This window comes from Pseudomonas nitroreducens (genome assembly GCF_014204515.1).
Lineage (GTDB): Bacteria > Pseudomonadota > Gammaproteobacteria > Pseudomonadales > Pseudomonadaceae > Pseudomonas > Pseudomonas nitritireducens_A.
This window is the reverse complement of the sequence record NZ_JACHLI010000003.1, coordinates 287,691-342,152: the sequence shown is the minus strand read 5'-3', so window position 1 is coordinate 342,152 and position 54,462 is coordinate 287,691. Positions and strand designations below refer to the sequence as shown.

Here is a 54,462-nt window from a genome sequence, read left to right as displayed (position 1 = left end):
TGACCTCGATCTACGGCCGTGGCCTGATCAACCGTTCGGTGATCGCGATCCTCAAAGCGCACCGTTTCGCCCGTCACCGCCTGGCCGAAGAAGGCGGGCTGTCGGTTCACGACACTTTCCCGATCCTCAAGGCGATGAGCGAGCTCAAGCTGGGCGCCGCCTCGGTAGACCTGGGCAAGATGGTCGCCAAGTTCAAGGCCGAAGGTAACGGCCGCAGCATCGAGCAGTTCACCAAGGACGAGCTGGCCGACGTGGTCGGCAAGCAGAACGGCGGCGCCCGCGAAGGCACCGACGTCGTCCTCTACGGTTTCGGTCGCATCGGCCGCCTGCTGGCGCGCATCCTCATCGAGAAGACCGGTGGCGGCGACGGCCTGCGCCTGCGCGCCATCGTCGTCCGCAAGGGCGCCGAGAACGACCTGGTCAAGCGCGCCAGCCTGCTGCGCCGCGACTCCGTGCATGGTCCGTTCGACGGCACCATCACCATCGACGAAGAGCACAACACGATCACCGCCAACGGCAACCTGATCCAGGTGATCTACTCCAACGACCCGGCGTCGATCGACTACACCCAGTACGGCATCAAGAACGCCCTGCTGGTCGACAACACCGGCAAATGGCGTGACGCCGAAGGCCTGGGCCAGCACCTGAAGTGCCCGGGTATCGACCGCGTGATCCTCACCGCTCCGGGCAAGGGCGCGCTGAAGAACGTCGTTCACGGCATCAACCATGGCGACATCACCGCTGACGACAAGATCGTTTCCGCCGCTTCCTGCACCACCAACGCCATCGTGCCGGTGCTGAAGGCTGTGAACGACCAGTACGGCATCGTCAACGGCCACGTCGAAACCGTTCACTCGTTCACCAACGACCAGAACCTGATCGACAACTTCCACAAGGGCAGCCGTCGTGGCCGCGCCGCGCCGCTGAACATGGTGATCACCGAGACTGGCGCCGCTACCGCTGCGGCCAAGGCTCTGCCGGTTCTCAAAGGCAAGCTGACCGGCAACGCCATCCGCGTTCCGACGCCGAACGTCTCCATGGCCATCCTCAACCTGAACCTGGAAAAGGCCACCAACCGCGAAGAGATCAACGAGTACCTGCGCCAGATGGCCATGCACTCTGACCTGCAGAAGCAGATCGACTTCGTGTCCTCCCAGGAAGTGGTCTCCACCGACTTCGTCGGCTCCCGCCATGCTGGCGTCGTCGATGCCGAGGCGACCATCGCCAACGACAACCGCGTTGTCCTCTACGTCTGGTACGACAACGAGTTCGGCTACAGCTGCCAGGTCGTCCGCGTGATGGAAGATATGGCTGGCGTGAACCCGCCGGCTTTCCCGCGCTGATCCAGGCGGTCTAGATAAACGGGAGCTCTCGGGCTCCCGTTTTTCGTTACTGGCTCTACCATAAACACCAATAAAATCTGCCAATTCCCGAACCTGGAAAGACTTCAAATGGATGGACAACATCTGCATGAAGGCGAGCTGAAGCGCGGTCTGAAGAACCGCCACATCCAGCTGATCGCCCTCGGCGGCGCCATCGGTGCCGGCCTGTTCCTGGGCTCTGCCGGCGTTCTGCAATCCGCCGGCCCGTCGATGATCCTCGGCTACGCCATCGGCGGCTTCATCGCCTTCCTGATCATGCGCCAGCTGGGCGAGATGATCGTCGAGGAGCCCGTCGCCGGCTCCTTCAGCCACTTCGCGCACAAGTACTGGGGCGGCTTCGCCGGCTTCATGTCGGGCTGGAACTACTGGGTGCTGTACATCCTGGTGGGCATGTCGGAGCTGACCGCGGTCGGCAAGTACATCCAGTTCTGGTGGCCGGACTTCCCGACCTGGGCGACGGCGGCGGTGTTCTTCGTGCTGATCAACGCCATCAACCTGTTCAACGTGAAGGCCTTCGGCGAGACCGAGTTCTGGTTCGCGATCATCAAGGTGGTCGCCATCATCGGCATGATCCTGCTCGGCGTCTGGCTGCTGGTCAGCGGCACCGGCGGCCCGCAGGCCTCGGTGAGCAACCTGTGGGCCCACGGCGGCTTCTTCCCCAATGGCTGGAAGGGGCTGATCATGGTCCTGGCGATCATCATGTTCTCCTTCGGTGGCCTGGAGCTGGTGGGTATTACCGCCGCCGAAGCCTCCGAGCCGAAGAAGGTGATCCCCAAGGCGATCAACCAGGTCATCTACCGCATCCTGATCTTCTACATCGGCGCCCTGGCCGTGCTGCTCTCGCTGTACCCCTGGGATGCCCTGCTGCAGAGCATCAACAGCGCCGGCGATCCCTACAGCGGCAGCCCGTTCGTCAAGGTGTTCTCGCTGCTGGGCAGCGAGTATGCGGCGAACATCCTGAACTTCGTGGTGCTCACCGCGGCGCTGTCGGTCTACAACAGCTGCGTGTACTGCAACAGCCGCATGCTCTATGGCCTGGCCGAGCAGGGCGATGCCCCGCGTGCCTTCGCCAAGGTCGATGACCGCGGCGTGCCGCTGCTGGCCATCGGCGTATCGGCGTTCATCACCCTGGCCTGCGTGGTGGTCAACTACGTGATCCCGCACCAGGCGCTGGAGCTGCTGATGTCCCTGGTGGTCGCCGCGCTGGTGATCAACTGGGCGATGATCAGCCTGGCCCACATGAAGTTCCGCAAGGCCATGACCGCCAAGGGCGTGCAGCCGTTCTTCCGCGCGCTGTGGTACCCCTTCGGCAACTGGCTGTGCCTGGCCTTCGTGGTGTTCATCCTGGGCATCATGCTGCAGATTCCGGGTATCGACGTGTCGGTGTACGCGATCCCGGTGTGGGTGGTGCTGATGGGCGTGTGCTACCTGTTCAAGCGCAAGTCCCCGGGCAAGGCCAACGCCTGAACCGGTTGAGAAACGGGAGCTTCGGCTCCCGTTTTCCTTGGTTCCTGGAGCGAAAGGGGTAATGCACCTTTGCCAGAGCGGAAACAGTGGCGCTGGGTGCTTGCGGTAGAATGCCCGGCGCCGCGCCCTGGCGGCTGATGGAGATGACCTTGTCCCATGCGAGCCTGTTGATCGTGCTGGTGCTTGCAGCCTTGAGCGGCTGCGGGCAGTCCGTCGAGCGCTTCGGCGGGCCGACCATGGGCAGCAGCTACACGGTGCAGTTCGTCACGACCGGCAAGGCGCCGGATGCGGCGAAGCTCAAGGTCGAGGTCGACGCGATCCTGGCGGGCCTGGACGAGCAGTTCTCCACCTACCGCGACGATTCCGTGGTGTCCCGTTTCAATGCCTTGCCGGGCGGCGCCTGCATGGCGATGCCGGCGGACATGCTGACGCTGTGGCGCTACGGCGAGCAACTTTCCCAGCAGAGCGGCGGCGCCTTCGACCTCACCGTCGAGCCGTTGATGAACCTCTGGGGCTTCGGCCCGCAGTCGCGCGCCGAGAAGGTGCCCGATGCTGCCGCCCTGGAGCAGGCGCGTGCTCGTGTCGGTCACCAGCACCTGCGCCAGGAGGGCGATCAGTTGTGCAAGGACGTCGCTGCGCAGCTGGACTTCGACAGCATCGTCGCCGGCTATGCGGTGGATCAGGTCAGTGCGCGCCTTGCCGAGCTGGGGCTGGCCGATTACCTGGTGGAAATCACCGGCGAGCTCAAGGCCGTGGGCCACAAGCCGGACGGCACGCCCTGGCGCATCGCCCTGGAAGTGCCCAGCGGCGAGCGCGAGCGGCAGGTGGAGCGCTCGGTGGCGCTGGACGGCATCGGCCTGTCCACCTCCGGCGACTACCGCAACTATTTCGAGGAAGGTGGGCAGCGCTACTCGCACACCTTCGACCCGCGCACCGGCGCGCCGGTGCGGCATGCGCTGGCCTCGGTCACGGTGGCGGAAGCCCAGGCCCTGCGCGCCGATGGCCTGTCGACCCTGCTGATGGTGCTGGGGCCGGAGGAGGGCTATACCTTTGCCGAGCGCAACGGGCTGGCGGCCTTCTTCATCGTGCGCCAGGGCGAAGGCTTCGTAACCCGCGCGACGCCGCGTTTCGCGGCGCTGTTCCCGTCGCCGGAATGAAAGCTTCGACGGGCATCATGGTGCTCCGCCGGGGAGTAATGGCATGTAGTGGCGGCAAAATTCGCCTACCTGCCGACCAACCGCTAATGTGCAGCCTTTTGCCGCAGGGCTAAGCTGCGCCAATGATTTCGATCCGCTTCGGCGCATGTGGCGCCGGGGCTTTGCCGGGAGCGCCACGCGGGTGCCCCGGCCTGTTCTGAAGGAGTACGCATGGCTGTCTACAACTACGACGTGGTGATTCTCGGCACGGGCCCGGCAGGCGAGGGGGCGGCGATGAACGCCTCCAAGTACGGGCGCAAGCTGGCGGTGGTGGACAGCCGTCGCGTGGTCGGCGGCAACTGCACGCACCTGGGCACCATCCCGTCCAAGGCGCTGCGTCACTCGGTGAAGCAGATCATCGAGTTCAACACCAACCCGATGTTCCGCCAGATCGGCGAGCCGCGCTGGTTCTCCTTCCCGGACGTACTGAAGAGCGCCGAGCGGGTGATCTCCAAGCAGGTGTCGTCGCGCACCGGCTACTACGCGCGCAACCGCATCGACATGTTCAACGGCACCGCCAGCTTCGTCGACGAGCGCACCGTTGAAGTCGTGACCCCCAGCGGCGCCGTGGAGCGCCTGGTGGCCGACCAGTTCGTGATTGCCACCGGCTCGCGTCCGTATCGCCCGTCGGACATCAACTTCAACCACCCGCGGGTCTACGACAGCGACACCATCCTGTCGCTGAGCCACACCCCGCGCCGCCTGATCATCTACGGAGCCGGCGTGATCGGCTGCGAGTACGCCTCGATCTTCAGCGGCCTGGGTGTGCTGGTGGACCTGATCGATACCCGCGATCAGCTGCTGAGCTTCCTCGACGACGAGATTTCCGATGCGTTGAGCTACCACCTGCGCAACAACAACGTGCTGATTCGTCACAACGAGGAGTACGAGCGCGTGGAAGGCCTGGACAACGGGGTGATCCTGCACCTGAAGTCGGGCAAGAAGATCAAGGCTGACGCCCTGCTGTGGTGCAACGGCCGGACCGGCAACACCGACCGCCTGGGCCTGGAGAACATCGGCATCAAGGTCAACAGCCGCGGCCAGATCGAGACCGATGAGAACTACCGCACCTCGGTATCGAACATCTATGCCGCTGGCGACGTGATCGGCTGGCCGAGCCTGGCCAGTGCCGCCTATGACCAGGGCCGTTCGGCCGCTGGCAACATCGTCGAGCACGATGGCTGGCGCTTCGTGAACGACGTGCCGACCGGTATCTACACCATTCCGGAGATCAGCTCGATCGGCAAGAACGAGCAGGAACTGACCGTGGCGAAGATTCCCTACGAAGTGGGCAAGGCCTTCTTCAAGGGCATGGCCCGCGCGCAGATCTCCAATGAGCCGGTGGGCATGCTGAAGATCCTGTTCCACCGCGAGACTCTGGAAATCCTCGGTGTGCACTGTTTCGGCGACCAGGCATCGGAGATCGTCCACATCGGCCAGGCGATCATGAACCAGCCGGGCGAACTGAACACCCTGAAGTACTTCGTCAACACCACCTTCAACTATCCGACCATGGCCGAAGCCTACCGCGTAGCGGCGTTCGACGGCCTGAACCGAATTTTTTGAAATACCCCGACCGGCGGCCTGAGCCGGTCGGGGGGAACCTGCTCAGCGATTCCCGATCGTGGCAGTGGCCAAACCGGGAAAGTCTGTGATCAGGCTATCCACGCCAAAATCGGCGAGCCGGCGCATCAGGGCCGGCTCGTTGACCGTCCACACCGATACATGCAGCCCCTGTTTCTGCGCCTTCAGCAGACGCTCCGGGGTGCACAGCGACCAGTTCAGCGCCAGCAGATCGCAGCCGTAGTGCGCGGCGACCTTCAGCGGGTCGAGCCAGGCGTATTCGGCCACCAGCCCGCGTGACAGGTCCGGCGCCAGTTCTTCCAGCGCGCGCAGCACCGTGCGCGAACTCGAGGTCACGGTAATCCGGTCGCGCAGGCCGAAACGCCCCACCAATTGGTGGATTGCCTGCACCGTGCGCCCGGCACGATCCTTCGACGCGCTCTTCACTTCCAGCTGCCAGTGCTCGAACTCGCAGCGCTCGAACAACTCCGCCAGCCGCGGGATAGGGCAGGGGCGTACCCAGCCCGGTCCGCCGTCGCGGGCGTCCATGGTCACCAGATCGTCCGCCAGTTGCTCGGAGACCTTGCCGCGGCGGCCGGTGGTGCGCTTGAGCGTCGGGTCGTGGATCACCATCAGCTCGCCGTCGCGGGACAGATGCAGGTCCAGCTCGCAGCGCTTCACGCCATGTTCCAGGCAGCGCAGGAAGCTGTTCAGGGTGTTTTCCGGTGCTTCGCCTTTGGCGCCGCGATGGCCATAGATCAGAGTCACTGGGGCTCCTTGGGAGTCGGTGAAAGGTCCTTGAGGTATTGCGAGCGGTGCTGGCGGACAGCATCAACCACCACCCCGCTCTCGAAATAGACGCTGAACTCGCGGTAGTCCCAGCGCGAGATGGGCGGCTTGCCGACTGCCGGGTGTTCCTCGTCCGGCAGGCCGAAGCGCTCCAGCACGGCCTTCTGGCTTTCACCGCGGGCCGGCAGGACGATATGCGGGTCGCCCTGGCTGCCCACCGGGATCTCGATGGTATCGGCCAGCAGCGGCAGCGGTGTGACAAGGCAGAGCAGCAGGAGCAGGTGGCGCATGGCATTCCCTTCGTTCATTCGCCGCGGGCCTTGGCCTGGCGGCGTTCCGATGCCTGGCGCTGGAGGATATGGCGGGCCAGCAGTTGGCGCTGGGCGTCACCCAGTATGTCGAATTCGGTACCGATCTCGTAGTCGCCTTCGGCCTGTTGCTGGCAATGCGTCACCTGGGCGCGCAGCAGCAGCCCCAGGCCCTGGGGCAGCAGGACTATCTTCAGCGCCAGGTGCTGGCCGACGGCAAGCGGCTGATCGTCGCGGAAGTTGATGCCGCCTTCGGACAGGGTGACCCTGCGTGCCGGACCGATCTCGCTGAGCAGGCTCTGGGTCAGGGCCTGGGCGATCAGGTCGATGCGCTTGTTCATCACCTTCAGGTAGCTGGCCAGCGGGCGGTCGCGCTCGTGGATATGGCGCAGCAGGTGCTGCGACTCGAAGTCGGTGAGGTGCAGGTCGCTGAGCAGATTGAACAGCGCGGAATCATCCTGAAGCACTTCTTGCGACTGGATTTCGTCCTCGCGCAGCGGGCGAAATTCCAATGCGAGCGTGTCTTCAATACGATAGTATTCGCGGCGGTCATCCGCGTCTGGAGTGGACATGGCGAACCCACGGCGGCAGTGATGGTCTGAGTGTAAAGCCGCCTGCCGGGCCTCGCCACACGGAAGTCGCTCGCCAGATGGATCTGACGCCCGACGCACTCTTCACCTTCTCATTCGGCCCCACATGTTCAGACCCCTTTCCGTCTACATCGGAACGCGCTACACACGCGCCAAACGCCGCAGCCACTTCGTTTCTTTCATCTCGCTGACCTCCATGATCGGCCTCGCGCTGGGCGTGGTGGTGATGATTGTGGTGCTCTCGGTGATGAACGGCTTCGACCACGAGATGCGCACCCGCGTGCTGGGCATGGTTCCCCACGCCACGGTCGAGTCCTACCAGCCGATCGCCGACTGGCAGGGCATCGCCGGGCAGATCAAGCAGCAGCATCCCAACGTGCTGGAAGTCGCGCCCTTCATCCAGATGCAGGGCCTGCTCAGCGCCGGCGGCACGGTGCAGAAGGTGCTGATCAATGCGGTGGACCCGAACGAGGAGAGCAAGGTCTCGATCATCGACCAGTTCTTCCAGCAGGGTTCGCTGGCCAGCCTCAAGCCCGGCGAGTTCGGCATCATCATCGGCGACAAGGCGGCGACCAACCTCGGCGTGAAGCTGGGCGACAAGGTCACCTTCATCGCCCCGGAAGTCTCGGTCACCCCGGCCGGCGTGTTCCCGCGCATGAAGCGCTTCACCGTGGTCGGCACCTTCCACGTGGGCGCCGGCGAGCTGGACGGCTACGTCGCCATGGTCCACATCGACGATGCCGCGCGCCTGCGCCGCCTCAAGGAAGGTCAGGTCGAAGGCCTGCGCCTGAAGCTCGACGACCTGTTCCAGGCGCCGCGCACCGCCTGGGAAATCGCCCGCACGCTGAAGGGCAACGACTACTTCGCCCGCGACTGGACCCGCAGCCACGGCAACCTGTACCAGGCGATCCGCATGGAGAAATCCATGATCGGCCTGTTGCTGCTGCTGATCGTCGCGGTTGCCGCGTTCAACATCATTTCCACCCTGGTCATGGTCGTCACCGACAAGAAGGCCGACATCGCCATCCTGCGCACCCTGGGCGCCACGCCGGGGCAGATCATGGCCACCTTCATGGTCCAGGGCACGGTGATCGGCGTCATCGGCACCTTCATCGGCGGCGTGCTGGGCATCCTCGCGGCGCTCAACGTCAGCTCCGCCATCGCCCTGCTGGAGCGCCTGCTGGGCCACAAGTTCCTCAACGCGGACGTCTACTTCATCGATTACCTGCCCTCGCAGCTGATGAGCGAGGACGTGATCCTGGTGTGCAGCGCCGCGCTGATCCTGAGTTTCTTCGCCACCCTGTATCCGGCCTGGCGTGCGGCCCGCACCCAGCCCGCGGAGGCCCTGCGTTATGAGTAAGCCGACCCCCAACGACCAGGCCGTCCTGAGCTGCCGCGACCTCGGCAAGCGCTACGAGGAAGGCCCGCAGTCGGTCGAGGTGCTCTCCGGCGTGCAGCTGGAACTGCTGCCCGGCGAGCGCGTGGCCATCGTCGGCAGCTCCGGCTCGGGCAAGAGCACCCTGCTGAACATGCTCGGCGGCCTCGATACGCCCAGCACCGGCAGCGTCTGGCTGGCCGGCGAGCAATTGTCGGCGCTGAACGAGAAGCAGCGCGGCCTGCTGCGCAACCGCGCGCTGGGCTTCGTCTACCAGTTCCACCACCTGCTGCCGGAGTTCACCGCCCTGGAGAACGTCTGCATGCCGCTGCTGATCGGCAAGACGCCGATCCCGGAAGCGCGCCAGCGTGCTACCGCGCTGCTGGAACGCGTCGGCCTGGGCCATCGCCTGAGCCACAAGCCGGCCGAGTTGTCCGGCGGTGAGCGCCAGCGTGTGGCCATCGCCCGCGCCCTGGTCAACACGCCGAAACTGGTGCTGCTCGACGAGCCCACCGGCAACCTCGACCAGCACACCGCCCACGGTATCCAGGAACTGATGCTGGAGCTGTCGCAGTCCCTGCGCACCGCCTTCCTGGTGGTGACCCACGACACCCGCCTCGCCGAGCAGATGGATCGCGTGCTGCGCCTGGAAGAGGGTCGGCTGGTCGCCGCCTGAAGGAAACCGGAATGTTCAGACCCCTGTCCGTCTTCATCGGCACCCGCTACACCCGTGCCAAGCGACGCAACCACTACATCTCGTTCATCTCGCTGACTTCGATGATCGGCCTCGCCCTGGGCGTGCTGGCCATGATCGTGGTGCTCTCGGTGATGAACGGCTTCCAGAAGGAAATGCGCTCGCGCATCCTCGGCATGGTCCCCCATGCGGTGCTGCAGCAGACCAGCGGTCCGCTTGACGACTGGCAGCGCGTGGCCGCGGTGGCCAAGCAGAACCCGAAGGTCGTCGGCGCGGTGCCCTACACCGAAGTCGACGGCATGCTCTCCTACAAGGGCATGATGCAGCCCATCGAGGTGGATGGCGTCGATCCGGCGCTGGAAACCCAGGTGTCGATCATCGGCCAGCACATGGTCCGCGGCAGCCTGGACGACCTCAAGGCCACCGAGTTCGGCGTGGTCATCGGCGAGATCACCGCGCGGCGCTTCCACGTCAACGTCGGTGACAGCCTGCTGCTGATCGTCCCCGAGCCGAGCACCGCGCCCGGCGGCATCACCCCGCGCATGCAGCGCCTGAACGTGGTCGGCATCTTCAAGGTCGGCGCCGAGCTGGACAGCAGCCTGGCGCTGATCCACGTGGACGACGCAGCCAGTCTGCTGCGCTGGCAGCCCGGCCAGGTGCAGAGCGTGCGTATCGCCCTGAAGGACCTGTTCCAGGCGCCGGAAGTCGGCGCGGCCATCGCCAAACAGCTGGGCGACGGCTACCGCTCGGTGGACTGGACCCACACCCAGGGCAGCCTGTTCAGCGCGATGAAGATGGAAAAGACCATGATCGGCCTGCTGCTGCTGCTGATCGTCGCGGTCGCCGCCTTCAACATCATCGCCACCCTGATCATGGTGGTGGCCGACAAGCGCGCGGACATCGCCATCCTGCGCACCCTGGGCGCCACACCGAAGCAGATCATGGCGATCTTCATGGTGCAGGGCACGGTGATCGGCCTGATCGGCACCGTGATCGGCTGTGTGCTCGGCGTGCTGGCGGCGTACAACGTCACCGCCATCGTCTCGACCCTGGAGCGCGTCGCCGGCACCCACGTGTTCAACTCGGACATCTACTTCATCAACTACCTGCCGTCCGACCCGCAGATCAGCGACATCGTGCTGATCTGCGTGGCGGCGCTGTCGATGAGCTTCCTCGCCACGCTGTATCCGGCCTGGCGCGCGGCCTCGACCCAGCCGGCGGAATCGCTGCGTTACGAGTGATCCACCAGCCCACGAAAAAGCCGCCCTTCGGGGCGGCTTTTTTGTGTCTGCAGCTGGTTGGTGGACGTGGCGTAGGAGCGGACTTCGTCCGCGATGGGTTGGCCGCGCTCCCTGACTGGTCTGAGCGGATATGAAACGATCGCGGACGAAGTCCGCTCCTACGGGCGTCTCGTCAGATGCCGTTCTGCAGATTGCGCAACGCCCGGCGCCGGCGCCAGCTGCGGCCGATCCACCAGCGCCAGTAACCTTCGGTCGCCAGGTAGCCGAGGATGCCGACGAGAATGCCGCAGATCACCGAACCGAGCAGGAACGGCTGCCAGAGCATCGACAACTCGCCGCTGATCCATTCCCAGGTCAGGTGTTCGGGCAGGGCGCGTGCCGGGATGCCCATGACCCAGGCGCCCATCTTGTAGGTGCAGTAGAACACCGGCGGCATGGTGATCGGGTTGGTCAGCCAGACCAGACCCACCGAGATCGGCAGGTTGGCCCGCACCCACACGGCCAGCGATGCGGCCAGTAGCATCTGCAGCGGGATCGGGATAAAGGCGGCGAACAGCCCCATGCCCATGGCGCGTGACACGGAGCGGCGATTGAGGTGCCAGAGGTTGGGCGACTGGATCAGCGGTCCGAGAAAACGCAGGCCCTTGTGGTTCCTGATGCTTTCCGGATCCGGCATGTAGCGCTTGAAGATTCGGCGCGGCATGGAGGAAATCTCTGGCAGACGGACGACGCACCATTATGCCTAGCTAGGTGACAGTCTTTGGTTGCCAATCATGTCCGTGTGTAACCGCCGCAGGCCAAGCGGATCGGCGGTTGCGCCGGGAGCCGGGAGGCGCTTCGTTGCCACTTGCAGGGATGTTCTCGCTGGCCCTCGGCCTGCTGGCGCTGCGCGGGTTGCCGACGCTGCCGGCCGGCTGGGCCCTGCTGGTGCTCGGGTTGATCGGCTTGCCGCTGCTGCTGACCCGCGGCTACTGCATCGGCCTGTTCCTCCTCGGTTTCGCCTGGGCCTGTGTGTCGGCGCAGTGGGCGCTGGATGACCGATTGGCAGCGGAGCTGGATGGCCGCACGCTGTGGCTGGAGGGCAGGGTGGAGGGCCTGCCGGATCGCTCCGGGCCTTCCGTGCGTTTCATGCTCACCGACGTCTCCAGTCCTCGTGCGAAGGTTCCCGCCACGCTGCGCCTGTCCTGGTTCGGCGGGCCGCCGGTGGAAGGCGGCGAGCGCTGGCGGCTGGCGGTCAAGCTCAAGCGTCCCCACGGCATGGCCAACGGCGCCGGCTTCGACTACGAGGCCTGGCTCACCGCCCAGCGCATCGGCGCCACCGGCAGCGTCAAGGACGGCCAGCGGCTGGAAACCGCCAGCGGCCCCAGCGCCTGGCGTGAGGCCTGGCGCAAGCGTCTGCTGGCAGTGGACGCGAATGGCCGCTCTGGAGCGCTGGCAGCCCTGGTGCTGGGCGATGCCTCGGGGCTGACCACAGCGGACTGGCAGGTCCTGCAGGACACCGGGACCCTGCACCTGATGGTGATCTCCGGCTCGCACATCTCGCTGCTGGCGGGGCTGCTCTACGCCCTGGTGGCCGGGCTGGCGCGCTGGGGCTGCTGGCCGGCGCGCATCCCCTGGCTGCCCTGTGCCTGTGGGCTGGCCGCGGCGGGGGCCTGGGCGTACAGCCTGATGGCCGGCTTCGACGTGCCGTTGCAGCGCGCCTGCGTGATGGTCTCCATCGTCCTGCTGTGGCGCCTGCGCTATCGCCATCGTGGCCTGTGGACGCCCTTGCTCGGTGCCTTGCTGGTGGTCCTGCTGGCGGAGCCGCTGGTGGTGCTGTTGCCCGGCTTCTGGCTGTCCTATGCGGCGGTGGCGCTGCTGATCTTCGGTTTCTCTGGGCGCCTGGGACGCTGGAGCGCCTGGCGTACCTGGCTGCGCGCGCAATGGTTGATGGCGGTCGGACTGTTGCCGGCCTCCATTGCCCTGGGGCTGCCGTTGAGCCTGTCCGGGGTGGTGGCCAACCTGATCGCGGTGCCCTGGGTGGAGTTGGTCGTCGTGCCATTGGCCCTGCTGGGCAGCCTGGCACTGGGCATTCCCTCGCTGGGCGAGGCACTGCTGTGGCTGTCGGGCGGACTGCTGGAGCTACTGTTCCGCCTGCTGGGCTGGATGGCCGGGTTGGCTCCGGCCTGGCAGCCGGTGGCCGCGCCGGCCTGGGCGCTGGCGTTGGCGATGCTCGGCGCCCTGCTGTTGTTGGCTCCGGCGGGCGTGCCTGTACGGGCTTTGGGCGTGGCGATGTTCCTGCCGGTGTTCTGGCCCGGTGTGACCTTACCGGCGCCGGGGCGGGCGGAAATCCGCGTGCTGGACGTGGGGCAGGGGCTGTCGGTGCTGATCCATACGCATAGCCAGGTGTGGCTGTACGACACCGGGGCGCGTAACGGCGACTTCGATATCGGTGAGCGCGTAGTCGTGCCCACTCTGCGCAGTCTGGGCATTGCCCGGCTGGACCTGCTGATGCTCAGCCACGCGGACAACGACCATGCCGGCGGTGCGCCCGCGGTGAAACGCTCGTTGCACCCGGCGCGGGTCATCAGCGGCGAGCCGGACCGCCTGCCGTCGGAGCTGGCAGCCAGCCCTTGTCGGATCGAAGCCTGGAACATCGACGGCGTGCGCTTCTCCAGCTGGGCATGGCAGGGCGCGCGGGAAAGCAACGACCGCTCCTGCGCCCTGGAGATCGAAGCCGATGGCGAGCGCCTCCTGCTCACCGGTGACCTGCCGCAAGCCGCCGAGCTGGCCTGGCTGGCGGCGCATCCAGGCGAGCACATCGACTGGCTGCTGGCCGGCCACCATGGCAGCCGCAGCTCCTCCGGGCCGGCCTTCCTGCGGGCGATCCAGCCGGGCACGGCGATCATCTCCCGTGGCGCCAACAACCCCTACGGCCACCCGCATCCGTCGGTCGTCGAGCGCTTCCATGCGCTGGGCATCCACATTCAGGATACGGCGGAGCAGGGCGCGCTGACCCTGACCCTCGGCACCCATGGCGAGGTCCGGGGAGTGCGGGAAGGCGCACATTTCTGGCAGGAAAATTGAGACCGGGGCGGTCGGCTCGCCACGGCCCCTGTGCTAGAGTGGCGCCACTTTTTTTCAGGGGATTCACCACTGTGTGGGAACTGGTCAAAGCTGGCGGCTGGATGATGCTGCCGATCTTGCTGAGCTCCGTCGCTGCCATGGCGATCGTCGCCGAACGTCTGTGGACCCTGCGCCTGAGCCGTGTGGCCCCGCCGCAGCTGCTCGGCCAGGTGTGGAAGCAGATCAAGGACAAGAAGATGAACAGCCAGGCCCTCAAGGACCTGCGCGCGTCTTCCCCGCTGGGTGAAATCCTCGCTGCCGGCCTGGCCAACTCCAAGCACGGTCGCGAGATCATGAAGGAGTGCATCGAGGAAGCCGCGTCCCGCGTCATCCACGAGCTGGAGCGCTACCTCAATGCCCTGGGCACCATCGCCGCCATGGCCCCGCTGCTCGGCCTGCTGGGTACCGTGTTCGGCATGATCCAGATCTTCAGCGCCTTCATGGGCGACGGCATGGCCAACGCGCCGATGCTCGCCGGCGGTATCTCCAAGGCGCTGATCACCACCGCGGCCGGCCTGATCGTGGCGATCCCGGCGGTGTTCTTCCACCGCTACCTGCTGCGCCGCGTCGATGAGCTGGTCATCGCCATGGAGCAGGAAGCCATCAAGCTGGTGGAAGTGACCCAGGGCGACCGCGAAGTCGACTTCGTCGAGGAAGGCAAAGCGTGAAATTCCGCCGCAGAGCGGGCGGAGCGGCCCGCGAGGACGTCTTCATCAACCTGGCGTCGCTGATCGATGTGATCTTCGTGCTGCTGCTGTTCTTCGTGGTCGCCACCTCGTTCACCAAGCCCTCGCAGCTCAAGGTCGAACTGCCCGAGGCGGTCAGCGGCACGCCGCCCGAAGCCACCGAGATCAAGCAGCTGGAAATCTCCATCAGCCTCGAAGGGCACTACGCGCTCAACGGCCAGAGCCTGGCGCGCGACGACCTGGAAAACCTGATGAACGCCATGCAGCGCGAGTCCGCCGGCGACAACAGCCTGCCGGTGGTGATCACCGCCGACGGCAAGGTGGACTACCAGTCCGTGGTCACCGCGATGGATGCGGCCGGCAAGCTGGGCTTCACCCACCTGCGCATCACCACCATCGAGTCCCGGGCGGACAAGAAGACCCCCTGATGGCGTTCTCCGACCGCCTGCTCGACGCCTGGTACAAGGGCCATCCCGCCCTGGCCCTGCTCAAGCCGCTCGAACTGCTCTACCGGCGCGTCGCTCAGGGCCGCCGGCAGGACTTCCTCTCCGGCGCCAGGCCGGCCTACCGCGCGCCGGTGCCGATCATCGTGGTCGGCAATATCACCGTCGGCGGCACCGGCAAGACGCCGATGATCCTCTGGCTGATCGAACACTGCCGCGCCCGTGGGCTGAAGGTCGGCGTGGTCAGTCGTGGCTATGGCGCCAAGCCACCGCAGACGCCCTGGCGCGTACGTGCCGAGCAGTCGGCAACAGAGGCCGGCGATGAGCCGCTGATGATCGTGCGCCGCAGCGGCGTGCCGCTGATGATCGACCCGGATCGCTCCAGCGCCGTGCGCGCGCTGCTGGCCGAAGAGCCGCTGGACCTGATCCTCTGCGATGACGGCCTGCAACACTACCGCCTGGCCCGCGACCTGGAACTGGTGCTGATCGATGCCGCCCGCGGCCTGGGCAATGGCCGCTGCCTGCCCGCCGGGCCGCTGCGCGAGCCGGCCGAGCGACTGGCCGACGTCGATGCCGTGCTGCACAACGGCGCACCCAGCGATCCGCCGGGTGCCTTCTCCTTCGTCCTGCGACCTTCTGCCCTGGTCAACCTGGCCAGCGGCGAGCGCCGCGGCGTCGAGCATTTCCCCGCCGGGCAAGCGCTGCACGCCCTGGCCGGAATCGGCAACCCGCAGCGTTTCTTCACAACGCTCGAGGCGCTAAACTGGCGGCCGATTCCGCATCCCTTCCCCGACCATGCGGCCTATACCGCCGAGCAGCTGCGCTTCACGCCGGAACTGCCGCTGGTCATGACCGAGAAGGACGCGGTGAAATGCCGGTCCTTTGCCGCGCCCGACTGGTGGTACCTCGCCGTCGAAGCGCAGCCCTCGCCGGCCTTCGTCGCCTGGTTCGATGCCCAGCTCGAGCGCCTGGTCGCCCGCTGATCGGCCCTCGTCCCTGCTTCACTCTGTTCAAAGCTCAAGGAACGCACCATGGACCCGAAACTCCTCGATATCCTCGCCTGTCCGCTGTGCAAGGGCCCGCTCAAGCTCACCGACGACAAGTCCGAGCTGATCTGCAAGACCGACGGCCTCGCCTACCCGGTGCGTGACGGCATCCCGGTGATGCTCGAAGGTGAGGCGCGCACCCTGAACGTCGACGAACGTCTGGACAAGTAATCCCATGAGCCAGGCCTACACCGTCGTCATTCCCGCTCGCTTCGCCTCCACCCGCCTGCCCGGCAAGCCGCTGCAGGACATCGCCGGCAAGCCGATGATCCAGCATGTCTGGGCCCAGGCCGGCAAAAGCTCGGCCACCCAGGTGGTGGTCGCCACTGACGATGCGCGCATCTTCGATGCCTGCCAGGGCTTCGGTGCCCCGGTGGTGCTGACCCGCGCCGACCACAACTCCGGCACCGACCGCCTGGCGGAAGTCGCCGACGCGCTGGGCCTGGCCGACGACGCCATCGTGGTCAACGTGCAGGGCGACGAGCCGCTGGTGCCGCCTTCGATCATCGACCAGGTGGCTGCCAACCTCGCGGCACACCCGGAAGCGGGCATCGCCACCCTGTGCGAAGAGATCCACGACCCGGCGGCGCTGTTCAACCCGAACATCGTCAAGGTGGTCAGCGACAAGAACGGCCTGGCCCTGACCTTCAGCCGCGCCACGCTGCCCTGGGCGCGCGACGCCTTCGCGGTGGATCGCGAGTCGCTGCCGGCCAACGTGCCGTATCGCCGTCACATCGGCATCTACGCCTACCGTGCACGCTTCCTGCGCGATTTCGTGGCGTGGGGCCCGTGCTGGCTGGAAGACACCGAATGCCTGGAGCAACTGCGCGCACTCTGGCACGGCGTGCGTATCCACGTCGCTGACGCCCTGGAAGCACCGCAGGCCGGCGTCGATACCCCGGAAGACCTGGAGCGCGTCCGGCGCATCCTGGGGGCCTGATGAAGGTTCTGTTCGTCTGCCTGGGCAACATCTGCCGCTCGCCCACGGCCGAGGGCGTATTCCGCCACAAGGTCCGTGAAGCCGGCCTGGAAGAACGCATCGAAATCGACTCGGCCGGCACCGGCGACTGGCACATCGGCAAGGCGCCGGACGCGCGCACCCGCGCCGCCGCGCTGCGCCGCGGCTATGACCTGTCGAGCCTGCGGGCGCGGCAGGTCAGCGTGGCGGATTTCTCCCGCTATGACCTGGTCCTGGCCATGGACCACGCCAACCTGCGCGACCTGAAGAGCCTGCGTGGCAGTAGCGGCAAAGCGGAACTGGACCTGTTCCTGCGCCGCTACGACCTGGAAGTCGACGAGGTCCCTGATCCGTATTACGGCGGCGAGGATGGCTTCGAGCAGGTACTCGACCTGGTGGAACGGGGCTGCGATGGCCTGCTGACGGAAGTGAAGGGACGCCTGTGACGCTGCCACTGCAAGAACGCATCTCCCTCAAGCCCTACAACACCTTCGGGGTGGAAGTCGCGGCACGCTGGTTCGCCCAGGCCCAGGATGACGACGAAGTCCGCGCAGGCATTGCCGCCGCTGCGGAAAAGGGCCTGCCGCTGATGATCATCGGTGGCGGCAGCAACCTGTTGCTGACCCGCGACATCGACGCGCTGGTGCTGCGCATGGCTTCGCGCGGCGTCCGTATCCTCAGCGACGACGGTGAGCGCGTGGTAGTGGAGGCCGAGGCCGGTGAGGTCTGGGATGATTTCGTACGCTGGACCCTGGCCCAGGGCCTGGGCGGCCTGGAAAACCTCAGCCTGATTCCCGGCACCGTGGGTGCCGCGCCCATGCAGAACATCGGCGCGTACGGCGTCGAGATCAAGGACGTGTTCGCCGGCCTGACCGCGCTGGATCGCCACAGTGGCGAGCTGCGCGGGTTCGGTGTGGAGGACTGCGCCTTCGCTTACCGCGAGAGCCGCTTCAAGCGCGAGCCGGGGCGTTGGCTGATCCTGCGGGTACGCTTTGCCCTGAGCCGCACGGCGCAACTGCACCTGGACTATGGCCCAGTGCGCCAGCGCCTGGCGGAGGAGGGCGTGACCGCGCCGGCGCCGGCCGATGTGTCGCGGGTGATCTGCGCCATTCGCCGCGAGAAGCTGCCTGACCCGGCGGTGCTGGGCAATGCCGGCAGCTTCTTCAAGAATCCGCTGGTGTCCGCCGGGCAGGCCGATGTGCTGCGTGAGCGCTACAGCGATCTGGTGGCCTATCCCCAGGCCGATGGCCAGATGAAGCTGGCGGCTGGCTGGCTGATCGACAAGGCGGGCTGGAAGGGCTTCCGCGACGGTGCCGCCGGTGTGCACGCGCAACAGGCGCTGGTGCTGGTCAATTATGGCGGTGCCACGGGGGCTGAGTTGCACGCTCTGGCTATCCGCGTCCGCGACGATATCCTTCAGCGCTTCGGCGTGGAGCTGGAAATGGAGCCGAACCTCTACTGAGGTCGCTGCGATTCGATCAAGGGATGCCAATGGCATCCCTTTTTTGTGCCGCGCTCCAGCACACAAAAGGCTTTTCGTAGGAGCGAGCTTACTCGCGAACAGCCCAGCGCCGACGCGGCCTTTTGACTCCATTCGCGAGCAAGCTCGCTCCTACAGATTAAGGTCTGTTCTTAGGAGCCAGGCTTATCGCAGGAGCGGACTCCGTCCGCGATAGGCCCGCATCGCGCCGGCAGCCAATCTTGGGGTGGCGCTGAACTACGGCGCGCAGGCAATAAAAAAGGGGATGCAGATGCATCCCCTTTTTCCGATCAAGGAAGTGATCAGCTGTGGTGTTTTTCCACCACGGAGCCTTCTTCTTCCTCGGTCTTCTCGGCTTTGTCGCCTTCAGCCTGCTCGACAGCTGCAGTCTCGTTCACCACTTCGATCTCGACAGTCTCGGCGGTTACTTCGGCAGCCGGCTCGACCACGACTTCAGCTTCCTCGGCTGCGGTCTCTTCGACCACGGCTTCGGCTACCGGAGCCTGCTCGACCTGCGGGGCAGCGGCTGCAGCAGCGGCGGCTTCGCGGGCAGCGCGTTCCTGGCGACGACGCTCGCGCGGGTCGTTGGAGGCACGGCCGGTGGCGTTGGCCGGAACGGCCGGGGCAGCGTCTTCGGCGGCAGCCGGAGCAGCAGCCGGGGCTTCTTCTTCGGCAGCTACCGGAGCTTCGACCTTGGGCTCTTCGACCAGTTGGGCGACGGCTTCGATCACGGTCTCGGCGGCCGGAGTGGGCTCCACTTCGGCGACGGTCGGCTCGACAGCAGCCACTTCAACGATCTCGCTGGCAGCGGCTTCTACCGGCTCGGCAGCCTGTTCGGCGGGCTTGGCGAGGAACTCGATGGTCTGTTCCAGGGCGCTTTCGGTGCGCACGGCTTCAACCACACCGGATTCCAGCGGCTGCGCCTCTTCCTGAGCCTGGGCAGCGGGCTGCTCCTGCTCGGTGGTGGCTTCGGCAACGGCGACTGCGGCAGCGGCGGCAGCGACCATGGCGGCCGGCGACGGAGTGTCGGAGGTGGCCTGATCGGCATTGCCTTCGGCGCTGCTCACTTCGCTTTCGGCACCTTCTACGCCATCCACACCGGCTTCACGCTGGCGCTCACGGCGGTTGCTGCGGCGGCGCTGGCCACGGGAACGGCGACGCGGACGCTCGTCGTCCGAGCCTTCGTCGTCCTGTTGATCCAGCAGCTCCTCGTTCGGCAGCTCTTCGGCTTCCAGGGCGGCGGCATCGCGAGCCTGACGGTCTTCGCGCGGCTGGCGCTCTTCACGGGGCTGACGCTCGGTGCGCTCGCCACGCTCACCGCGAGGCTGACGCTCTTCGCGCGGCTGGCGTTCTTCACGCGGTTGACGCTCGGCGCGCTCGCCACGCTCTTCACGGGGCTGACGCTCTTCACGCGGCTGGCGCTCAGCGCGTTCTTCACGCGGTTGGCGTTCCTCGCGTGGCTGACGTTCGGCGCGCTCTTCACGCGGCTGGCGTTCCTCGCGCGGTTGACGCTCGGCACGCTCTTCGCGCGGTTGGCGGTCTTCACGGGGCTGACGCTCTTCGCGCGGCTGGCGCTCGGCACGCTCTTCACGGGGCTGACGCTCTTCGCGGGCAGGACGCTCGGCGCGCTCGCCACGCTCATCGCGACGGCCACGCTCCTTACGCTCGTCATCACGACGACTGCCGTCGCGACCGTCACGGCGACGGTTCTGCTGACGGCCGTTGCGACGCTCGCCCTGGCCTTCGCTGCGCTCGGTGGCCGGCTTCTCGGCGGCAGCCGGGGTCGGTTCCGGCTTGCTGCCGGCGAACAGGCCCACCAGCGACTTCACCAGGCCCTGGAACAGGCTCGGCTCGGGCATCGGCTTGGTGGCTTCAACGGCGACCGGTGCTTCAGCGGCGGTCTGCTGCGGGGCAGGGGTCTGCGGGGAAACGGTCTTCACTGCGGCTTCCTGGCGAACCAGGGTGCGGGTGGCGCTGACCGGCTGGACTTCCTCGTGCTCTTCCGGGGCCATCTCGTAGCTGGCGTGGCCGGACAGCAGTTCGGGGTTGTCGTCGCGCAGGCGCTGGACTTCGAAGTGCGGGGTTTCCAGGTGGTCGTCCGGCAGGATGAAGATGCGCGCACGGGTGCGCAGCTCGATCTTGGTGATGGCGTTGCGCTTCTCGTTGAGCAGGAAGGCGGCAACCTGGAACGGCACGCGCGCACGAACTTCGGCGGTGCGGTCTTTCAGGGCTTCTTCCTCGATCAGGCGCAGGATGGCCAGCGACAGGGATTCGACGTCACGGATGATGCCCTGGCCGTTGCAGCGCGGGCAGACGATGCCGCTGGTCTCGCCCAGGGACGGACGCAGGCGCTGACGGGACATTTCCAGCAGGCCGAAGCGCGAGATGCGGCCGACCTGTACGCGGGCGCGGTCGGCTTCCAGGGCTTCGCGGACACGTTCTTCCACGGCGCGCTGGTTCTTTGCCGGGGTCATGTCGATGAAGTCGATGACGATCAGGCCGCCGATGTCACGCAGACGCAGCTGACGGGCGATTTCCTCGGCCGCTTCCAGGTTGGTCTGCAGCGCGGTTTCCTCGATGTCGCCGCCCTTGGTGGCGCGCGCCGAGTTGATGTCGATGGACACCAGGGCCTCGGTCGGGTCGATGACAATGGAGCCGCCCGAAGGCAGTTTCACTTCGCGCTGGAAGGCGGTTTCGATCTGGCTCTCGATCTGGAAGCGGTTGAACAGCGGAACGCTGTCCTGGTACAGCTTCACCTTGCTCGCGTACTGCGGCATGACCTGGCGGATGAAGTTCAGCGCTTCTTCCTGGGCGTCGATGCTGTCGATCAGCACTTCGCCGATGTCCTGGCGCAGGTAGTCGCGGATGGCGCGGATGATGACGTTGCTTTCCTGGTAGATCAGGAACGGGCCGCTGCGCTCGCCGGAGGCTTCCTTGATGGCGCCCCACAGTTGCAGCAGGTAGTCCAGGTCCCATTGCAGCTCTTCGGAGCTGCGGCCCAGGCCCGCGGTGCGGACGATCAGGCCCATGTCGCCGGGAACGGTCAGGCCGTTCAGGGCTTCGCGCAGTTCGTTGCGTTCTTCACCCTCGATGCGGCGGGAGATGCCACCGGCGCGCGGGTTGTTGGGCATGAGCACCAGGTAACGGCCGGCGAGGCTGATGAAGGTGGTCAGGGCGGCGCCCTTGTTGCCACGCTCTTCTTTCTCGACCTGGACGATGACTTCCTGGCCTTCGCTCAGGACGTCCTTGATGTTGATGCGGCCTTCAGGGTTCTTCTTGAAGTACTCGCGGGAGATTTCTTTGAGGGGGAGGAAGCCGTGGCGTTCGGCGCCGAAGTCGACGAATGCGGCTTCGAGGCTCGGCTCGATGCGGGTGATGCGGCCTTTGTAGATGTTGGCCTTCTTCTGTTCGCGCGCGCCGGACTCGATGTCCAGGTCGAACAGGCGTTGGCCGTCTACCAGCGCTACACGCAACTCTTCGGGTTGAGTTGCGTTGATCAGCATTCTTTTCATGTAGTACCAATGGTTTCCGGGGCCACCGGAAACGGCGATCGGCACACACGACTCTCACGGTCGGTGCTAAGGCACGTACTCAGGAACGGCGGACCGTTCCCGTGTCCAGCGGCAGCAGGAAGTATCTGCTGTGCCGCGACTACGTTTCCTGCTTGTTTTGTCAGAACAAGCATTCATCAGGAGGAGGAATTGGCTGTCAGATGCGGACGATATAGTGCGTCTACGTTCAAGGCATGGAGGCATGAAGGCAACGCAATCCGACAGTTGTGCATCTCCGCCCTGCACATTTCCCTTAAGAGCCGGGTGCCACTCGCTGAATCCGGGAGCGGGGTTGGCTTTTATCACGGCGACCTTGGCTGCCGTGGTCATGTCTGAAGGCCTGGGTTTCGAGGCGCTGTCGGCGCGAGAATCGCTCGGGCCGTTGCAACGCTTCCGGGGACTGCCTCGTGTCCATTCAATGTGTTTGCAGGCGGTTGGGGATGGCGATTACGCGATCATCCGCAGGCCTGGCCACTTTTGGCGGCCTCCCGAATATAGCAGCAATGATTAAGTGCTTCAATTGAATGAAAAATTGATATTATGGACGGATGACTAATCCCGCCCCTCCGACTTCCGGCGTCCAGCTGCTTGAAGTCGCGCCGGAGTATGCCGGCCAACGCATCGACAATTTCCTCCGTACCCAGCTCAAGGGCGTGCCCAAGACGCTGATCTATCGCATCCTGCGCAAGGGCGAAGTACGGGTGAATAAAGGACGTATCAAGCCCGAGTACAAGCTGCAGGCGGGCGATGTGATCCGCGTTCCGCCGCTGCGCCTGGCCGAGCGCGACGAGCCGGTGCCGCTGGCCCAGGGCCTGCTGGAGCGCCTGGAGGCGTCCATCGTCTTCGAGGACAAGGCACTGATCGTGGTGAACAAGCCCACCGGTATCGCCGTGCATGGCGGCAGCGGCCTGAACTACGGGGTCATCGAGGCTTTCCGCCAGTTGCGTCCGGAGTGCAAGGACCTGGAGCTGGTGCACCGCCTGGACCGCGATACCTCCGGCCTGCTGATGATCGCCAAGAAGCGCAGCATGCTGCGCCACCTGCACGACGCCCTGCGTGGCGAGCGTATCGTCGACAAGCGTTATCACGCCCTGGTGCGCGGCAACTGGCCGGCAGCGAAGAAACAGATCGCCGTGCCGCTGCTGAAGAACAACCTGCGCTCCGGCGAACGCGTGGTGGAAGTGAATCCCGAGGGTAAGGAAGCGCTGACCGAGTTCAAGGTGCTGCGCCGCTTCGGTGACTTCGCCACCCTGGTGGAGGCGCGGCCGATCACCGGGCGCACCCACCAGATTCGCGTGCACGCCAAGCACGCCGGCCACTCCATCGCTGGCGATCCCAAGTACGGCGATGAAGATTTCTCCCGCGAAATCCGCGAGCTGGGCGGCAAGCGCCTGTTCCTGCATTCGGCTTACCTGCGCGTGCCGCTGCCCGATGGCGCGGTGCTGGAGCTGGAAGCGCCAGTGGACGAGGTCTGGCAGCGCACCGTGGAGCGTCTGGATGCGTGAGTATTCCCTGCTGATCTTCGACTGGGATGGCACGCTGGTGGATTCCATCGGTCGTATCGTCGAGGCCATGCGCGTGGCGGCGGTCAATTCCGGCCTCCCTGAACGCAGCGATGCGGCGATCAAGGGCATCATCGGGCTCGGTCTGCCGGAAGCCATCCAGACCCTGTATCTCGAGGTGGTGGACGGCGAGCCGCTGGATCGCTTCCGTCTCGACTACGGCAATCACTACCTGAGCCTGGAGGTGCAGCCTTCGCCGTTGTTCCCGGGTGTGGCCGAGGCGATGGTGGAGTTTCGCGCTGCGGGTTACCAACTGGCGGTGGCTACCGGCAAGAACCGCCGTGGGCTGGATCGCGTGCTGGCGGGGCAGGGCTGGACCGATTTCTTCGATATCACCCGTGCCGCCGACGAGTCGGCGAGCAAGCCGGATCCGCGCATGCTGCACGAGATTCTCGAGCACTGCCGGGTCGATGCCCGCGATGCGCTGATGGTGGGTGACTCGCCGTTCGATCTGGAGATGGCGCGCCGCGCCGGGATGGATTCGGTGGCGGTGGGTTACGGTGCACAGTCGCTGGATATCCTTCGCGAGTATGCTCCGGCGCTGGAAGTGGGGCATTTCAATGAATTGCGCGCCTGGTTGGCCAGGCGCTCGGTGAAACCGCAGCTTGAGGTGGGTAACTGATGTCGGATGAATGGAAGGCGGACGATAGCAGGGCAGTTCAGTCGGCAGCGGCTGATGACAAGAGCTGGAAGCTGCTGGAGAAGGCGGTGCTGGCAGGTGTGCAGGAGCAACGGCGGTCGCGCCGCTGGGGGATTTTCTTCAAGCTGCTGACCTTCGTTTACCTGTTTGGCGCGCTGGCACTGTTCAGTCCGTTCAGTGGTCTGTCCAAGTCCGCTTCGCGTGGCGCCAGTCACACGGCGATGGTCGAGGTGAAGGGCATGATCGCCGACAATGAGGCGGCCAGTGCGGACAATATCGTCGGCGCGCTGCGCGCGGCTTTCGAGGATGCGGGCACCAAGGGCATCATCCTGCGCATCAACAGCCCGGGCGGCAGTCCGGTGCAGTCGGGCTATATCTACGATGAAATCAAGCGCCTGCGCGGTGAGCATCCGGATATCAAGGTCTACGCGGTCATCAGCGATCTCGGGGCATCCGGCGCCTATTACATTGCCAGCGCTGCCGACCAGATCTATGCCGACAAGGCCAGCCTGGTGGGCTCCATCGGCGTGACCGCGGCCACTTTCGGCTTCGTCGGCACCATGGAAAAGCTGGGTGTGGATCGCCGCCTCTATACCTCTGGCGAGCACAAGGCCTTCCTCGATCCGTTCCAGCCGCCGAAAGCGGATGAGACCGCGTTCTGGCAGCAGGTGCTGGATGTCACCCACAAGCAGTTCATCGACAGCGTGAAGAAGGGGCGTGGCGATCGCCTGAAGGACAAGGACCATCCGGAGCTGTTCTCCGGGCTGATCTGGTCTGGCGAGCAGGCGCTGCAGCTGGGGTTGATCGACGGCCTGGGCAGCACCAGCTACGTCGCGCGCGAGATCGTCAAGGAAAAGGAAATCGTCGACTACACCGTGCAGGATTCACCTTTCGATCGCTTCGCCAAGAAGCTGGGCGCCAGCGTTGCCGAGCACATGGCGTTGTGGATGGGCTTCCAGGGCCCGGCCCTGCGCTGAAGCCTTCCTTATATAAGGAAGGAAAAGGCCCGGCGATTGCCGGGCCTTTGCATTTCGGTTTCTGTCGTCAGGCTTTCTGTTTCAGGGGATGGGCACCTGTTCGGCGAGCAGCATGTCCACCAGGCGGATCAGCGGCAGGCCGACCAGGCTGGTAGCGTCATCGCCTTCGGTGCGGCGGAACAGGCTGACGCCCAGGCCTTCGGCCTTGAAGCTGCCGGCGCAGTCGAATGGTTTCTCGGCTTCGAGATAGCGGCGGATGCGCGCTTCATCGAGCTCGCGGAAATGCACGGTAAAAGGGATGCAGTCGACCCTGGCCTCGCCGGTCTGGCTGTTCAGCAGGCACAGGCCGGTGAGGAAGCTGACGCTGTGCCCGCTGGCGACCAGCAACTGTTCGGTGGCGCGCTCGATGTCGTGGGGTTTGCCGAGGATGCGTTCGCCGTTCACCGCGGCCTGGTCCGAGCCGATGATCAGGTGTGCGGGAAAGCGCTTCGCCAGAGCGCGCGCCTTGCTTTCCGCCAGTCGGCGCACCAGTTGCTCGGCGCTTTCGCCGGGCAGCGGGGTTTCATCGATATCGGGGCTGGCGCATTCGAATGGCAGGCGCAGGCGCTGCAGCAGTTCGCGGCGATAGGGCGAGCTGGAAGCAAGGATCAGGGGTAGCATGGAGAATTCCTTCGGAGCGTCGTGCTGATTCTAGCGAAAAGGGCTGTCCATACAGCGGTTTATGGCTAATTTCCTTTGACAGCTTCGGGTGCATCCCTATAATGGCGCGCTTATGTTGAATGGACCGATACCACCTCACGTTGATCCGCGCAAATTGGTAGAGCGCGCCGCCACCCTCGAGGGTGTGCTGCCGATCGCCAAGATGACACGTCTCAGCGAGCAACTGACCAGCAGTGACGGCGATGTTCACGCGAAGTTTTCCTTCTTCCGTGATCAGCAGAAGCTGGCGGTCATGCACGTCGAACTCGACGCCGAGGTGAGCATGGTATGCCAGCGCTGTCTCGAGCCGGCCAACTTCCATGTGGGTGGTGCGTATGATTACGTCATCATTCCGGAAGGCAAGTCGATCGATGATCTGCCCAGTGGCTACGATGCGCTGGAAGTGGGGGATGACCCCATCGACCTGACCTCGCTGGCCGAGGACGAGTTGCTGCTCGCCTTGCCCATCGTGCCGGTCCATGACCCTGAGGATTGCCAGCAGCCGGTGGGATACGCTACAGCGCCCGAACCGAGCGAGAACGTCGAAGAGCGGCCCAATCCGTTCAGCGTACTGGCGCAGTTGAAGCGTGACCCAAACGTTTAGGAGTTAATCAATCATGGCTGTTCAGCAGAACAAAAAATCCCGTTCCGCTCGTGACATGCGTCGTTCGCACGATGCCCTGGACGCGAGCGCTCTGTCCGTGGAAAAGAGCACTGGTGAAGTTCACCTGCGCCACCACGTCTCCCCGGACGGTTTCTATCGCGGCCGCAAGGTCGTAGACAAAGGCTCTGACGAGTAATCTTTGTCCGCACCAATCATCGCGATTGATGCAATGGGTGGGGACTACGGTCCCCACTGCATTGTTCCGGCCTGCATTTCCTTTCTGGCCGAATATGCTTCCCTCCAGCTGGTCCTTGTCGGCCAAGCTCCCCAGATAGAAGAACAGCTGCGCGGCCTTTCTGCGGTCGAGCGCCAGCGTCTTCACGTTCACCACGCCAGTGAAATCATCACGATGGACGAGCGTCCGTCCCAGGCGTTGCGTGGCAAGCCCGATTCCTCCATGCGTGTTGCCCTCGAACTGGTTCGTGATGGCAAGGCCCATGCCTGCGTCAGTGCCGGGAATACCGGTGCGCTGATGGCGCTCTCTCGCTACCTGCTCAAGACCCTGCCGGGCATCGATCGTCCGGCGATGGTGACGGCCGTGCCGACGCAGACCGGCCACTGCCATCTGCTCGACCTGGGCGCCAACGTCGATTGCAGTGCCGAGCATCTCTACCAGTTCGCCGTCATGGGCGCGGTGGCGGCGGAGGCACTTGGCAAGAGCAATCCCAGGGTCGCTCTGCTGAACGTCGGCACCGAAGACATCAAGGGCAACCAGCAGGTCAAGCTGGCCGCCAGCCTGCTGCAGCAGGCGCGTGGAGTGAACTACATCGGCTATATCGAAGGCGATGGCCTGTATCGCGGCCTGGCCGACGTGGTGGTCTGCGACGGTTTCGTCGGCAACATCCTGCTCAAGTCCAGCGAAGGGCTGGCGGCCATGGTCGCCGCGCGCCTGGAAGAGCTGTTCCGCTCCAGCCTGCCGGCCAAGGCGGTCGGTCTGATGGCGATGCCGTTCCTGCGCCGGCTGCGTGGCGACCTCACGCCCTCGCAGCACAATGGCGCGAGCTTCCTCGGCTTGCAGGGCATCGTGGTGAAGAGTCACGGCAGTGCGAAAGAAGAGGGCATCCAGAGCGCATTGCGCCGCGCGCTGCTGGAAGTCCGCGAGAATCTGCCCCAGCGGCTGCATGGTCGCCTGGAACATCTGCTGTAATGTGTGACCGCGGTCGTCAGACCGTCATCCAACTGTCAGTTCAATGCGCCAGGCTCTCGCCGGCGTTATCCATTTGATGACACAGACAAAAGGGACCTGTTGAAATGTCCGCATCCCTCGCCTTCGTATTCCCCGGTCAAGGTTCGCAGTCGCTCGGCATGCTCGCCGAGCTGGGTGCCCAGCATGCCGTGGTGCGCGAAACCTTCGCTGAAGCCTCCGCTGCCCTGGGTTATGACCTCTGGGCGCTGGTACAGGAAGGCCCGGAAGAGCGCCTGAACCAGACCGACAAGACCCAGCCCGCCATCCTCACCGTCTCCATTGCCCTGTGGCGTCTGTGGCAGGCCGAAGGTGGCGTGCAGCCGGCCTACGTTGCCGGCCACAGCCTGGGTGAATATTCCGCGCTGGTCGCCGCCGGCAGCTTGGCTTTCGCCGATGCGGTCAAGCTGGTCGAGCGCCGTGGCCAACTGATGCAGGAAGCCGTTCCCGCCGGGACCGGTGGCATGGCTGCCATCCTTGGTCTGGATGATGCTGACGTACTCGCCGCCTGCGCCGAAGCGGCCCAGGGCGAAGTGGTCAGCGCAGTGAATTTCAACGCTCCCGGTCAGGTGGTGATCGCCGGTGCCGCCAAGGCCGTCGAGCGTGCCATCGAGGCGTGCAAGGCGCGTGGCGCCAAGCGCGCCGTCGCGCTGCCGGTCAGCGTGCCGTCGCACTGCGAGCTGATGCGTCCGGCTGCCGAGCGTTTCGCCGAGGCCGTCGAGGCCGTGCAGTGGCAGATGCCGCAGATCGCCCTGGTGCAGAACGTCACTGCCCAGGTTCCGGCCGATCTGGCCGCGCTCAAGCGCGACCTGCTGGCGCAGCTGTACAGCCCGGTGCGCTGGGTCGAGAGCGTGCAGCTGCTGGCCGAGAAGGGCGTCACCGACCTGGTCGAATGCGGTCCGGGCAAGGTGCTGGCTGGTTTGAACAAGCGTTGCGCCAAGGGCGTGACCACCCACAACCTGGATTCCGCGGACGCCTTCGGCGCGGCCCGCGCGGCTCTGGCTTGAACAGGAGATAAGGCATGAGTCTGCAAGGTAAGGTTGCCCTGGTTACCGGCGCGAGCCGTGGTATCGGCCAGGCCATCGCGCTGGAACTGGGTCGCATGGGCGCCACCGTGGTCGGCACCGCCACCAGCGAGTCCGGCGCCCAGAAGATTTCCGAGTACCTCAAGGAAAACGGCATCCAGGGTTCGGGCATGGTGCTGGACGTGTCCAACGACGAGTCCGTGACCGCCGTGGTCGAGGCCATCCAGAAGGAATCCGGCGCCCCGGCCATCGTCGTCAATAACGCTGGCATCACCCGCGATAACCTGCTGATGCGCATGAAAGACGACGAGTGGTTCGATGTCGTCAACACCAACCTCAACAGCCTCTACCGTCTGTCGAAAGCCGTGCTGCGCGGCATGACCAAGGCGCGCTGGGGTCGCATCATCAACATTGGCTCCGTGGTCGGTGCCATGGGTAACGCCGGACAGACCAACTACGCCGCCGCCAAGGCCGGCCTGGAAGGCTTCACCCGCGCCCTGGCACGCGAAGTCGGTTCCCGTGCTATCACTGTCAACGCGGTTGCTCCGGGCTTCATCGACACCGACATGACCCGCGAACTGCCCGAGGCCCAGCGTGAGGCGCTGCTCGGCCAGATTCCGCTGGGTCGACTTGGACAAGCCGAAGAGATCGCCAAAGTGGTAGCATTCCTCGCTTCCGAGGGCGCAGCTTACGTTACGGGTGCCACGGTACCGGTGAATGGCGGAATGTACATGAGCTGATGTGACGAGTTCCTTCGTGGCGATGTCATATGCGCTGTCTAAAATTCTCCAAGCGTTGTGACGCTGGAATAGACAGAGCATCTGGGTCGCCGGGAAGGGGCGTCAGCGTTCAGCTTGAAATGCAGAAAACCCTTTCTATACACTTACCCGCAGCCCAGCTGTACGGATTGTCCATAGGAGTGAAAACAAGGTATGAGCACCATCGAAGAACGCGTCAAGAAGATCGTTGCTGAGCAACTCGGCGTTAAGGAAGAAGAAGTCACCAACAGCGCTTCCTTCGTTGAAGACCTGGGCGCCGACTCCCTTGACACCGTTGAGCTGGTGATGGCTCTGGAAGAGGAATTCGAGACCGAAATCCCCGACGAGCAAGCCGAAAAGATCACCACCGTTCAGGAAGCCATCGACTACATCGTCGCCCACCAGGCGTAAGACGTAGTCGTCGGTTCCCCGACGAAAGAAGCCGCACGGCCTGCAAAGGCGTGCGGCTTTTCTTTAACGCCGGCTTCTGCCGGCGTTATTGCCGTGAAACACATGAGAGGAAGTCACAGTGTCGCGTAGACGCGTAGTCATCACTGGCATGGGAATGTTGTCGCCCCTGGGTGTGGATGTGCCGAGCAGTTGGGAAGGCATTCTCGCCGGGCGCAGCGGTATCGCCCCGATCGAACACATGGATCTGTCCGCCTTTGCCACCCGTTTCGGCGGCTCGGTGAAAGGGTTCGACGTCGAGCAATACATGTCCGCCAAGGAAGCTCGCAAACTCGACCTGTTCATCCAGTACGGCCTGGCTGCCAGCTACCAGGCAGTGCGTGATTCCGGCCTGGAAGTCACCGACGCCAACCGGGAGCGCATCGGCGTTGCCATCGGTTCGGGCATCGGCGGCCTGACCAATATCGAAAACACCTGTCGTTCGCTGTTCGAGCAGGGCCCGCGGCGCATCTCGCCGTTCTTCGTGCCCGGCTCGGTCATCAACATGGTTTCCGGGTTCCTGTCGATCAACCTCGGTCTGCAGGGCCCCAACTACGCCATCACCACCGCCTGCACCACCGGCACCCACAACATCGGCATGGCCGCGCGCAACATCGCCTACGGCGACGCTGACGTGATGGTTGCCGGCGGCTCCGAAATGGCGGCCTGCGGTCTTGGCCTGGGTGGCTTCGGTGCTGCCCGCGCGCTGTCTACCCGCAACGACGAGCCGACCAAGGCCAGCCGTCCGTGGGATCGGGATCGCGATGGCTTCGTGCTCTCCGACGGCGCAGGTGCGCTGGTGCTGGAAGAGCTTGAACACGCCAAGGCCCGCGGCGCGCGCATCTATGCGGAAGTCGTCGGCTTCGGCATGAGCGGTGACGCCTTCCACATGACCGCTCCGCCGGAAGACGGCGCCGGTGCTGCGCGCTGCATGAAGGCCGCGCTGCGCGATGCCGGGCTGAACCCCGAGCAGGTCGACTACATCAACGCCCACGGCACTTCGACGCCGGCCGGCGACATCGCGGAAATCGCCGCGGTGAAGTCGATCTTCGGCGACCACGCCTACCAGCTGTCGATGAGCTCCACCAAGTCCATGACCGGCCACCTGCTGGGTGCCGCCGGTGCGGTCGAGGCGATCTTCTGTGTGCTCGCCCTGCGCGACCAGGTAGCCCCGCCGACCATCAACCTGGACAACCCCAGCGAAGGCTGCGACCTCGACCTGGTCGCCCATCAGGCCAAGGAGCGTCCGATCGACGTTGCCCTGTCCAACTCCTTCGGTTTCGGTGGCACCAACGGCTCCCTGGTGTTCCGCCGGTTCCACGGCTGATGCTGAGCTGGATCGACGGCCAGAGCGCCGAGGCCCTGTCCGCGCGTGATCGCGGGCTGGCCTACGGCGATGGGCTGTTCGAGACCATCCGCGTGTCCGCAGGCCGTCCGCGCCTGCTGGCACGCCATCGGGCGCGGCTGGAGGAGGGCGTTCGACGCCTGTCCCTGCCGGTCTCGCTCGACCTCGTCGAAGACGAACTCCTGCGTTTCTCCGCCCTGCTCGGTGATGGCGTCGCCAAGCTGATGCTGACCCGTGGCGAAGGCTTGCGTGGCTATGCGCCGCAGGCCGACGCTCAGGTCCGCCGGCTGCTGCTGGCTTCGCCGGCGCCGGCCTATCCGGCCAGGAACGGGGAGGAGGGCGTCACACTCTTTCCCTGCGTCACCCGCCTGGCCGAGCAACCGTTGCTGGCCGGTCTGAAGCACCTCAATCGCCTGGAGCAGGTCCTGGCCCGCGCCGAATGGAGCGACCCGGCCTTCGCCGAAGGATTGCTGCGCGATGTTTCCGGACGCGTCGTCGAGGGCGTGTTCAGCAACCTGTTCCTGGTGAAGCAGGGCGAGCTGCTAACCGCCGAGCTCAGCCGCTGCGGCGTCGCCGGTGTCATGCGCGCCGAGATACTCCAGCGCGCTCGCGACCTGGGCCTGCCGGTCATCGTCCGTGACATCGAGCACAGCGAACTGGCGCAGGCCGATGAGGTCTTTCTCTGCAACAGTCTCTACGGTATCTGGCCGGTGCGCGGCGTTGCCGAGCACGCTTGGCCGGTCGGGCCGCTGACCCGTAAACTGCAGGGCCAACTCCGCGAACTTCTGGATTCCTGATACGTGATGCGCAAATTGCTGGTGCTGCTGGAAGGCGGCCTGCTGCTGGCCGGGCTCGTGCTCGGCCTGGGTGCCTGGGAACAGCACCGTGCCTTGCAGCAACCGCTCCAGCTCACCGAAGAGCGTCTGCTCGACGCTCCCAGCGGCGCCACCCCCGGCCGCCTGCTGACCCGCCTGGAGGACGAGGACGTCCTGCACGGTGGTTTCTGGCTACGTCTGTACTGGCGCTTCAACCTGGCCGGCGAGGCCCTGCACAGCGGCGAATACCGCCTGACGCCCGGCATGACTGCTGCCCAGCTGCTCGACCTGTGGCGCGAGGGCGAGGTGGTGCAGTACGGCCTGACCCTGGTCGAAGGCTGGAACTTCCGCCAGGTGCGCGAACTGCTCGCCCGTCAGCCCAAGCTGGAGCAGACCCTGAATGGCCTGAGCGACGCCGAGGTCATGGCCAGGCTGGGCAAGCCCGGTGTCTTCCCGGAAGGCCGCTTCTTCCCCGACACCTACCGCTTCGTCCGCGGCACCAAGGACGTCGATATCCTCAAGCATGCCTACCAGCGCATGGACAGTATCCTCGCCGAGGAATGGGACAAGCGCGCCCAGGACCTGCCCTACAAGGACTCCTACCAGGCACTGACCATGGCCTCGCTGGTGGAGAAGGAGACCGGCGTACCCCAGGAGCGCGGGCAGATCGCCGGCGTCTTCGTGCGCCGTCTGCAGAAGAACATGCTGCTGCAGACCGACCCTACCGTCATCTACGGCATGGGTGAACGCTATGCCGGCAAGATCACCCGCGCCGACCTGCGCACGCCGACGCCCTACAACACCTATGTGATTGCCGGCCTGCCGCCGACGCCCATCGCGCTGCCCGGCCGCGAGGCGATCCATGCCGCGCTCAACCCGGTGCAAGGGCAGAGCCTGTACTTCGTCGCCCGTGGCGATGGCAGCCACACCTTCTCCGACAACCTCGACGACCACAACAGGGCCGTCCAGGAGTTCCAGATCAAGCGCCGCGCCGACTACCGATCCAGTCCGGCGCCCGTCTCGGCGCCGACGCCGGAAACCGACGCACCCGCCGCCGATGCACCGGCGGTGCCGCAAGACAAGGAGAGTGCCCAGTGAGCGGCCTGTTCATCACCCTGGAAGGCCCCGAAGGCGCGGGCAAGAGCACCAATCGCGAGTACCTCGCCGAACGCCTGCGCGAGCGTGGCATCGAGGTCCAGCTGACCCGCGAGCCCGGCGGCACGCCGCTGGCCGAACGCATCCGCGAACTGCTGCTGGACCCCAGCGACGAGCAGATGGCGGTGGATACCGAGCTGCTGCTGGTCTTCGCTGCCCGTGCCCAGCACATTGCCGAAGTGATTCGCCCGGCCCTGGCGCGCGGCGCCGTGGTGCTCTGTGATCGCTTCACCGACGCCACCTACGCCTACCAGGGCGGCGGTCGCGGCCTGCCGGTGGAGCGCATCGCCCAGCTGGAAAGCTTCGTCCAGGGCAGCCTGCGTCCCGACCTGACCCTGGTGTTCGACCTGCCGGTGGAAATCGGCCTGTCCCGTGCGGCGGCCCGTGGTCGCCTGGACCGCTTCGAGCAGGAAGGTCGCGCCTTCTTCGACGCGGTGCGCAATACCTATCTGGATCGCGCCCGCGCCGAGCCGGGGCGCTATCACATCCTCGATGCCGCGCAGACGCTGGTCGAAGTGCAGCGCGACCTCGACGGCCTGCTGCCGACCCTGCTGGAGCGCCTGCATGGCTGATATCTATCCCTGGCAGCAGGGGCTCTGGCAGCAGCTGGGCAATCGCCCGCAGCACGCCCACGCCTATCTGCTGCATGGTCCGGCCGGTATCGGCAAGCGTGTGCTGGCGGAAAATTTCGTGCATTTCCTGCTCTGCCAGCGCCCCGCGGGCGGCAAGGCGTGCGGGCAATGCAAGGCTTGCCTGTTACTCGCCGCTGGTACCCATCCGGACTACTTCCTGCTGGAGCCGGAAGAGGCGGAGAAGCCGATTCGCGTCGACCAGGTACGCGAGCTGGTGAATTTCGTGGTGCAGACCGCGCAGTTGGGTGGGCGCAAGGTGGTGCTGCTGGAACCGGCCGAGGCGATGAACCTCAATGCCGCCAACGCCCTGCTGAAAAGCCTGGAAGAGCCGTCGGGCAACACCGTGCTGCTGCTCATCAGCCACCAGCCCAGCCGCCTGCTGCCGACCATCAAGAGCCGCTGCGTGCAGCAGGCCTGCCCGCAGCCCAGCGCCGAGCAGGCGCGCGCCTGGCTGGCCCAGGCGCTGCCGGGCGAAGCGCCGGAAGTCCTCGATGAACTGCTGGTGCTGGCCGGTGGTTCGCCGCTCACCGCCCAGCGCCTGCAGGGGCAGGGTGTACGCGAGCAGCGTGCGCAGGTGGTGGATGGCGTGAAAAAGCTGCTCAAGCAGCAGATTGCCCCAAGTCAGCTGGCCGACAGCTGGAATGCCGTACCCTTGCCGTTGCTCTTCGACTGGTTCTGCGACTGGTCGCTGCTCGTCCTGCGCTACCAGTTGGCGCGTGACGAGGCGGGGCTTGGCCTCGCCGACATGAGCAAGGTGGTGCAGTACCTGGCGCAGAAAGCCTCGCAGCCCAAGGTGCTGGCCATGCAGGACTGGCTGCTCGCGCAGCGGCAGAAAGTCCTGGGCAAGGCCAATCTCAACCGTGCCCTGCTTCTCGAAGCCTTGCTCGTACAGTGGGCAAGTCTGCCCGGGCCGGGCTATAATCCGGCCATCGGAAAAATCTGCCAGGACAGCTGAATGAGCTTGCCACCAAATCTGGGTCCGCGTAACGGAATCCTGTCCCTGACCATCAAGGACAAATCCGTGCTGTATGCCGCCTACATGCCGTTCATCCGCAACGGTGGGCTGTTCATTCCGACCAACAAGACCTACAAGCTGGGCGATGAGGTCTTCATGTTGCTCAACCTGATGGACGAGCCGGAGAAGATCCCGGTAGCCGGCAAGGTCGTCTGGATCACCCCGCGGGGCGCCCAGGGCAACCGCGCTGCCGGCATCGGCGTGCAGTTCAACGATGGTGACAACACCGCGCGCAACAAGATCGAGACCTACCTCGCCGGCGCGCTGAAGTCGGATCGCCCCACCCATACCATGTAGAATCCGCAGGCTTTACAGGCTGCAAGCACGAAGCGCCCGATCGGGCGCTTCGTCATTTTCCGGAGAAAGTTTTCATGCTGGTCGATTCCCACTGCCACCTCGATCGTCTCGATCTGGCCGCCCACGACGGCTCGCTGGATGCCGCGCTGGACGCTGCCCGCGCCCGTGGCGTCAGCCAGTTCCTGTGCATCGGCGTGAGTGCGGACAATGCCAGGGCAGTGAAGGACCTGGCGGACCGCTACGCCGACGTGCACTGCTCGGTGGGCGTCCACCCGCTGGACCTGGAGCCGGGTGCCGCGCCGGCGCTGGACTGGCTGCTGGGCGAGCTGAACCACCCGCGCGTGGTGGCCATCGGCGAGACCGGCCTGGACTATCACTACGAGCCCGAGGCCGCCGAGCTGCAGCAGGAAGCCTTCCGCCTGCATCTGGAGGCCGCGAAGGTCACTGGCAAGCCGGTCATCGTGCATACCCGCGAAGCCCGCGCTGACACCCTGGCGCTGCTGCGCGAGGCGGCGCTGCCGCAGGCCGGCGTGCTGCACTGCTTCACCGAAGACTGGGAAATGGCCAAGGCGGCGCTGGATATCGGCTTCTACATCTCGCTGTCGGGCATCGTCACCTTCCGCAATGCCGAGCAGCTGCGCGAAGTGGCGCGCCAGGTGCCGGTGGACCGCCTGCTGGTGGAGACCGATTCGCCGTATCTCGCACCGGTTCCCCATCGCGGCAAGCCGAACCTGCCCGAGTACGTGCGTGAAGTGGCCGAGTACCTGGCGGTGCTGCGCGGGGTGAGCTTCGAGACCCTGGCCGAGCAGACCACCGCCAACTTCCGTCGGCTGTTCCCGCTCGCCGTCTGATCGTGTCAGCGCAGATACTTTTCCTGCGCGCAAAAAAAACCCGGGTTCTGGGGGATGAATCCGGGTCAAGACCATTAGGAGTGTAACAATAAGGTACGCGATCCTCGGTACCTTCACCGGCGGGGCACTTGGGGGGAGATGCCGCGCACCGGTATCTATCAGTATTGGCCAAGATGCGGCGCCTGCCACAGGGTGCCCGGTGTTTTTTAAACGGATTTGGAATACATCACACCGGGCTGAGCAGCTTTCTCGGCCGCGCCTGCGTTACTGGCCCGCCAGGCCATCGATCAATCCCAGGGTTTCCTCGATCAGCGCCTCGCTGGTGTAGAAGTGCGGCGAGAAGCGGATGCCCGCGCCACGCTGGATACACACCACCTGCTCGGCGCGCAGGCGCTCCAGCAGGCGGGTATTGTCCCAGCCGGCAAGGCTGAAGGTCAGGATGCCGGCGCGACGGGCCGGGTCCAGCGGGCTGTGCAGCGCGGCGCCACTGATACGGCCCAGGCCGTCATGCAGTTGCTGCACGCGTGCCTGCACCAGCTCACCGACGGTCGCCATGCCCACTTCCTCCAGCAGGCTCAGGCTCGCCTCCAGCGCCACGGCGCCGAGCATGTTCGGGCTGCCGCACTCGAAGCGCCGCGCACTGCGCGCTGGTTGCCAGTCGGCGAGGTCGTAGTTGCCGGCGTTTTCCAGCATGTGCCAGCCGTACTCCTGCAGGGCCAGTTGCTCGCGCTCGGCGGCGCGGCAATAGAACACCCCCAGGCCTTCCGGGCCGAGCATCCACTTGTGGCCGTCGGCCATGGCGAAGGCGCAGTCATAGGCCTGTGCGTCGAAGGGCAGGGCGCCCAATTGCTGGATGGCGTCGATGCAGTACAGCACGCCACGCTGGCGGCAGCCGACGCCCAGACGCTCCAGGTCCATGCGCAGGCCGCTGGCGTACTGCACGGCACTGATCGACAGCAGGCGGGTGCGCGGGGTGCAGGCGGCGAGCAGTTCGCCTTCGGGATCCGCGCCGTCCAGGCTCACCTGGATGACCTCCACGCCGCGCGGTTTCAGCGCTTCCCAGACGACGCGGTTGGAGGGGAACTCCTGGTCGCTGATCACCACCTGGTCGCCGGCGCGCCAGTCGAGGCCGAAGGCGACGAAGGACAGCGCCTCGGAGGTGTTCTTCACCAGGGCGATGTCACCGGTGGACTGCGCGCCAACCAGGCGCATCAGGCGTTCGCGCAGGCGCTTCTCGATGGTCAGCCACTGCGGATAGTCGCGGGCGCCCTGCAGGATGTTCTCCTGGGCGAAGGCGGCGACGGCGTCTGCAGCGCGCTTGGGCCAGGGCGCCACGGCCGCGTGGTTGAGGTAGCGCAGGCCGTCTTGTTGGGGAAACTCGGAAGAAAAGCTGATCATGTCGGATGGTCCGTGCAATTTGGCGCTGAATAGGCATAATACGCGGCTTCGAATTTTGACTATTTTTGACCGAACAGTCTTTTTATGCAGAAAGAGCCGCGCAAGGTTCGCGAATTCCGTCGTCGCGAACAGGAAATCCTCGACACCGCCCTCAAGCTGTTCCTCGAACAGGGCGAAGACAGTGTCACGGTCGAAATGATCGCCGATGCGGTGGGTATCGGCAAAGGCACCATCTACAAGCACTTCAAGTCCAAGGCGGAGATCTACCTGCGCCTGATGCTGGACTACGAGCGCGATCTGGCCGACCTGTTCCACTCCGAAGACGTCGCCCGTGACAAGGAGCGCCTGTCGCGCGCCTACTTCGAGTTCCGTATGCGCGATCCGCAGCGCTACCGCCTGTTCGACCGCCTGGAAGAGAAGGTGGTGAAGACCAGCCAGGTCCCGGAGATGGTCGAGGAGCTGCACAAGATTCGCGAATCCAACTTCGAGCGCCTCAGTCAGCTGATCAAGGAACGCATCGCGGCGGGCAAGCTGGAAGACGTGCCGGCCTACTTCCACTACTGCGCGGCCTGGGCGCTGGTGCACGGCGCCGTGGCGCTGTACCACTCGCCGTTCTGGCGCGACGTGCTGGAGGATCAGGAGGGCTTCTTCCAGTTCCTCATGGACATCGGCGTGCGCATGGGCAACAAGCGCAAGCGCGACGGCGATACACCGGCCGCCTGAGTCGTCATTCGGTTCGCCCATCGTCGTCGGTGCGACAGGGCTTGTGGCGAGGGTGGGGATATACTGGCATGAGTGATCCCCATCGGAGCCGAGCATGATCGTCGACCGCCAGGGCAGGCGCTTCCGCAACCTGCGGGTGAGCCTGACCGCCGCGTGCAACTACGCCTGCACCTACTGCGTGCCGGATGGCAAGCGCCTGGTCGCCGCCCAGGACGAGTTGCCTGCCGAGTCGCTGGTGCGCGGGGTCGCCTACCTCATCGAGGCGGCCGGCATCGAGCGCCTGCGGGTCACCGGCGGCGAGCCGCTGGTCAGCCCGAAGCTCGACGCTTTCCTGAACGGCGTCAGCCGCCTGGGCCTGCAGGACATCGCCATGACCACCAACGGCCAGCTGCTGTCGAAGAAGCTGCCGTTGTTGCTGGACTGCGGTATCCGCCGCCTCAATGTGTCCCTCGATACCCTGGATGCCGAGGCCTTCCGCCGCATTGCCCGTGGCGGTGATCTGGCCACCGTGCTCAAGGGGCTCGACGAAGCTCGCGCCGCGGGCCTGAAGATCAAGCTCAACATGGTGCCGCTGCGCGGGCAGAACCTCGACCAGGTGCTGCCGCTGCTGGACTACTGCCTGGAGCACGGCTTCGAGCTGCGCTTCATCGAACTGATGCGCATGGGCCACCTGGCCCATGATCCGAACGGCTTCCACCAGCAGTTCGTCAGCCTGCAGGAACTGCTGGAGCTGATCGGCGAGCGCCACCCCTACATCCAGGCCAATGCGCCGGTGGACGCCACGGCCATCCGCTATGAAGTGCCGGGGCAGGGCTTCTTCGGCGTGATCGCCAACGAGAGCGTGCCGTTCTGCCGGACCTGTTCGCGCCTGCGCCTGTCGTCCACCGGCTGGCTGCATGGCTGCCTGTCCTCGAGCAACCGCCACTACGTCGGCGACCTGCTGGACAAGCCGCGCCACCAGGCCCTGCCGGCCCTGCAGCGGCTGCTGGTGCGCGCCCTGGCCGACAAGCAGGAAGTCGCCTTCTCCGGCGGCGTCACCATCATGAAGATCATCGGCGGCTGAGATCGCCCTCAAGACCTGATTAGCCCATGCCCAACGAATTCCCCATTTCCTACATCGAGCCGGTGTTCCGCCCGCCCAGCGAGGCGCACTCGCTGATTCTTCCGGTGACCAATGGCTGTTCCTGGAACCAGTGCGGCTTCTGCGAGATGTACACGCAGCCGCAGAAGAAGTTTCGCGCCCGTGACGAGGCCGAAGTGCTGGAGGAAATCCGCCGCTGCGGCGAGCGTCTGATCGTCCAGCGGGTGTTCCTCGCCGACGGCGATGCGCTGGTGCTGCCGACGCGGCGCCTGCTCAACATCCTGCGCGCGATCCGCGAGCACCTGCCGGAGGTGGATCGCGTGTCCAGCTACTGCCTGCCGCGCAACCTGCGCAAGAAGTCGGTCGATGAGCTGAAGGAGCTGGCCGATGCCGGCCTGCGCATGGCCTACGTCGGCGCTGAGTCCGGTGATGACGAAGTGCTGGCGCGGGTGAACAAGGGCGAGACCTATGCCTCCACCCTGGACGCCCTGCAGAAGCTGGGCGAGGCGGGGATCAGGCGCTCGGTGATGATTCTCAACGGCCTGGGCGGCAGCACCTTGAGCGCCCAGCACGCCGACAACTCGGCGCGCCTGATGAACGAAGCGCAGCCGGAGTTCCTCTCCACCCTGGTGGTGAGCTTCCCCACCGGCGAGGAGCGCTATCGCGCCGGCTTCCCGGACTTCCAGCCGCTGTCCCAGGCGCAGCTGTTCGTCGAGGTCGAGCGCCTGCTGAGCGCGCTGGAGTTGCGCGACACGGTATTCCGCAGCGATCACGCGTCCAACTACCTGGTGCTCAAGGGCACCCTGGGGGCGGACAAGGCGAAGCTGTTGGCCCAGGTCCGCCAGGCCATCGAGCAACCGCAACGCGCGCACCTGCGCCAGGAATGGCAGCGCGGCCTGTGATGGCGCGGAAGCTGCATTGTCTGCCCGAATGCCGGTTTTCCGTCGCCGGCTGCGGAGACTTTCCATGCGCTACCTGATCCTCATCCTTGCCTTCGCCGCCCTGGGCGGTTGCATGAAGCCCAGCGACCTGGCCGACGGCGCGGATTATTACCTGCGCGACGCCGGCTTCCTCGACCACAGCCAGACGCGCCGCACCTCGAACTGGCGGTTGCAGCAGGACTCCTTCATCTATATCGCCCAGGGGCCGTTCGTGCCGCCGGGGCATCCCTACGCGCGGCCCAACGTGGTGGCGGAAGAGGCGTTCAACGGCTTCGTCCAGTACTTCCCGCTGGTGCGCCGGGCCAAGAGCCCTCTGGGGCTGGAGGGGGCGATGCAGGAAGCGCGATCGGCGGGCGCCAGTTATCTGCTGTATACGCGCTTCGCCCGTGGGGAGGACAATGCCGGGACCTACGAGCAGTACGAAGACACCGACAACGCCGTGGGCCGCGACCGCAGCGTGATCCAGGTGATGCTGATCGAGACCGACAACCGCTACCTGGTGGACAGTGCGACTATCCGCAGTCGTGGCGGTTTTCTGACATTCTATGACGCCAGCCCCGAGGACCTGATCGGGCGCCCGCTGGAAGACTATGCCCGCAGCCTGCTGGGGGTGAAGACGCGAGAGGAGTACCAATGACTGATCCACAGACGCAATCGGACCGGGCCGGCAACCTGCTGGCGCAGATTCCCGCCAGCAAGGACAAGGGCCTGCCGCCGGTGCATCTGTGGAACCCTGATTGTTGCGGCGATATCGACATGCGTATCGCCCGCGACGGCACCTGGTACTACCTGGGCACGCCGATCGGCCGCAAGCCCATGGTGCGGCTGTTCTCCACCATCATCCGTCGCGATGGCGACGACTATTTCCTCGTCACGCCGGTGGAGAAGTGCGGGATCACCGTGGATGACGCGCCATTCGTCGCGGTCACCCTGGCGGTGGAGGGGGAGGGCGAGCAGCAGGTGCTGCGCTTCACTACCAACGTCGAGGACGAGGTGGTGGCCGATGCCGAGCATCCGATCCGCGTCGAGCTGGACCCGCAGACCCAGGAGCCGTCGCCCTACGTGCTGGTGCGGGTGAACCTGGAGGCGCTGATCCACCGCAATGTGTTCTACCAACTGGTGGAACTGGCGGTTCCCCGCGAGATCGACGGTGTTACCTGGCTGGGTGTCTGGAGTTCGGGGCAGTTCTTCCCCATTGCGCCGCAGCCGTGACCTGCTGGTCGGAACGCGGCCAGTAGTCCTTTCCGCTCTTCGCTACAAGTACTTAGCTTGCAAAGAAAAAGGCTCCCGCGGGAGCCTTTTTCGTGACCACTCACCCCATTACATGTTGGGGTAGTTCGGACCGCCGGTGCCTTCAGGGGCAACCCAGGTGATGTTCTGGGCCGGGTCCTTGATATCGCAGGTCTTGCAGTGCACGCAGTTCTGGGCGTTGATCTGGAAGCGCTTGCTGCCGTCGTCGTTGCTCACCACTTCGTACACGCCGGCCGGGCAGTAACGCTGCGCGGGCTCGTCGTAGAGCGGCAGGTTCTTGCCAACCGGGATGCTCGGGTCGGCCAGCTTCAGGTGGATCGGCTGGTCTTCCTCGTGGTTGGTGTTGGAGAGGAACACCGAGGACAGCTTGTCGAAGCTGATCTTGCCGTCCGGCTTCGGATAATCGATCTTCGGCGCTTCGCTGGCCTTCTTCAGGGTCGCGTAGTCCGGGGTCGTATCGTGCAGGGTGAACGGGATCTTGCCGCCGAAGATGTTCTGGTCGATGAAGTTGAACGCACCGCCACCGATGGCGCCGAACTTGTGCATCGCCGCGCCGAAGTTGCGGCTGCGGAACAGCTCGTCGTACAGCCAGCTGCCCTTGAAGGCATCGACGTAGTTGTTCAGCACGTCGCCGCCTTCGCGGCCGGCGAACAACGCTTCGGCCACGGAGTCGGCGGCCAGCATGCCGGACTTCATGGCGGTGTGGCTGCCCTTGATCTTGGCGAAGTTCAGGGTGCCCAAGTCGCAACCGATCAGTGCGCCGCCGGGGAAGACCATCTTCGGCAGCGAGTTCAGGCCGCCCTTGCAGATGGCGCGAGCGCCGTAGGCCACGCGCTTGCCACCTTCCAGGTACTGCTTGATCACCGGGTGGTGCTTGTAGCGCTGGAACTCATCGAAGGGCGACAGGTGCGGGTTAGTGTAGGACAGGTCGATGATCAGGCCCACTACGACCTGGTTGTTCTCCAGGTGATAGAGGAAGGAGCCGCCCGGATTGTCGTCGTTCAGCGGCCAGCCGGCGGTGTGCACCACCAGGCCCTGCTCGTGCTTGGACGGGTCGATGTCCCAGATTTCCTTGATGCCGATGCCGTAGTGCTGGGCGTCGGCTTCGCTGTCGAGCTTGTACTTCTTGATCAGCTGTTTACCGATGTGGCCACGGCAGCCTTCGGCGAACAGGGTGTACTTGGCGCGCAGCTCCATGCCCGGGGTGTAGTAACCCTCTTTCGGATTGCCTTCGCGGTCGACGCCCAGGTCACCGGTGACAATGCCGCGGACCACGCCATTCTCGTCGATCAGCGCTTCCTGGGCAGCGAAGCCCGGGTAGATCTCGACGCCCAGGCCTTCGGCCTGCTGGGCCAGCCAGCGGCACAGGTTGCCCAGGGAGATGATGTAGTTGCCTTCGTTGTGCATGGTCTTGGGCACGAAGAAGTTCGGCACCTTGGCCGCCGCTTCCGGGCTCTTGAGCACATAGATGTCGTCGCGCTTGACGGGGGTGTTGAGCGGCGCTTCGAGTTCCTTCCAGTTGGGGAACAGCTCGTTCAGCGCGCGGGGCTCGAACACGGCGCCCGAGAGGATGTGGGCGCCCACTTCGGAACCCTTCTCGACCACACAGACGCTGATTTCCTGACCGGCGTCGGCGGCCTTCTGCTTCAGTCGGCATGCGGCGGACAGACCGGCAGGGCCGGCGCCGACGATGACGACGTCGAATTCCATAAATTCGCGTTCCACTATCGATCTCTCCTGAATCAAGGCTCTGGGCATTTTGTAGGTATGGGATGGGCATGCCCCCACCCGGTTGGAGCGGGGCGCATTATAGCTAGACCTGTTGCTATATCTAAACCCTTTATCGAGCGCAATACAAACGTTTGTTTGAATCGCGCGTAACCCTGATAGAATCAAGGTCCGCGGCTTATGAAGGGGTATTTTCGCGTATTGACCAGCCCGGTCGATGCGGTCAAGATACCTGCGGTTTTGCGGTCGCGTTGCGCTGGATGTAGTCGCAGATGGCGTGCACTACCAGCCAGGCCTGTCTGGCGACATTCCTATTCACCGGAGAAAAACGAGGAATCCATGAAGGTTCTTGTAGCTGTCAAACGAGTGGTTGACTATAACGTCAAGGTCCGCGTCAAGGCGGACAACTCCGGCGTCGATCTCGCCAACGTCAAGATGTCCATGAACCCCTTCTGCGAAATCGCCGTGGAAGAGGCCGTACGCCTGAAAGAGAAAGGCGTCGCCACCGAGATCGTCGCGGTCTCCGTCGGCCCGACCGCTGCCCAGGAGCAACTGCGCACCGCGCTGGCTCTGGGTGCCGACCGCGCCATCCTGGTTGAATCCAACGAAGAACTGAGCTCCCTGGCCATCGCCAAGGCGCTGAAAGCCATTGTCGACAAAGAGCAGCCGCAGCTGGTCATCCTCGGCAAGCAGGCCATCGACAGCGACAACAACCAGACCGGCCAGATGCTGGCGGCGCTGACCGGCTACGCCCAGGGCACCTTCGCCTCCAAGGTGGAAGTGGCTGGCGACAAGGTCAATGTCACCCGTGAAATCGACGGCGGCCTGCAGACCGTTGCCCTGAACCTGCCGGCGATCGTCACCACCGACCTGCGCCTGAACGAGCCGCGCTACGCGTCGCTGCCCAACATCATGAAGGCGAAGAAGAAGCCGCTGGACGTGGTGACCCCGGACGCCCTCGGCGTTTCCACCGCTTCCACCGTGAAGACCGTGAAAGTCGAAGCTCCGGCTGCCCGTAGCGCTGGCATCAAGGTCAAGTCCGTTGCCGAACTGGTCGAGAAACTGAAGAACGAGGCGAAAGTAATCTGATGGCTATCCTGGTAATCGCTGAGCACAACAACGGCGCACTGGGCGCTGCCACTCTGAATACCGTTGCCGCTGCGCAGAAGATCGGTGGCGACATCGCTGTTCTGGTCGCTGGCCAGAACGTCGGTGGCGTGGCCGAAGCCGCTGCCAAGATCGCTGGCGTCGCCAAGGTGCTGGTCGCCGACAACGCCGCCTACGCTCACCAGCTGCCGGAGAACGTCGCTCCGCTGATCGCTGCTCTTGTGAAAGAGAGCGGGGGCAATGGCTACAGCCACGTGCTGGCCGCCGCGACCACCAACGGCAAGAACTTCCTGCCGCGCGTTGCCGCCCTGCTGGACGTCGACCAGATTTCCGAGATCACCGAAGTGGTCAGCGCCGACACCTTCAAGCGCCCGATCTATGCCGGTAACGCCATCGCTACCGTGCAGTCCTCGGCTGCCATCAAGGTCATCACCGTGCGTGGCACCGGCTTCGACGCCGTCGCTGCCGAAGGTGGTTCGGCTGCTGTTGAAGCCGTTTCCGGCCCGGCCGATGCCGGCAAGTCCGCCTTCGTTGGCGAAGAACTGGCCAAGTCCGACCGTCCGGAACTGACCGCTGCCAAGATCGTCGTTTCCGGTGGCCGTGGCATGGGCAATGGCGACAACTTCAGCATCCTCTACTCCCTGGCCGACAAGCTGGGCGCTGCCGTCGGCGCTTCCCGCGCTGCCGTTGACGCCGGTTTCGTGCCCAACGACATGCAGGTCGGCCAGACCGGCAAGATCGTTGCTCCGCAGCTGTACGTGGCCGTCGGTATCTCCGGCGCCATCCAGCACCTGGCGGGCATGAAGGACTCGAAAGTGATCGTTGCGATCAACAAGGACGAAGAGGCGCCGATCTTCCAGGTTGCCGACTACGGCCTGGTCGCCGACCTGTTCGAAGCCGTACCGGAGCTGGAAAAGGCCGTCTAAGCCTTTTTCGCTCAGTGAAGGAACCCGCCCCCGTGGCGGGTTCTTTCATTTCAGGTCCCTGATTTCGCTCGGGAAATGATGGTTTTGCCGCGCTGCTGACCCATTGGTCACGAATCTTTGCCCGGAAGTCCACGGCCGAAGGTGTCTCATCTACAATGCGCGACGTCTCCAGTTCCTGAATGTGTTCAATCGACACCTGGCTACCGAGGTTTTCATGATCATCAAACCGCGCGTGCGTGGCTTCATCTGCGTCACTACCCACCCGACCGGCTGTGAAGCCAACGTCAAGGAACAGATCGACTACGTCGAGGCGCACGGCCCCATCGCCAACGGTCCGAAGAAGGTCCTGGTCATCGGTTCCTCCACCGGCTACGGCCTGGCCGCGCGCATCAGCGCCGCCTTTGGCGCCGGCGCCGACACCCTGGGCGTTTTCTTCGAGCGTCCGGGCAGCGAGACCAAGGCGGGCACCGCCGGCTGGTACAACTCCGCTGCCTTCGAGAAATTCGCCAAGGCCAAGGGCCTGTATGCGCGCAGCATCAATGGCGACGCCTTCTCCGATGAAGTGAAGCAAGTGACCATCGACACCATCAAGCAGGACCTGGGCAAGGTCGACCTGGTGGTCTACAGCCTGGCCGCCCCGCGCCGTACCCATCCGAAGACCGGCGAGGTCTTCAACTCCGTGCTCAAGCCGGTCGGCAAGGCTGTCAACTTCCGTGGTCTGGACACCGACAAGGAAGTGATCAAGGAAAGCGTGATGGAGCCGGCCACCGAGGCCGAGATTGCCAACACCGTTGCCGTGATGGGCGGCGAAGACTGGCAGATGTGGATCGATGCGCTGCAGGAAGCCGGTGTGCTGGCCGACGGCGCCAAGACCACTGCCTTCACCTACCTGGGCGAAGAGATCACCCACGACCTGTACTGGAACGGCTCCATCGGCGCCGCCAAGAAGGACCTGGACCAGAAGGTCCTGGGCATTCGCGAGAAGCTGGCTGCCACCGGTGGTGACGCCCGCGTTTCCGTGCTCAAGGCCGTGGTCACCCAGGCCAGTTCGGCCATCCCGATGATGCCGCTGTACCTGTCGCTGCTGTTCAAGGTGATGAAGGAGAAGGGCACCCACGAAGGCTGCATCGAGCAGGTCGACGGCCTGTTCCGCGAGAGCCTGTACGGCGCCGAGCCGCACCTGGACGCCGATGGCCGCCTGCGCGCCGACTCCAAGGAGCTGCAGCCGGACGTGCAGGACACCGTGAAGGACCTGTGGGACAAGGTGACCAACGAGAACCTGTACCAGCTGACCGACTTCACCGGCTACAAGTCCGAATTCCTGCGCCTGTTCGGCTTCGAGATCGCTGGTGTGGACTACGAGCAGGACGTCGATCCGGACGTGAAGATCCCGAACCTGATCCAGCTCTGAGTTCGACTCGGTAGAAACAGAAACGGCGCCCCAGGGCGCCGTTTCTGCTTTATCCGTCCGGATCAGTTCGCTGCCGTCACCGGCCCGTGGTTCTGTTGGAGGAAGTCCAGGTAGAGGCGGGCGGTTTCCTCCGGGCGCTCGATCATCGGCACGTGGCCGCAATCGCGCAGGATCGCCACGCTGGGCTTCTTCAGCAGTGGCTTCATCACCTCGATGCTGGAGACGTCCAGCACCCGGTCGCGGTCGCCCCACAGCAGCAGGGTCGGTGCGGTGATCTTCGGCAGTTCCGGCTCCAGCGGGATGTAGCGATCCCGCAACTGCTGGAAGACCATGGCGTTGAACGCGCTGCGCTGCAGCGAGCGCTCGGCCAGGTAATCCCGCAGCCGCGCCGGCAGCGGCGGCTTCTGCACGAAGACGAAGTCGAGCAGGGCAGGGAAGTCGTCCACCGAGCGCAGCACCAGTGGGTTGCTCTCGCCATTGAGGATGCGCCGGAACAGTTCGCTCTGCTGCGGCGCCATCACCCCGGCGTTGTCGAACAGGCCCACCGACAGCACTTCGTTGGGATGCCGCGCGGCCAGCAGTGCGGCGATATGCCCGCCCATGGAGTTGCCCACCACGTGGAAGCGGCCGATGCCCTGTTCGCGCATGAAGTCCGCCAGGCGCTCGGCCTGGGTGCCGACGTCGTAGCTGATGTTCTCGGGCTTGCTGCTGTCGCCGAAGCCCGGCAGGTCGACGGCGATGACGTGGTAGTCCTTGGTCAGGAAGCGGGCGAAGCGCGGCCAGTTGCTCTTGTCCGCGCCGAAGCCGTGGATCAGCAGGATGGTCTGGGCCTTGTCCGGGCCGCCTTCGTAGTAGGCGATGTCCAGGTCGTCGACCTGCAGGCTGTTGCTGGACAGCCTCGCGCGGGCGCTTTCGACGTACTGCGCAGTTGCCAGCAGGGTGGCTGGGAAGGCGTAGAGCACGCCAGCGGCGACGGCTATTGCGAGGAGAAGGGCCAGAAGGGCTTTCTTCATGAGAAGTCCTTATTACCAAATCGGGGCGGTGTGCTTTACGCTAGCATTTTGCGGCTCTAAGCATGGCCGTTCTTTCTTCTGGCGAGTGAGACTACCGATGCCTGATTGCTCCACGCTGATCCGTGCGGCGCTGTTGCTGGTGACTTTCTCCGTTCCCCTGGCCGGCGCAGCCGCCGGCAAGTGCGAGCGCCTGGTGGCCACCGGCAATCCGGAGTACCCGCCCTACCTGTGGCGCGACCCGGCGCAGCCGGAGCGCCTGATCGGCGCCAATGCCGACCTGCTGGAACAGATCGGCAAGGCTGTCGGCGTGAATATCCGGGTGATCTATTCCGGTTCCTGGGCGCGCGCCCAGGAAGAGGCGCGACTGGGTCGCGTCGACCTGATCGCCGGGGCCTTCCTCACGCCGGCGCGCCTGGAGACCATGGACTACATCCATCCGGCCTTCCTCACCACCGACAACGTGGTGTGGATGCGCAAGGATGCGACGGCCCCCTACACCAGCCGCGAAGACCTCAAGGGCCTGAAGGGTGGCACCCTGGTGAACAACAGCTTCGGCCAGGACTTCGACAACTATGCCCGGCAGGAGCTGACCCTGGAAGAGGTGCCCAGCCTGACCCAGGCCTTCCAGAAGCTGCTGCTCAAGCGCTCCGACTACGTGATCTACGAGCACTACCCCGGCCTGGCGGTCGCCGACACCCTGGGCATGGCCGATGACCTGCAGCCGCTGGAGCCGCCGATCTCCAGCGAGGGGCTGTACCTGACGGTTGCGCACAACTCGGCCTGCAACGACCCGTGGCTGCGCGGACAACTGGCGCAAAAGATGACAGAATTGACGGCCGCCGGAGTCCCGCAGCGACTGCTGCAGGACAACCTGGCCCGCTGGAAGGCACAGCAGCTGCAGCCTGCCAGCACTCCCACCGAGTAGGACAACAGATTTCGTGATCAAGCGACGGATGATGGTCGCCGGCCTGGCCTTGTTTGCACTGGCCGGCTGTGCGACGAACGACCCGGCACCCAACGAGCAGATGCGCCTCACCGAGCAGGCGCTGGAGCAGGCCAAGGCCGTGGGCGCCACCGATGATCTGGCCGAGCTGAAGCTGGCCGAGGACAAGTACCAGGCGGCCAGGGGTGCCCTGGCGGTCGGCTCGAACAAGAAGGCGCGGCAGTTGGCCGAACAGGCCGAACTCGACGCGCGCCTGGCCGAGGCCAAGGAGCTGACCCGCAAGAGCACCGAGCAACTGGCAGAGCAGGGCAAGAGCATCAACCGCCTGCGCAAACAGTTGGGAGAAGTGCAATGACTCCCGTGCAACTGTTGCGCCTTGGGGCGCTGGCGTCCCTGGCGGCGCTGGCCGGTTGCGCCAACAGTCAGCTCAGCGAGAAGTCCCTGGAACAGGCGCGCGTCCAGTTCCAGTCGGTGAAGGAAGACTCCGCGGTGCTGCGCAGCGCGCCCAAGGACGTGATCCGCGCCGGCGAGTCGCTGGCCCGTGCCGAGCGTCTGTCCAACTACTGGGGCAGCAGCGACGACGTGCTGCAGTACTCCTACCTCAGCCAGCGCTACAGCGAGATCGCCCGCGAGCACAGCAGCCTGGCGCTGAACCAGGAGCGCCTGGCCAAGCAGCAGCTGGAGCGCGAGCGCCTGCAGCTGGCAATGCGCGAAGCGCGCCTGCTGGGCGTGCAGGAGCAGAGCAAGTGGCTGGAGCAGCAGATGGTCAGCCTGGCCACCAACGAGACCGAGCGTGGCCTGGTGCTGACCCTCGGCGACGTGCTGTTCGACAGCGGCGAGGCGGACCTCAAGCCCGCTGCCAATCGCACCGTGCTCAAGCTCGTGCAGTTCCTCCAGCTCAATCCGCGCCGGATAGTGCGCATCGAGGGCTACACCGACGCCGAGGGTGACGGCGAGCAGAACCTGCAACTGTCCAAGGACCGCGCGCAGGCCGTGGCGGACGCGCTGACCGACCTGGGCGTGGACGAGAAACGCGTGCTGGTGCAGGGCTACGGCGAGGCCTACCCGATATCGGACAACGCCTCTTCCCTGGGGCGCGCGCAGAATCGCCGGGTGGAGATCGTGTTCTCCGACGAGAAGGGCCAGCTCGGCGCCCAGCGTTGATTCGCGCGTAACATCGCGACACAGCAAAGGCCCCGGACTGTTCGTTGCGGGGCCTTTTGCATGGGGCATCTCGAATTCGTTCGAGTCGCACCTTGGCGAAAATGCCCGGGTACGGCTAATCCCCTGTAGGGGCGCCATGAACGAGAGAGACCGATGCTGTCCGAAAAACCATTACCCAAGGTGATCGTCGCCGACCCGCAGCCCATGATCGGCTGGGGCCTGGAGCGTTACCTCGCAGAGAACCGGCTGGCGCAGGTGCAGACCTTCGTCAGCGATACCGATAGCCTGCTGGAGGCGCTGAGCCACCAGCCGGACATCGACCTGATCATCATCGAACTGGCCCTGCCCGGCGCGCGCGGCCGCGATGGCGTGCACCTGGTGGAGTGGATCCAGCGCCACCATCCCGACGTGCGCATCCTGGTCTACTCGATCATGGGCGCGCCGCTGCTGGCCAGCGCCGTGGTGAAGTGCGGCGCGGTGGGCTACGTGTGCAAGCGCAATCCGCTGCACCTGCTCGACGAAGCCTTCGCCCGCATCCGCAAGGGCGAGGTGTACATCGACCCGATGCTGCGGCCGCCGCGCCACAGTGGCAAACCGCTGAGCCCCACGGAGATCGACATCATCCGTCGCCTGGCCCACGGCGCCACGGTGGGCGAGATCGCCGAGCGGACCAACCGCAGCGTCTCCACCATCAGCACCCACAAGCGCAACGCGATGATGAAGCTGGGCATCACCAGTGATGCCCAATTGGTGGTGGCCGGGCTGCTGGACTGGCTCGGAGAGCTGTAGCAAGGCGCGGTGGCAACTGTATCGGACGGAATCTGTCCGACTGTTCTGGAACAGTTAACTGTTTTTGGCTACTGTTTCGGTTCAATGCCCGAGGGATGGCCGCCATGTCCAATCTGCTTCTGTATCAGCGCATCGCCCAGCAACTGGCCGAAGACATCCGTCGTGGCGTCTACCAGCCGGGCGAGCGCGTGCCGTCCGTGCGCAAGTTGAGCACCCAGCTCAACGTCAGCCACGCCACGGTACTGCAGGCCTACGCCACCCTCGAAGACCAGGGCCTGATCCGTGCCCGCCCGCAGTCCGGCTTCTACGTGCACCGCACGCCGGCGCTGACCGCCTCGACCCCGGACATCGCCCGGGTCGAGCGGCCCGGCCTGGTCACCCGCAGCAGCATCATCAACCAGGTACTCGCCGAGGCGCGCCGCGAAGGCGTGTTCCCGCTGGGCGCCGCCGTGCCGCACGTGGATTACCTGCCGGTGCGCGCGCTGCACCAGCAGCTGGCCAAGGTCACCCGCTTCTCCAGCCCACGCGCCTTCAGCTACATGTTCAGCCCAGGCTACGAGCCGCTACGCCGCCAGGTGGCGATCCGCATGCGCGATGCCGGCGTGGTGGTCGATCCGACCCAGGTGACCATCACCCACGGCTGCGTGGACGCCATCCACATGGCCTTGCGGGTGATGACCCGTCCCGGCGACCTGATCGCCACCGAGTCGCCGAGCTACTACGGCCTGTTGCAGCTGGCAGATATCCTCGGCCTGAAGGTCATCGAAATCCCCAGCGACCCGCTCACCGGCATCAGCCTGGAAGCCCTGCAGCTGGCCGCCAACCAGTGGCCGATCAAGGCGCTGGTGCTCACCGCGCGGCTGTCCAATCCGCTGGGCGGGACCATCCCGGAAGACCGCCAGAAGGCGCTGCTCAAGCTCACCGCTGACCACAACATCGGCGTGATCGAGGACGACATCTACGGCGAGCTGATGTTCGACCAGGGCCAGACCAAGGCACTCAAGGCCCACGACCGTGATGGCCGGGTGGTGTACTGCTCGAGCTTCTCCAAGACCATTTCTCCCGGCGTGCGCATCGGCTGGATCATCGCCGAGCGCTACCAGGAGGAAATCCGCCGCCTGCAGACCTTCACCACCCATTCGGCGTGCACCGTCACCCAGATGGGCGTGGCGGCCTACCTGGAGAACGGCGGCTACGACCGGCACCTGCGCTATATCCGCCAGGAGTACCGCAAGAACATGACCGCCTACCAACTGGCGGTGCAGCAGTACTTCCCCGAGGGCACGCAGATGACCCGGCCCAAGGGCGGCTTCATCCTCTGGGTCAGTCTGCCGGCCAAGGTGAATACCAAGGAACTGCACGTGCGCGCGCTGGAGCAGGGCATCAGCATCGCGCCGGGGCTGATCTTCAGTAACACCGAGCAGTTCAACAACTGCCTGCGCCTGACCTGCGGCATCCCCTGGGACCGCGAGGCCGAGCGGGCGATCATGACCCTCGGCATGCTGGCCTGCCAGCTGTGCCAGGAGGAGCTGATCGCCGCTTAGGGTAGGAGCGGACTCCGTCCGCGATAGCTCCGCAGCGCGCCGGAGTCCGCTCCTACGGGGCATTAACCCGTTTTCCCACGCGGCCTCGTCCAAGGGTATTGAACTCCCGACGAGGTCGCCGCGGTGCCGCTCGACAGCCAGCTCCTCCTGCTCACCAGCCTCGGACACGCGAAGGCTGCGCCGCCGCGCGTGACATCGGCGATACTGGGCAACTGGCGCGTTGCCAGCCGACACCTGCATCGACACGGATCGAGAGAGTTGAAGATACCCCTCAAGGACGACAGCGACGCGGCGTTGCTGCGCCGTTACCGCCAGGGCGAGGCCGACGCCTTCGCCGAACTCTATGCTCGCCACCGCCTGGGCCTGTTCCGCTTTCTCTGCGGCCTGTGCGGTGACCACGCCCAGGCCGAGGAAGTGTTCCAGGAAACCTGGCTGAGCCTGGTCCGCAGCCAGAGCCAGCCCCAGGGCGCGGCCAGCTTCAAGACCTGGCTGTACCAGATCGGCCGCAACCGCCTGATCGACCACTGGCGCAAGCTCGGCCGGCATCAGGGCCGCCAGGAGAGTTTCGACGAGCAGCTGCACGCCGAGGCGCTGACGGATGACAGCGCCGACCCGGAGCGCGAGCTGAGCCTCAGCCGCGACCAGCAACGCCTGCAGGGCGCGCTGGAAGCCCTGCCGGAGGAGCAGCGCGAAGTCTTCCTGCTGCGCACCCACGGCGACCTGGAGCTGAACGAGATCGCCGAGTTGACCCATACCCCGGCCGAAACGGTGAAGAGCCGTCTGCGCTACGCGATGCAGAAGTTGCGCCGGCTGCTGTCGGACCCGGCGGCGACCGAGGAGGTGAGCCCATGAACCGCGATCCGCACGAGCAGCAAATGCTCGACCACTATCGCCGGCACAGCGCCGAGCAGCCGTCGGCGCAGCTGGATGCGCGCATCCTGGCCGCCGCCCGTGCTGCCGTGGAGGAGAAGCAGCCGAGATTCGCCCAGCGCCTGCACCACTGGCTGCTGGGCGCCGGCAGCCGCCAGCGCTGGGGCGTCGCGGTGGCTGGCCTGGCAACCCTGGGAGTTGGCCTGAGCCTGACCCTGCGCACCTACGAAGAAGCTCCGCAGCGCTTCGACGCGCCGGCATCCCCGGCGATGATGCGCGCGCCAGCGCCCGCTCCGGCCATGGCGCCACCGGCGGCTCCGGCTGTTGCGCCCTATGCGGCCGAGCCGAGACTCGCTGCGCCGCAACTGGACAGCGCCGCTGCCGGCGCATCCAGGGAAGAGCTGGCCAAGCCTTCGTCGATGAGCAAGAAGGCGATGGCGGACGAAATGAAAGCCGAGGCCCAGGCCGAGACTCGTGCCCTTGCCGATACCCAGGCAGAGCCGGGCGCACTGGCGCAAGGAAAGGCGCAGGCGTTGGCCGAGGAGGTCGATGAGCCGCGTATCAGCCTGCTGCATCTGCGCGATCTGCAGCGTGACGGGCAAGCGCAGGAGGCGGCTCGAGTGCGGGAGAGCCTGCACCAGCGCTTCCCTGGCCTGGACATCGACAAGGCTCTGAAGGAATTGCCTGACATGCTTGATCAATGACAGGCCAGGTTCAGGGCCTGTCTGTCAGACTGAAAGTGGCAAATGGCTTGCCAGGTGGCAAGCCATTTGCTCAGCATGGAATCTCGCGCCAGCAGTGCGCGGTTTTTTGACGGCCAGCCCATGAAGATGACTCGAACTTTCATCGCTGCCAGCCTCATTCTGTTGCTCGCCGCCTGTGGTGACGAGCACAAGGACAAGGCGGCAGTCCCCACTCCGCCGCCTGCGCCCGCCACTGCGCCCGCGCCAGTCAGCCCCCCTGCGCCCAAACCCGCGCCTAGCCCGGCGGCCGAGCAGCCGCGCGAGTCCGAAGCCAAGCCGGCGGCGGCCAAGGCCGTGGCTTCGCCCAAGGCGCCAGCCGTCGAGGCCGCGATCAAGCCCGAGGCCAAGGCGCCTTCGAAGACGCCCGCGCAGGTGAAGAAACCGGTCGATCCGGTGGTGAAGAAGGAACTGCCGCCGGTGAAGCTGGACCTGCGCCTGCCCAAGGAGCTGGTCCAGCAACTGGAGCCCGACGCGCCGGCGACCAAGCTGGACGAAGAAAAGCCCATCCTGCCGCAGATGTTCGGCGAGAAGACCGGACAGAGCCCCTTTGCGGTGGGCGGCCGGTTGATCCAGCGTGAGGTCAACGAACGCGAGTCCAACGACGACAGTTGGCACTCGGACATCAAGGGTGCCGAGGTGCAGTTCGAGTTCCGCCACTGAGTGTTGCTGGATGGGCCTCTGCAGGAGCGGAGCCTCTTCGCGAGTCGCTGCCAGGCGATCTACCGGACATTCCCACTGACGACCGCTTCCACCGCGACGGAATTGCCGGACGAGGTTCGCTCCTGGGGGAGAGGCGGCGAACTCGTCGCCTTGGGTAGGGCGAATAACCCGGGGCGGGTTATCCGCCGATGCCGCGACGGCGGATAACGCTGGCGCGTTATGCGCCCTACG

General features: G+C 65.3%; 56 protein-coding genes (1 of these 56 cut by a window edge). 47 read left to right on the top strand and 9 right to left on the bottom strand.

The window, feature by feature from the left end:
• From HNP46_RS06455 to sthA, 4 genes are all read left to right on the top strand, one after another.
• Positions 1 to 1,343 carry the 3' portion of a glyceraldehyde-3-phosphate dehydrogenase gene (locus HNP46_RS06455; RefSeq protein ID WP_184586932.1) on the top strand. The gene continues 124 nt to the left of window position 1, outside the view, so 1,343 of the gene's 1,467 nt are visible here — the last part of the coding sequence; the start codon falls outside the window, past its left edge; its stop codon occupies positions 1,341 to 1,343.
• A gap of 108 nt (positions 1,344 to 1,451) precedes the next feature.
• Positions 1,452 to 2,849 carry an amino acid permease gene (locus tag HNP46_RS06450; protein ID WP_184586930.1) on the top strand — a complete coding sequence of 466 codons (1,398 nt, stop codon included), beginning with the start codon at positions 1,452 to 1,454 and terminating at the stop codon, positions 2,847 to 2,849.
• Between the two features lie 143 nt (positions 2,850 to 2,992).
• Complete coding sequence (locus tag HNP46_RS06445) at positions 2,993 to 4,006, top strand: FAD:protein FMN transferase (protein ID WP_184586928.1); 1,014 nt, start codon at positions 2,993 to 2,995, stop codon at positions 4,004 to 4,006.
• Positions 4,007 to 4,216: 210 nt separating this feature from the next.
• The gene (gene sthA, locus HNP46_RS06440) at positions 4,217 to 5,611 is read left to right on the top strand and encodes a Si-specific NAD(P)(+) transhydrogenase (protein ID WP_024766684.1); all 1,395 of its coding nucleotides are present in this window, start codon (positions 4,217 to 4,219) and stop codon (positions 5,609 to 5,611) included.
• Between the two features lie 42 nt (positions 5,612 to 5,653).
• On the opposite strand, the gene HNP46_RS06435 is transcribed toward sthA, so the two are convergent.
• Genes HNP46_RS06435 through HNP46_RS06425 form a run of 3 tightly spaced genes read right to left on the bottom strand, consistent with a single transcriptional unit; the run spans position 5,654 to position 7,277 of the window.
• The gene (locus HNP46_RS06435; RefSeq protein ID WP_184586926.1) at positions 5,654 to 6,376 is read right to left on the bottom strand and encodes a glycerophosphodiester phosphodiesterase; all 723 of its coding nucleotides are present in this window, start codon (positions 6,374 to 6,376) and stop codon (positions 5,654 to 5,656) included.
• Entirely contained in the window at positions 6,373 to 6,687 is a 315-nt protein-coding gene (locus HNP46_RS06430) for a phosphodiesterase (RefSeq protein WP_184586924.1), read from the bottom strand. The genes HNP46_RS06435 and HNP46_RS06430 overlap by 4 nt, the downstream gene beginning before the upstream one ends.
• A gap of 14 nt (positions 6,688 to 6,701) precedes the next feature.
• Complete coding sequence (locus tag HNP46_RS06425; RefSeq protein ID WP_184586922.1) at positions 6,702 to 7,277, bottom strand: PilZ domain-containing protein; 576 nt, start codon at positions 7,275 to 7,277, stop codon at positions 6,702 to 6,704.
• A 124-nt stretch (positions 7,278 to 7,401) separates the two neighbouring features.
• On the opposite strand from HNP46_RS06425, the gene HNP46_RS06420 reads away from it, so the two are divergent.
• Genes HNP46_RS06420 through HNP46_RS06410 form a run of 3 tightly spaced genes read left to right on the top strand, consistent with a single transcriptional unit; the run spans position 7,402 to position 10,605 of the window.
• Complete coding sequence (locus HNP46_RS06420) at positions 7,402 to 8,655, top strand: lipoprotein-releasing ABC transporter permease subunit (RefSeq protein ID WP_184586920.1); 1,254 nt, start codon at positions 7,402 to 7,404, stop codon at positions 8,653 to 8,655.
• Positions 8,648 to 9,346: a lipoprotein-releasing ABC transporter ATP-binding protein LolD gene (gene lolD, locus HNP46_RS06415; RefSeq protein WP_184586918.1), complete on the top strand. Its 699-nt coding sequence runs from the start codon at positions 8,648 to 8,650 to the stop codon at positions 9,344 to 9,346. The genes HNP46_RS06420 and lolD overlap by 8 nt, the downstream gene beginning before the upstream one ends.
• Before the next feature lie 11 nt (positions 9,347 to 9,357).
• On the top strand, positions 9,358 to 10,605 hold the full coding sequence (locus tag HNP46_RS06410) for a lipoprotein-releasing ABC transporter permease subunit (protein WP_184586916.1): 1,248 nt from the start codon (positions 9,358 to 9,360) through the stop codon (positions 10,603 to 10,605).
• A gap of 172 nt (positions 10,606 to 10,777) precedes the next feature.
• Here the strand turns inward: HNP46_RS06410 and HNP46_RS06405 are convergent, their stop codons facing one another.
• The gene (locus HNP46_RS06405) at positions 10,778 to 11,308 is read right to left on the bottom strand and encodes a DUF2062 domain-containing protein (protein WP_184586914.1); all 531 of its coding nucleotides are present in this window, start codon (positions 11,306 to 11,308) and stop codon (positions 10,778 to 10,780) included.
• Positions 11,309 to 11,460: 152 nt separating this feature from the next.
• Here HNP46_RS06405 and HNP46_RS06400 point away from each other — a divergent pair, with 152 nt between their 5' ends.
• The 8 genes from HNP46_RS06400 to murB all read left to right on the top strand — a co-directional run bounded on the left by HNP46_RS06400 (position 11,461) and on the right by murB (position 18,305).
• Entirely contained in the window at positions 11,461 to 13,671 is a 2,211-nt protein-coding gene (locus HNP46_RS06400; protein ID WP_184587020.1) for a DNA internalization-related competence protein ComEC/Rec2, read from the top strand.
• Between the two features lie 71 nt (positions 13,672 to 13,742).
• A complete protein-coding gene (locus tag HNP46_RS06395) occupies positions 13,743 to 14,378 on the top strand; it encodes a MotA/TolQ/ExbB proton channel family protein (protein ID WP_017519262.1) in 636 nt (211 codons plus the stop codon).
• Positions 14,375 to 14,824, top strand: coding sequence for an ExbD/TolR family protein (locus HNP46_RS06390; RefSeq protein ID WP_045211644.1), 450 nt, complete (start codon positions 14,375 to 14,377; stop codon positions 14,822 to 14,824). The genes HNP46_RS06395 and HNP46_RS06390 overlap by 4 nt, the downstream gene beginning before the upstream one ends.
• Positions 14,824 to 15,822 carry a tetraacyldisaccharide 4'-kinase gene (gene lpxK / locus HNP46_RS06385; RefSeq protein WP_184586912.1) on the top strand — a complete coding sequence of 333 codons (999 nt, stop codon included), beginning with the start codon at positions 14,824 to 14,826 and terminating at the stop codon, positions 15,820 to 15,822. Before HNP46_RS06390 ends, lpxK begins: the two co-directional genes overlap by 1 nt.
• 48 nt (positions 15,823 to 15,870) lie before the next feature.
• Positions 15,871 to 16,056: a Trm112 family protein gene (locus tag HNP46_RS06380; RefSeq protein WP_081519465.1), complete on the top strand. Its 186-nt coding sequence runs from the start codon at positions 15,871 to 15,873 to the stop codon at positions 16,054 to 16,056.
• Between the two features lie 4 nt (positions 16,057 to 16,060).
• Positions 16,061 to 16,825, top strand: a complete 765-nt coding sequence (kdsB, locus tag HNP46_RS06375; RefSeq protein ID WP_184586910.1) for a 3-deoxy-manno-octulosonate cytidylyltransferase — start codon at positions 16,061 to 16,063, stop codon at positions 16,823 to 16,825.
• Positions 16,825 to 17,289, top strand: a complete 465-nt coding sequence (locus HNP46_RS06370; RefSeq protein WP_184586908.1) for a low molecular weight protein-tyrosine-phosphatase — start codon at positions 16,825 to 16,827, stop codon at positions 17,287 to 17,289. Before kdsB ends, HNP46_RS06370 begins: the two co-directional genes overlap by 1 nt.
• Complete coding sequence (gene murB, locus HNP46_RS06365) at positions 17,286 to 18,305, top strand: UDP-N-acetylmuramate dehydrogenase (RefSeq protein ID WP_184586906.1); 1,020 nt, start codon at positions 17,286 to 17,288, stop codon at positions 18,303 to 18,305. Before HNP46_RS06370 ends, murB begins: the two co-directional genes overlap by 4 nt.
• A gap of 320 nt (positions 18,306 to 18,625) precedes the next feature.
• Here the strand turns inward: murB and rne are convergent, their stop codons facing one another.
• The gene (gene rne / locus HNP46_RS06360) at positions 18,626 to 21,835 is read right to left on the bottom strand and encodes a ribonuclease E (protein WP_184586904.1); all 3,210 of its coding nucleotides are present in this window, start codon (positions 21,833 to 21,835) and stop codon (positions 18,626 to 18,628) included.
• 587 nt (positions 21,836 to 22,422) lie between these two features.
• Between rne and rluC the strand changes: the two genes are divergently transcribed.
• Genes rluC through HNP46_RS06345 form a run of 3 tightly spaced genes read left to right on the top strand, consistent with a single transcriptional unit; the run spans position 22,423 to position 25,053 of the window.
• A complete protein-coding gene (gene rluC / locus HNP46_RS06355) occupies positions 22,423 to 23,379 on the top strand; it encodes a 23S rRNA pseudouridine(955/2504/2580) synthase RluC (RefSeq protein ID WP_184586902.1) in 957 nt (318 codons plus the stop codon).
• Complete coding sequence (locus HNP46_RS06350; RefSeq protein WP_184586900.1) at positions 23,372 to 24,058, top strand: HAD-IA family hydrolase; 687 nt, start codon at positions 23,372 to 23,374, stop codon at positions 24,056 to 24,058. The genes rluC and HNP46_RS06350 overlap by 8 nt, the downstream gene beginning before the upstream one ends.
• The gene (locus tag HNP46_RS06345) at positions 24,058 to 25,053 is read left to right on the top strand and encodes a S49 family peptidase (protein WP_184586898.1); all 996 of its coding nucleotides are present in this window, start codon (positions 24,058 to 24,060) and stop codon (positions 25,051 to 25,053) included. The genes HNP46_RS06350 and HNP46_RS06345 overlap by 1 nt, the downstream gene beginning before the upstream one ends.
• Positions 25,054 to 25,134: 81 nt before the next feature.
• Here HNP46_RS06345 and HNP46_RS06340 read toward each other — a convergent pair whose 3' ends face one another.
• Positions 25,135 to 25,713 (bottom strand): Maf family protein, encoded by a 579-nt coding sequence (locus HNP46_RS06340; RefSeq protein WP_184586896.1) that lies wholly within the window; start codon positions 25,711 to 25,713, stop codon positions 25,135 to 25,137.
• A gap of 112 nt (positions 25,714 to 25,825) precedes the next feature.
• On the opposite strand from HNP46_RS06340, the gene HNP46_RS06335 reads away from it, so the two are divergent.
• From HNP46_RS06335 to HNP46_RS06275, 13 genes are all read left to right on the top strand, one after another.
• Positions 25,826 to 26,356, top strand: coding sequence for a YceD family protein (locus HNP46_RS06335; RefSeq protein ID WP_184586894.1), 531 nt, complete (start codon positions 25,826 to 25,828; stop codon positions 26,354 to 26,356).
• Between the two features lie 13 nt (positions 26,357 to 26,369).
• The gene (gene rpmF / locus HNP46_RS06330; protein ID WP_184586892.1) at positions 26,370 to 26,552 is read left to right on the top strand and encodes a 50S ribosomal protein L32; all 183 of its coding nucleotides are present in this window, start codon (positions 26,370 to 26,372) and stop codon (positions 26,550 to 26,552) included.
• A 3-nt stretch (positions 26,553 to 26,555) separates the two neighbouring features.
• Positions 26,556 to 27,563 carry a phosphate acyltransferase PlsX gene (gene plsX, locus HNP46_RS06325; RefSeq protein WP_184586889.1) on the top strand — a complete coding sequence of 336 codons (1,008 nt, stop codon included), beginning with the start codon at positions 26,556 to 26,558 and terminating at the stop codon, positions 27,561 to 27,563.
• 104 nt (positions 27,564 to 27,667) lie between these two features.
• Complete coding sequence (gene fabD / locus HNP46_RS06320; RefSeq protein ID WP_184586887.1) at positions 27,668 to 28,606, top strand: ACP S-malonyltransferase; 939 nt, start codon at positions 27,668 to 27,670, stop codon at positions 28,604 to 28,606.
• Positions 28,607 to 28,620: 14 nt separating this feature from the next.
• Positions 28,621 to 29,364, top strand: a complete 744-nt coding sequence (gene fabG, locus HNP46_RS06315; protein ID WP_037014455.1) for a 3-oxoacyl-ACP reductase FabG — start codon at positions 28,621 to 28,623, stop codon at positions 29,362 to 29,364.
• 192 nt (positions 29,365 to 29,556) lie between these two features.
• Positions 29,557 to 29,793 carry an acyl carrier protein gene (gene acpP / locus HNP46_RS06310; protein ID WP_015477931.1) on the top strand — a complete coding sequence of 79 codons (237 nt, stop codon included), beginning with the start codon at positions 29,557 to 29,559 and terminating at the stop codon, positions 29,791 to 29,793.
• A 118-nt stretch (positions 29,794 to 29,911) separates the two neighbouring features.
• Positions 29,912 to 31,156: a beta-ketoacyl-ACP synthase II gene (gene fabF, locus HNP46_RS06305; RefSeq protein ID WP_184586885.1), complete on the top strand. Its 1,245-nt coding sequence runs from the start codon at positions 29,912 to 29,914 to the stop codon at positions 31,154 to 31,156.
• Positions 31,156 to 31,971: an aminodeoxychorismate lyase gene (gene pabC, locus HNP46_RS06300; RefSeq protein WP_184586883.1), complete on the top strand. Its 816-nt coding sequence runs from the start codon at positions 31,156 to 31,158 to the stop codon at positions 31,969 to 31,971. The genes fabF and pabC overlap by 1 nt, the downstream gene beginning before the upstream one ends.
• Before the next feature lie 6 nt (positions 31,972 to 31,977).
• Positions 31,978 to 33,087, top strand: coding sequence for an endolytic transglycosylase MltG (gene mltG, locus HNP46_RS06295; RefSeq protein WP_184586882.1), 1,110 nt, complete (start codon positions 31,978 to 31,980; stop codon positions 33,085 to 33,087).
• A complete protein-coding gene (tmk, locus tag HNP46_RS06290; RefSeq protein WP_184586879.1) occupies positions 33,084 to 33,716 on the top strand; it encodes a dTMP kinase in 633 nt (210 codons plus the stop codon). The genes mltG and tmk overlap by 4 nt, the downstream gene beginning before the upstream one ends.
• Positions 33,709 to 34,731, top strand: a complete 1,023-nt coding sequence (locus tag HNP46_RS06285) for a DNA polymerase III subunit delta' (RefSeq protein WP_184586877.1) — start codon at positions 33,709 to 33,711, stop codon at positions 34,729 to 34,731. The genes tmk and HNP46_RS06285 overlap by 8 nt, the downstream gene beginning before the upstream one ends.
• On the top strand, positions 34,732 to 35,088 hold the full coding sequence (locus HNP46_RS06280; protein ID WP_024764484.1) for a PilZ domain-containing protein: 357 nt from the start codon (positions 34,732 to 34,734) through the stop codon (positions 35,086 to 35,088).
• A 74-nt stretch (positions 35,089 to 35,162) separates the two neighbouring features.
• Positions 35,163 to 35,939 carry a TatD family hydrolase gene (locus HNP46_RS06275; RefSeq protein WP_184586875.1) on the top strand — a complete coding sequence of 259 codons (777 nt, stop codon included), beginning with the start codon at positions 35,163 to 35,165 and terminating at the stop codon, positions 35,937 to 35,939.
• A gap of 264 nt (positions 35,940 to 36,203) precedes the next feature.
• Here the strand turns inward: HNP46_RS06275 and HNP46_RS06270 are convergent, their stop codons facing one another.
• Positions 36,204 to 37,337: an aminotransferase class V-fold PLP-dependent enzyme gene (locus HNP46_RS06270; RefSeq protein ID WP_184586873.1), complete on the bottom strand. Its 1,134-nt coding sequence runs from the start codon at positions 37,335 to 37,337 to the stop codon at positions 36,204 to 36,206.
• 84 nt (positions 37,338 to 37,421) lie between these two features.
• Between HNP46_RS06270 and HNP46_RS06265 the strand changes: the two genes are divergently transcribed.
• The 5 genes from HNP46_RS06265 to HNP46_RS06245 all read left to right on the top strand — a co-directional run bounded on the left by HNP46_RS06265 (position 37,422) and on the right by HNP46_RS06245 (position 41,294).
• Entirely contained in the window at positions 37,422 to 38,060 is a 639-nt protein-coding gene (locus tag HNP46_RS06265) for a TetR/AcrR family transcriptional regulator (protein WP_017517621.1), read from the top strand.
• A 94-nt stretch (positions 38,061 to 38,154) separates the two neighbouring features.
• Complete coding sequence (locus HNP46_RS06260) at positions 38,155 to 39,123, top strand: GTP 3',8-cyclase MoaA (protein WP_184586871.1); 969 nt, start codon at positions 38,155 to 38,157, stop codon at positions 39,121 to 39,123.
• A 26-nt stretch (positions 39,124 to 39,149) separates the two neighbouring features.
• Positions 39,150 to 40,043 (top strand): radical SAM protein, encoded by an 894-nt coding sequence (locus tag HNP46_RS06255; protein WP_184586869.1) that lies wholly within the window; start codon positions 39,150 to 39,152, stop codon positions 40,041 to 40,043.
• A gap of 64 nt (positions 40,044 to 40,107) precedes the next feature.
• Complete coding sequence (locus tag HNP46_RS06250) at positions 40,108 to 40,719, top strand: DUF4823 domain-containing protein (RefSeq protein ID WP_184586867.1); 612 nt, start codon at positions 40,108 to 40,110, stop codon at positions 40,717 to 40,719.
• Positions 40,716 to 41,294 carry a DUF1285 domain-containing protein gene (locus HNP46_RS06245; RefSeq protein WP_184586865.1) on the top strand — a complete coding sequence of 193 codons (579 nt, stop codon included), beginning with the start codon at positions 40,716 to 40,718 and terminating at the stop codon, positions 41,292 to 41,294. The genes HNP46_RS06250 and HNP46_RS06245 overlap by 4 nt, the downstream gene beginning before the upstream one ends.
• A 108-nt stretch (positions 41,295 to 41,402) precedes the next feature.
• Here HNP46_RS06245 and HNP46_RS06240 read toward each other — a convergent pair whose 3' ends face one another.
• The gene (locus HNP46_RS06240) at positions 41,403 to 43,091 is read right to left on the bottom strand and encodes an electron transfer flavoprotein-ubiquinone oxidoreductase (protein ID WP_184586863.1); all 1,689 of its coding nucleotides are present in this window, start codon (positions 43,089 to 43,091) and stop codon (positions 41,403 to 41,405) included.
• 309 nt (positions 43,092 to 43,400) lie between these two features.
• On the opposite strand from HNP46_RS06240, the gene HNP46_RS06235 reads away from it, so the two are divergent.
• From HNP46_RS06235 to fabV, 3 genes are all read left to right on the top strand, one after another.
• Positions 43,401 to 44,150: an electron transfer flavoprotein subunit beta/FixA family protein gene (locus HNP46_RS06235; RefSeq protein WP_184586861.1), complete on the top strand. Its 750-nt coding sequence runs from the start codon at positions 43,401 to 43,403 to the stop codon at positions 44,148 to 44,150.
• Positions 44,150 to 45,094: an electron transfer flavoprotein subunit alpha/FixB family protein gene (locus HNP46_RS06230; RefSeq protein WP_184586859.1), complete on the top strand. Its 945-nt coding sequence runs from the start codon at positions 44,150 to 44,152 to the stop codon at positions 45,092 to 45,094. Before HNP46_RS06235 ends, HNP46_RS06230 begins: the two co-directional genes overlap by 1 nt.
• 214 nt (positions 45,095 to 45,308) lie before the next feature.
• Positions 45,309 to 46,505: an enoyl-ACP reductase FabV gene (gene fabV, locus HNP46_RS06225; RefSeq protein WP_184586857.1), complete on the top strand. Its 1,197-nt coding sequence runs from the start codon at positions 45,309 to 45,311 to the stop codon at positions 46,503 to 46,505.
• Positions 46,506 to 46,567: 62 nt separating this feature from the next.
• Here fabV and HNP46_RS06220 read toward each other — a convergent pair whose 3' ends face one another.
• Complete coding sequence (locus tag HNP46_RS06220) at positions 46,568 to 47,518, bottom strand: alpha/beta fold hydrolase (RefSeq protein ID WP_184586855.1); 951 nt, start codon at positions 47,516 to 47,518, stop codon at positions 46,568 to 46,570.
• A 97-nt stretch (positions 47,519 to 47,615) separates the two neighbouring features.
• Between HNP46_RS06220 and HNP46_RS06215 the strand changes: the two genes are divergently transcribed.
• The 8 genes from HNP46_RS06215 (at position 47,616) to HNP46_RS06180 (ending at position 54,231) form a co-directional block, all read left to right on the top strand.
• A complete protein-coding gene (locus HNP46_RS06215; protein WP_184586853.1) occupies positions 47,616 to 48,443 on the top strand; it encodes a substrate-binding periplasmic protein in 828 nt (275 codons plus the stop codon).
• A 28-nt stretch (positions 48,444 to 48,471) separates the two neighbouring features.
• A complete protein-coding gene (locus tag HNP46_RS06210) occupies positions 48,472 to 48,816 on the top strand; it encodes a DUF4398 domain-containing protein (protein WP_184587018.1) in 345 nt (114 codons plus the stop codon).
• Positions 48,813 to 49,625 carry an OmpA family protein gene (locus HNP46_RS06205; RefSeq protein WP_184586851.1) on the top strand — a complete coding sequence of 271 codons (813 nt, stop codon included), beginning with the start codon at positions 48,813 to 48,815 and terminating at the stop codon, positions 49,623 to 49,625. Before HNP46_RS06210 ends, HNP46_RS06205 begins: the two co-directional genes overlap by 4 nt.
• A gap of 153 nt (positions 49,626 to 49,778) precedes the next feature.
• Positions 49,779 to 50,414 carry a response regulator transcription factor gene (locus HNP46_RS06200; RefSeq protein WP_184586849.1) on the top strand — a complete coding sequence of 212 codons (636 nt, stop codon included), beginning with the start codon at positions 49,779 to 49,781 and terminating at the stop codon, positions 50,412 to 50,414.
• Between the two features lie 104 nt (positions 50,415 to 50,518).
• Entirely contained in the window at positions 50,519 to 51,958 is a 1,440-nt protein-coding gene (locus tag HNP46_RS06195; RefSeq protein WP_184586848.1) for a PLP-dependent aminotransferase family protein, read from the top strand.
• 258 nt (positions 51,959 to 52,216) lie between these two features.
• Positions 52,217 to 52,810, top strand: a complete 594-nt coding sequence (locus HNP46_RS06190) for an RNA polymerase sigma factor (RefSeq protein ID WP_184586846.1) — start codon at positions 52,217 to 52,219, stop codon at positions 52,808 to 52,810.
• Positions 52,807 to 53,532 carry a hypothetical protein gene (locus HNP46_RS06185; protein WP_184586844.1) on the top strand — a complete coding sequence of 242 codons (726 nt, stop codon included), beginning with the start codon at positions 52,807 to 52,809 and terminating at the stop codon, positions 53,530 to 53,532. The genes HNP46_RS06190 and HNP46_RS06185 overlap by 4 nt, the downstream gene beginning before the upstream one ends.
• Before the next feature lie 120 nt (positions 53,533 to 53,652).
• Positions 53,653 to 54,231, top strand: coding sequence for a hypothetical protein (locus HNP46_RS06180; protein WP_184586842.1), 579 nt, complete (start codon positions 53,653 to 53,655; stop codon positions 54,229 to 54,231).
• The last annotated feature ends 231 nt before the right edge of the window (positions 54,232 to 54,462 follow it).

What these genes read in the sequence shown, in the direction of transcription:
- mltG (WP_184586882.1), top strand. Translation starts at nt 31,978, where the DNA reads ATGCGCAAATTGCTGGTGCTGCTGGAAGGCGGCCTGCTGCTGGCCGGG.
- HNP46_RS06210 (WP_184587018.1), top strand. Translation starts at nt 48,472, where the DNA reads ATGATGGTCGCCGGCCTGGCCTTGTTTGCACTGGCCGGCTGTGCGACG.
- HNP46_RS06250 (WP_184586867.1), top strand. Translation starts at nt 40,108, where the DNA reads ATGCGCTACCTGATCCTCATCCTTGCCTTCGCCGCCCTGGGCGGTTGC.
- HNP46_RS06265 (WP_017517621.1), top strand. Translation starts at nt 37,422, where the DNA reads ATGCAGAAAGAGCCGCGCAAGGTTCGCGAATTCCGTCGTCGCGAACAG.
- HNP46_RS06350 (WP_184586900.1), top strand. Translation starts at nt 23,372, where the DNA reads ATGCGTGAGTATTCCCTGCTGATCTTCGACTGGGATGGCACGCTGGTG.
- kdsB (WP_184586910.1), top strand. Translation starts at nt 16,061, where the DNA reads ATGAGCCAGGCCTACACCGTCGTCATTCCCGCTCGCTTCGCCTCCACC.
- rpmF (WP_184586892.1), top strand. Translation starts at nt 26,370, where the DNA reads ATGGCTGTTCAGCAGAACAAAAAATCCCGTTCCGCTCGTGACATGCGT.
- HNP46_RS06245 (WP_184586865.1), top strand. Translation starts at nt 40,716, where the DNA reads ATGACTGATCCACAGACGCAATCGGACCGGGCCGGCAACCTGCTGGCG.
- HNP46_RS06235 (WP_184586861.1), top strand. Translation starts at nt 43,401, where the DNA reads ATGAAGGTTCTTGTAGCTGTCAAACGAGTGGTTGACTATAACGTCAAG.
- HNP46_RS06240 (WP_184586863.1), bottom strand. Translation starts at nt 43,091, where the DNA reads ATGCCCAGAGCCTTGATTCAGGAGAGATCGATAGTGGAACGCGAATTT.
- HNP46_RS06270 (WP_184586873.1), bottom strand. Translation starts at nt 37,337, where the DNA reads ATGATCAGCTTTTCTTCCGAGTTTCCCCAACAAGACGGCCTGCGCTAC.
- fabV (WP_184586857.1), top strand. Translation starts at nt 45,309, where the DNA reads ATGATCATCAAACCGCGCGTGCGTGGCTTCATCTGCGTCACTACCCAC.
- HNP46_RS06255 (WP_184586869.1), top strand. Translation starts at nt 39,150, where the DNA reads ATGCCCAACGAATTCCCCATTTCCTACATCGAGCCGGTGTTCCGCCCG.
- fabG (WP_037014455.1), top strand. Translation starts at nt 28,621, where the DNA reads ATGAGTCTGCAAGGTAAGGTTGCCCTGGTTACCGGCGCGAGCCGTGGT.
- lpxK (WP_184586912.1), top strand. Translation starts at nt 14,824, where the DNA reads ATGGCGTTCTCCGACCGCCTGCTCGACGCCTGGTACAAGGGCCATCCC.
- HNP46_RS06215 (WP_184586853.1), top strand. Translation starts at nt 47,616, where the DNA reads ATGCCTGATTGCTCCACGCTGATCCGTGCGGCGCTGTTGCTGGTGACT.
- HNP46_RS06340 (WP_184586896.1), bottom strand. Translation starts at nt 25,713, where the DNA reads ATGCTACCCCTGATCCTTGCTTCCAGCTCGCCCTATCGCCGCGAACTG.
- HNP46_RS06450 (WP_184586930.1), top strand. Translation starts at nt 1,452, where the DNA reads ATGGATGGACAACATCTGCATGAAGGCGAGCTGAAGCGCGGTCTGAAG.
- lolD (WP_184586918.1), top strand. Translation starts at nt 8,648, where the DNA reads ATGAGTAAGCCGACCCCCAACGACCAGGCCGTCCTGAGCTGCCGCGAC.
- HNP46_RS06425 (WP_184586922.1), bottom strand. Translation starts at nt 7,277, where the DNA reads ATGTCCACTCCAGACGCGGATGACCGCCGCGAATACTATCGTATTGAA.
- HNP46_RS06180 (WP_184586842.1), top strand. Translation starts at nt 53,653, where the DNA reads ATGAAGATGACTCGAACTTTCATCGCTGCCAGCCTCATTCTGTTGCTC.
- HNP46_RS06420 (WP_184586920.1), top strand. Translation starts at nt 7,402, where the DNA reads ATGTTCAGACCCCTTTCCGTCTACATCGGAACGCGCTACACACGCGCC.
- sthA (WP_024766684.1), top strand. Translation starts at nt 4,217, where the DNA reads ATGGCTGTCTACAACTACGACGTGGTGATTCTCGGCACGGGCCCGGCA.
- fabD (WP_184586887.1), top strand. Translation starts at nt 27,668, where the DNA reads ATGTCCGCATCCCTCGCCTTCGTATTCCCCGGTCAAGGTTCGCAGTCG.
- HNP46_RS06195 (WP_184586848.1), top strand. Translation starts at nt 50,519, where the DNA reads ATGTCCAATCTGCTTCTGTATCAGCGCATCGCCCAGCAACTGGCCGAA.
- HNP46_RS06185 (WP_184586844.1), top strand. Translation starts at nt 52,807, where the DNA reads ATGAACCGCGATCCGCACGAGCAGCAAATGCTCGACCACTATCGCCGG.
- rluC (WP_184586902.1), top strand. Translation starts at nt 22,423, where the DNA reads ATGACTAATCCCGCCCCTCCGACTTCCGGCGTCCAGCTGCTTGAAGTC.
- HNP46_RS06200 (WP_184586849.1), top strand. Translation starts at nt 49,779, where the DNA reads ATGCTGTCCGAAAAACCATTACCCAAGGTGATCGTCGCCGACCCGCAG.
- HNP46_RS06345 (WP_184586898.1), top strand. Translation starts at nt 24,058, where the DNA reads ATGTCGGATGAATGGAAGGCGGACGATAGCAGGGCAGTTCAGTCGGCA.
- HNP46_RS06260 (WP_184586871.1), top strand. Translation starts at nt 38,155, where the DNA reads ATGATCGTCGACCGCCAGGGCAGGCGCTTCCGCAACCTGCGGGTGAGC.
- pabC (WP_184586883.1), top strand. Translation starts at nt 31,156, where the DNA reads ATGCTGAGCTGGATCGACGGCCAGAGCGCCGAGGCCCTGTCCGCGCGT.
- HNP46_RS06220 (WP_184586855.1), bottom strand. Translation starts at nt 47,518, where the DNA reads ATGAAGAAAGCCCTTCTGGCCCTTCTCCTCGCAATAGCCGTCGCCGCT.
- HNP46_RS06275 (WP_184586875.1), top strand. Translation starts at nt 35,163, where the DNA reads ATGCTGGTCGATTCCCACTGCCACCTCGATCGTCTCGATCTGGCCGCC.
- HNP46_RS06400 (WP_184587020.1), top strand. Translation starts at nt 11,461, where the DNA reads ATGTTCTCGCTGGCCCTCGGCCTGCTGGCGCTGCGCGGGTTGCCGACG.
- HNP46_RS06285 (WP_184586877.1), top strand. Translation starts at nt 33,709, where the DNA reads ATGGCTGATATCTATCCCTGGCAGCAGGGGCTCTGGCAGCAGCTGGGC.
- HNP46_RS06335 (WP_184586894.1), top strand. Translation starts at nt 25,826, where the DNA reads ATGTTGAATGGACCGATACCACCTCACGTTGATCCGCGCAAATTGGTA.
- HNP46_RS06205 (WP_184586851.1), top strand. Translation starts at nt 48,813, where the DNA reads ATGACTCCCGTGCAACTGTTGCGCCTTGGGGCGCTGGCGTCCCTGGCG.
- HNP46_RS06430 (WP_184586924.1), bottom strand. Translation starts at nt 6,687, where the DNA reads ATGCGCCACCTGCTCCTGCTGCTCTGCCTTGTCACACCGCTGCCGCTG.
- acpP (WP_015477931.1), top strand. Translation starts at nt 29,557, where the DNA reads ATGAGCACCATCGAAGAACGCGTCAAGAAGATCGTTGCTGAGCAACTC.
- HNP46_RS06280 (WP_024764484.1), top strand. Translation starts at nt 34,732, where the DNA reads ATGAGCTTGCCACCAAATCTGGGTCCGCGTAACGGAATCCTGTCCCTG.
- HNP46_RS06405 (WP_184586914.1), bottom strand. Translation starts at nt 11,308, where the DNA reads ATGCCGCGCCGAATCTTCAAGCGCTACATGCCGGATCCGGAAAGCATC.
- HNP46_RS06445 (WP_184586928.1), top strand. Translation starts at nt 2,993, where the DNA reads ATGACCTTGTCCCATGCGAGCCTGTTGATCGTGCTGGTGCTTGCAGCC.
- HNP46_RS06410 (WP_184586916.1), top strand. Translation starts at nt 9,358, where the DNA reads ATGTTCAGACCCCTGTCCGTCTTCATCGGCACCCGCTACACCCGTGCC.
- rne (WP_184586904.1), bottom strand. Translation starts at nt 21,835, where the DNA reads ATGAAAAGAATGCTGATCAACGCAACTCAACCCGAAGAGTTGCGTGTA.
- HNP46_RS06370 (WP_184586908.1), top strand. Translation starts at nt 16,825, where the DNA reads ATGAAGGTTCTGTTCGTCTGCCTGGGCAACATCTGCCGCTCGCCCACG.
- HNP46_RS06230 (WP_184586859.1), top strand. Translation starts at nt 44,150, where the DNA reads ATGGCTATCCTGGTAATCGCTGAGCACAACAACGGCGCACTGGGCGCT.
- HNP46_RS06380 (WP_081519465.1), top strand. Translation starts at nt 15,871, where the DNA reads ATGGACCCGAAACTCCTCGATATCCTCGCCTGTCCGCTGTGCAAGGGC.